A 57,671-nucleotide genomic window follows, 5' to 3' on the forward strand; every position below is an offset into this window, starting at 1 on the left:
TGGTACTGCAGGGGGGACCCTGTGGGAGAGTAGGACGCCGCCGAACAATCATTCAGAAGAACCCCCGTCCGGAATTCCGGACGGGGGTTCTTCGCGTTCCCGGACAAAAAATCATGGAAAAGATCTTGGCTGACGGTGTCGAGAACGCGTCGACGGCTCCGTCCCTGGGGTGAGCGCGGCCACAATGGGTCGCATCAGCACCGAAGGAGAAGCACGATGGCCAAGTACCTGCTGCTCAAGCACTACCGGGGCGCCCCGGAGGCGGTCAACTGCGTGCCGATGGACCAGTGGACGCCGGAGGAGATCTCCGCCCACATCCGGTACATGCAGGACTTCGCGGCCCGGCTGCAGAGGACCGGGGAGTTCGTCGACGGTCAGGCGCTCGCCCCCGAGGGGACCTGGGTCCGGTACGACGGCGAGGGGCGTCCGCCGGTCACCGACGGTCCGTTCGCCGAGACCAAGGACCTCATCGCCGGCTGGATGGTGATCGACGTCGACAGCTACGACCGTGCCGTCGAGCTGGCCGGGGAGCTCTCGGCGGCGCCCGGGGCCGGCGGGAAGCCGATCCACGAGTGGCTGGAGCTGCGTCCGTTCCTGGCCGAGCCGCCCACCATCACGGAGTGACGGTACCGATGAACGAGGCCCTGCTCCGGAGCCTCACGCCGACTGTGCTCGGGATCCTCGTCCGCCGCGGCGCAGAGTTCGCGGCGGCCGAGGACGCCGTGCAGGAGGCCCTGGTCGAGGCGGTCCGCGTCTGGCCGACCGATCAGCCGCGGGACCCCAAGGGCTGGCTGGTGACCGTGGCGTGGCGCAAGTTCCTCGACGCGGTCCGGTCGGACACGGCTCGCCGTCGGCGTGAGGAGCTGGTGGACCAGGAGCCGGAGCCCGGCCCGGCGGCGGAGACGGACGACACGCTCCGGCTCTACTTCCTGTGCGCCCACCCGTCGTTGACGCCGTCCTCCGCGGTGGCGCTGACACTGCGGGCGGTGGGCGGCCTGACCACCCGGCAGATCGCCCAGGCGTACCTGGTGCCCGAGGCGACCATGGCCCAGCGGATCAGTCGGGCCAAGCGCACCGTCTCCGGCGTGCGCTTCGACCGGCCGGGGGACGTCTCCACCGTGCTCCGCGTCCTCTACCTGGTCTTCAACGAGGGCTACTCCGGGGACGTCGACCTGGCCGCCGAGGCGATCCGGCTCACCCGGCAGCTCGCGGCGGCGATCGACCACCCGGAGGTCTCCGGGCTGCTGGCGCTCATGCTGTTGCACCACGCCCGGCGGGCCGGCCGGACGGCGCCCGACGGCAGCCTGGTGCCGCTGGCCGAGCAGGACCGCCGGACGTGGGACACCGGGCTGATCGCCGAGGGCGTCGGGATCCTCCAGGCGGCCCTCGCCCGCGACCGCCTGGGCGAGTTCCAGGCCCAGGCGGCCGTCGCGGCCCTGCACGCCGACGCGCCCACCGCCGAGGAGACGGACTGGGTGCAGATCGTCGAGTGGTATGACGAGCTCGTACGGCTGACGGACAGCCCGGTTGCCCGGCTCAACCGGGCGGTGGCGGTGGGCGAGGCGGACGGCCCGCGCGCCGGGTTGGCGGCGCTCGCCGGGCTGGACGACTCGCTTCCCCGGCACACCGCCGTCGCGGCGTACCTCCACGAGCGGGACGGCGACAGGCGGACGGCGGCGCGGCTGTACGTGGAGGCGGCGCACAAGGCGTCCAGCCTCGCCGAACGGGACCACCTGACGCGTCAGGCGGCGCGGCTCAACGGCGAGTCGAGGTCCGATCGGCCTCGGTGAGTCCGGCCGTCGGGGGCGGAGGGGTCAGAGCCGGCCGGCGGCCTTCAGCGCGAGGTAGGTGTCGGCCAGGACGGGGGCGATCTGCGCGGGCGGGGCGTCGAGCACGGTGACCCCGCCGCGGGTGAGGAGGTCGGCGGTGGCGCGGCGGTCGGCGCGGGTCTGTTCGGCCGCCGCAGCGCCGTAGACCGCCTCGACCGTGCCCCGGCCGACGGCCAGCACGTCCAGCTGGGGGTCGGCGACGGAGGCGAGGACGACCTCGTGGCGCTTGGTGAGCAGCGGCAGCAGTGGGCGCAGCCCGTCCTCGACGGGTGCCGCGTCGAGCCCGGTGAGCAGGACGATCAGCGAGCGCTGCGGCGTCATGCCGAGAGCCGTGGAGACCAGGGAGCGCATGTCGGTCTCCTGCAGCGCGGGTTCCAGGCCGGCCATCGCGTCGGTGAAGGCGGGCAGCACCTCGTGGGCGGAGCAGCCCGCGACGGCGGCGCGCTTGTGGAGGTCGTGGGCGAGCAGGTCGACGCGGTCGCCGGCCCGGGTGGCGAGGGCGGTCAGCAAGAGGGCCGCGTCGAGGGCGGCGTCCAGCCGGGGGGCGTCTCCGACCCGGCCGGCCGAGGTGCGGCCGGTGTCGAGGACGACGAGGATGTGGCGGTCGCGTTCGGGGCGCCAGGTGCGGACGGCGACCGTGTTCCGCCGGGCACTGGCGCGCCAGTCGATGGAGCGGACGTCGTCGCCGGGCAGGTACTCGCGGAGGGAGTCGAACTCGGTGCCCTGGCCACGGGTCAACACCGAGGTGCGGCCGTCGAGTTCGCGTAGCCGGGCGAGCCGGGAGGGCAGGTGCTTGCGGCTGGCGAACGGGGGGAGCGCGCGGACCGTCCAGGGGACGAGGTGGGAGCCCTGGCGGGCGGCCAGGCCGAGCGGCCCGAGGGAGCGGACCGTCACCCGGTGGGCCCGGTGGTCGCCGCGGCGGGTGGGGGTGAGCACGGTGACCACTCGGCGTCGCTCGCCGCCCGGGACGGTGAGGGTGTGCCGGGAGGCGGCCTCGGCGGTGCCGGGGCGCCAGGCGGACGGGGCCCAGGCGTCGCGCAGCAGCGCCCGCAGGGGGCGCCCGGACGGATTGGTGAGGGTCAGTTCGACCGAGGCGGCCTCGCCGAGCCGGACGGTGGTGTCGCCGCCCCGCTCGACCCGCAGGCCGCGGACGGGGGCGGCGAGCACCAGGTCGACCACGACGGCGAGCAGGACCGCGCCGGTGACCAGCCCGATCCCGGCCACCGACGGCAGCAGCAGGCCCACGACGAGCGCGCCGAGTGCGGCGAGCAGGGCGGTTCGCCCGGTGAGGGCCATGGGGTGCGCTCCTTCGGGCGCCCGGAACGGGCGCGTGCGGTGGGGTCGGCGGTGAGGGTCACGGCCGGTGCGGCGGGACCGACTGCGGCGGGACCCGACTCGACGGGCCCCGACCGCGCCGGGATCAGCGGGGGATCAGCGGGGAATCAGCGGGGCGCGGGCGTCTGGGCGAGGACGGCCTGGATGACGGAGTCGGCGGTGACGCCCTCCATCTCGGCCTCGGCGCGCAGCGCGACCCGGTGCCGCAGGGTGGGCAGGGCGAGCGCCTTGACGTCGTCCGGGGTGACGTAGTCGCGGCCGGCCAGCCAGGCCCAGGCGCGGGAGGCGGCCAGCAGGGCGGTGGCGCCGCGCGGGGAGACGCCGATGGACAGCGACGGGGACTGCCGGGTGGCCCGGCAGAGGTCGACGATGTAGGCGAGGACCTCCGGGGCGACGGTCAGCGCGGCGATCTGCTCGCGGGCGGCGGCGAGGTGCTCGGGGCCCGCGACCGGGCGGACGCCGGCCGCGGCGAGGTCGCGCGGGTCGAAGCCGGCGGCGTGCCGGGCGAGGACCTGGAACTCCTGGTCGCGGTCGGGCAGCGGCAGGATCAGCTTGAGCAGGAAGCGGTCCAGCTGGGCTTCGGGCAGAGGGTAGGTGCCCTCGTACTCGACCGGGTTCTGGGTGGCGGCGACCAGGAACGGCACGGGCAGCGCGCGCGGCTCGCCGTCCACGGTGACCTGGCGTTCCTCCATGGCCTCCAGCAGGGCGGCCTGGGTCTTCGGCGGGGTGCGGTTGATCTCGTCGGCGAGCAGCAGGTTGGTGAAGACCGGGCCGGGCTGGAAGGAGAACTCGGCGGTGCGGGCGTCGTAGACGAGGGAGCCGGTGACGTCGCCGGGCATCAGGTCGGGGGTGAACTGGATGCGCTTGGTCTCCAGGCTGAGCGCGGTGGAGAGGGTGCGGATCAGCAGGGTCTTGGCGACCCCGGGGACGCCCTCCAGCAGGACGTGGCCGCCGCACAGGAGCGCCACCACCAGTCCGGTGACGGCGGCGTCCTGGCCGACCACGGCCTTGCCGATCTCGGCGCGCAGGGCGGTCAGGGCCGCGCGCGGATCGGTGGCGGCGGCGGTAGCGGGCGCCGGGCCGGGGACGGCGCGGAGCTGGGCGGTTGCCTGGTCGGTCACGGGTTCCGGACCTGCCTTTCGAGGGTGTCGAGGTCGTCGGCGAGCCGCAGCAGCGCGGCGTCGTCGGTCGGGGGCGGGCCGTACAGCAGGGCCCGGACGTCCCCGGCGGGCCGGTCCGGGAGCCGGTCGGCCACGGCCGCGCAGAGTGTGTCGGGGTCGGGCGCGCCGGCCCGGAGCGGGACGCCCACGGCCGGGGCGAGGCGACGGGCGGCGGCGCGGCGCAGCGCCGCGGCGGCGTGCCCGCGGGCGTCGGCGCGCCGGTAGAGACGGGCGCGGCCCTCGGTGGTCTCGGCGGCGCGGACCACCACGGGCAGGTCCTCGCTGACCACCGGGCCGAGCCGGCGGCCGCGCCACAGGGCGGCGAGCACCGCGGCGACGGCCAGCTGGTAGGAGGCCCAGCGCCAGCCCTTCGGGACGAGGTCCTCGAAGGTCTTCTGGCGGGTGCCGTCCGCGAGCGGGGCCGAGTAGTCGGGCAGCTGCCAGGTCAGTCGGGGCTGCGTGCCGAGCAGCCCGAGCGCGAGGGAGGCGTTGCCGTCCTTGGCGAGCTGCTCGTTCTGCAGGAAGGAGCCGCTGCCGAGCACGATGACGTCGCCGTCGGCGGTGGTGCTGCTGACCAGCGGGTAGCCGTGGCCGCGCGGGTAGCAGCCCTGGCCCCGGCTGCCGCTGGTGTAGAGCATGCCGCCGAGGTGGGCGCTGCCGGCCCGGACGGCCTCGGCGAGCGAGCAGCCCGGCTCGGTGGTGCGCGGGGAGGCGTACGGCAGGCCGCCGTCCTCGTCGGACATCCGGATGCCGGGGGCCAGCGCGCTGAGGGCGGCCGGGCCCGGGGCGATCAGGACCAGCCGCCGGTGCCGGCCGGCTGCGAGGACGCGCAGCTGGTCGGGGCCGAGCAGGTCGGGCTCGGGCAGCACCAGGGTGTCGGCGCCGCCCGGGCCGCCGCCCGGGTCGGTGGTGAACTCGGGCGTGAGGCCCTGGCGTTCGAGCAGCGCGACGACCGCGTGCGCGCCGTCGCGGTCGTACGAGCGGGGGTCGAGCGGCGGGTAGTCGTGGTTCCGGCCCAGGGCGGCGACCATGACGGCGCCGAGCAGCAGGGCGGCCAGGAACGCCAGGTACCAGCGGCCCCGGCGCCACAGGCCGCGCGGGGTGGGGGCGAGGCTGGTCGGGGCGGCGCCGGAGGGCGCTTCGGCGACGGGCGTGGGCGCGGGTGCGGGGACGGTGCCGGTCATGCCGCCCCTCCCGAGGTCGGAGCCGGGGTCGGAGCCGGGGGCGGACTCGGGGAGGCCGTCGTCGGTCCGAGGACCGGCCGGGTGCGCTCCAGGGTCCGGTCGAGCTCGTGGAGCAGCCGGTACGCGGCCTGGTCGGCGGTGCGCTCGCCGTACGCGATGTCGTCGAAGGCGCGGGCGGCCGCGGTCAGCGCGGCGGCGTGTGCGGGCAGCGCCCGCCCGGCCTCCTCGGCGGCCTCGTCGGCGGTGCGGCCCGGTCGGGCGTCGAGCAGCGTGCGCTCCTCCAGACCGCGGACCAGGGCGCGCATCTGCTCGCGGACGGCCTCGGTCCAGCGTCCGGCCGCGGCGTGCGCGGCTGCGTCCGCCCGGTACTGTGCGGCGCTGCGCGGGCCCTCGGTGCCGTACACGTCGCCGGTCGTGCGGGCCGCGCGGCGGGGCGCACCGAGGCGCCACCAGAGGGCGGCGCCGATCAGCACGGCGACGACCAGGAAGAGCACCAGCCCGGTGGTGCCGTCGGTGCCGGTGCCGGACATGCTGTCGAGGGCGCTGGAGACGTGCCCCCAGAACCAGTCCATCGCCTGCTGCAGGAGCGACGGGTCGTGCTTGTGGTACTCGGCGTCGAGCAGTTCGTCCCGGGCCGCGTCGCGCGCGGGATCGCGCGGAACGGTGACCGGGGCGCCGCCCACGGCAAGGAGCCTGTCCCCCCAATCGGCCATCCGGTTCAGTGCCTCGCCGCGGTCTGGTCGGCCGGCTCGCCCCAGCCGGTGCCGCCGTACTCGGGCAGGCCGGCGGCGCGGGCGAGCTCGATGTCCAGGGCCTCGCGGCGGATCCGCTGGTCGACGTAGACCAGGACGCCGACGGCCGCCATGAACGGGGTGGTGAGGGTGCCCGCGATGATCCCGGCGACGGCCATGACGACCACCATGCCGACGCCCTCGGTCGCGGAGGTCAGGGCGCCGCCGTCGAGGCTCTCGAAGCCCAGCAGCACACCGATGAAGCGGAACGGGACGGCGATGACCACGGCGACGACCATCGACAGCACCTTGGCGGCGAGGGTGATGCCGAAGATCCGCCACCAGGCGCCGCGGACCAGTCGGCGCGAGCGCGACAGCGCCGTGACGACGCCCTGCTTCTCCAGCATCAGCGCGGGCGCGGCGAGGCTGAAGCGGATCCACAGCCAGGCGGCGACCGGCAGGCCCAGCAGGCCGACCAGGAACAGCAGGCCGCTGATCGCGGGCTCGTGGGCGCCGCTGGCGCCGTAACCGAGCAGGGGCGCGAAGCCGAGCAGCGCCACCCCGGGGCCCATCAGGGCGGTGAGCACGGTGAGCCCGAGCAGTTGCAGCAGCCGCGGACGGGCGTCGCGCCAGGCCTCCCCGGCGGTCGCGGAGCGGCCGAGGACGGCCCGGCTCACGACGATGGTGAGCAGGGCGGCGGCGAGCACGTCGAGCAGCAGTTGCAGCGGCAGGGCGGCCAGCAGCCGCAGGGTCTGGGTGGCGGCGCCGGTCCTGCCCTTGACCAGCAGGTCCACCAGGACGGCCCCGCCCTGGGCGACCACGGCGATGCCGAGGGAGAGGGCGAGGACCGTCCGCCACTGCCGGCGGACGGTGCCGACGGCGCCGTCGAGCAGTTCGCCGACACCGAGCGGACGCAGCGGGATGACGCCGGGCTTGGGGCTCTGCGGGGCGCCCCAGCCGTACGGGTTCCGGCCGCCGGGGGGCTGCTGCCCGCCGTACCGGGCGTGCGGGCCGTTCCAACCAGGGGAGGCCTGCGGTGGTGCCGACGGCCCGGGCACGGCGGCGGGCGCGTCGACCGGGGGCCGGGCACCGTCGCGGGATGGCTCGGACGAGCCGGGCGAGGCCCAGCCCGGAGTGTCGGTCATCACTGCTCCTCGGAGGGGCGTCGTGGGCGCGGCTCCGAACGGATCTTCCGTCCGCGCGCAGCGCCCATCGTGCCATGGGGCCGGAGCAGGCCCCATGGTGATCCGGTTGCTGATCGGCAACGGGGGCCACCGGCGGGTCGGGTGCCGGGTCGCGGACGGTTCGGAGCTGCTCCGGCCGAGGTCATTCGCCCGGTATGGCCGGAATTCACCGGCGGGGGAGTTGGCCGTTCTGGAGCATTGGCACTGCTGTGCGGCAGGTCACAATCCGGTAATGAGAAGATGGACGCATGAAGGGACGCGTCCTCGTCGTTGATGACGACTCCGCACTGGCCGAGATGCTCGGCATCGTGCTGCGTGGTGAGGGTTTTGAGCCGTTTTTCGTCGCGGATGGGGACAAGGCGCTAGCCGCGTTCCGGGAGACCAAGCCGGACCTGGTCCTGCTGGACCTGATGCTGCCCGGCCGGGACGGCATCGACGTGTGCCGGCAGATCCGGGCCGAGTCCGGCATCCCGATCGTCATGCTGACCGCGAAGACCGACACGGTCGACGTCGTGGTGGGCCTGGAGTCGGGCGCCGACGACTACGTCACCAAGCCGTTCAAGCCCAAGGAGCTGGTGGCCCGGGTGCGCGCCCGGCTGCGCCGCGCCGAGGAGCCGACGCCCGAGCAGCTGACCATCGGCGACCTGGTGATCGACGTGGCCGGCCACTCGGTGAAGCGGGACGGCCGGGGCATCCCGCTGACCCCGCTGGAGTTCGACCTGCTGGTCGCGCTCGCCCGCAAGCCCTGGCAGGTGTTCACCCGCGAGGTGCTGCTGGAGCAGGTCTGGGGCTACCGCCACGCGGCGGACACCCGCCTGGTCAACGTCCACGTGCAGCGCCTCCGCTCCAAGATCGAGAAGGACCCGGAGCGCCCCGAGATCGTGGTGACCGTCCGCGGCGTCGGCTACAAGGCCGGACCCAGCTGACGTGACGGACCGGGCTGACGAGACCCCGTCGGGTACCGCGACCGACGGGGCCGGGGCCGTGCGCGGGGACGTGCTGAGTTCGACCACCCGCCGCCGACGCGGCCCTTCCGGCGTGGTCGGACTGGCGAAGCGTCAACTGCGCCGTCCCGCCCACCGGGTGGCCACGCTGTACCGGCGGTCGATCCAGCTGCGGGTGGTCGCGGTGTCGCTGCTGGCCTCCATCGCGGTGGTCCTGGTGCTGGGCGTGGTCGTGGTGGCGCAGGTGCGCACCGGCCTGCTCGACACCAAGATGGACGCCGCCCGGGCACAGGCCAGGATCGGCTTCCAGGTCGAGCAGAAGAAGATCGACGAGGCCAAGGACCAGAAACTGCGGGGCACCGCCGACCCGACCGTCGACGACACCGGTACCTGGCTGCTGCGGCAGGTCAACGACCTGGCCGGGAGCGGGCAGACGGTCTACTCGGTGATCGCGATGGCCCCCGGCTCGGGCCCCGTCGTCCCGGAGAGCGCCGGCTTCGCGCCGCGCTACTCGGGCGACATCCAGCCCAGCAGCATCCCGGACTCCCTGCGGGCCAAGCTCGTCGCCGAGCCGAACCAGATGTTCGACCAGCCGACCCGGATCCACCGCTCGCCCGAGGGCGGCGGGAAGTCCGAGCCCGGCCTGGCCCTCGGCATGCAGTTCATCGGCCCGGCCGACAAGAGCTACCAGATGTTCTACGTGTTCTCCTTCGGCCAGGAGACCGACACCCTGAACCTGGTCACCGGCACCCTGGCGACCGCCGGCGTGTTCGTGGTGATCCTCATGGGCGGCATCGCCTGGGTCGTGGTGCGCCAGGTGGTCACCCCGGTCCGGATGGCCGCGGGGATCTCCGAGCGGCTCGCCGACGGGCACCTGGAAGAGCGGATGAAGGTGACCGGGACGGACGACATCGCCCGCCTCGGCGAGTCCTTCAACCGGATGGCCAACGCGCTGCAGGCGCAGATCCGCCAGCTGGAGGAGCTGTCCCGGGTGCAGCGGCGCTTCGTCTCGGACGTCTCGCACGAGCTGCGCACCCCGCTCACCACCGTCCGGATGGCCGCCGACCTCATCTACGACAGCCGCGAGGACCTGGACCCGATGGCGGCCCGCTCGGCGGAGCTCCTGCAGGGCCAGCTGGACCGCTTCGAGTCGCTGCTCGCCGACCTGCTGGAGATCAGCCGCTTCGACGCCGGCGCCGCGATCCTGGACGCCGAGCCGGTCGACCTGCGGGAGATCGTCGGCCGGGTCGTGGAGGCCGCCGAGCCGCTGGCGCAGGCCAAGGGCAGCAGCGTCGTGATCCGCGGCGACGGCGAGCCGGTGCTGGCCGAGGTGGACTCCCGCCGGATCGAGCGCATCCTGCGCAACCTGGTGGTCAACGCGCTGGAGCACGGCGAGGGCCGCGACGTGGTGGTCCGGCTGGGCTCGGCGGACGGCGCGGTCGCGGTCGGCGTGCGCGACTACGGCATCGGCCTCAAGCCGGGCGAGGCGTCCCGGGTGTTCCACCGCTTCTGGCGGGCCGACCCGTCCCGGGTCCGCACCACCGGCGGCACCGGCCTCGGCCTGTCCATCGCGGTCGAGGACGCCCATCTGCACGGCGGCTGGCTGCAGGCCTGGGGCGAGCCCGGCGGCGGCTCGCACTTCCGGCTCACCCTGCCGCGCACCCGGGGCGGCGAGATCTCCCGGGCGCCGTTCCGGCTGGAGCCGGAGGACTCCCGCAACAACCGCGGACTCGGCACGTACGGAACGCCGTACCGGCGGGCGATCAGCCCGGTCGGCTCGACGGCGCTGACCGCCACCGAGGACCAGGCGGAGGCGCCGGACGGCACGGGCGGCGGCCTCGGCAGCGGCCTCGGCGGCGTGCTGAACATCGGCCCCGGCCTCGGCCGGAGCCGACTGCCCGAGGGCCCGCGCTCGGACCCCTCGGACGTGCGGACGGCGGGGGCCGGTTACGGGGTGACCGGCGCGCAGGTCATGGTGGACCCGACGCCCGGACGGCCGTCGGTGACGCAACGGACGGCGGAGCCGGAGATGACGGGCGGGACGGACCTGGAGGGGTCGCAGCGTGCGAGGGACGAGCAAGAGGACTGAGCCGCGGCTCGCGGTGGTCGGCGCGCTGTTCGCCCTGCTGGCGAGCGGCTGCGCGGCCATGCCGGACTCCGGCGGCATCACCAAGGTGGAGCTGTCCCAGGGGTCGGCGGACAAGAACCTGCAGGCCAGGGTCTTCCCGGTGGCGCCCGGCAAGGGCGCCAAGCCGCGCCAGCTGCTGACCGGGTTCCTGGACGCGGTGACCGCCGACGAGGGCTACGAGACCGCGCGCAAGTACCTCACCGAGAGCGCGGCCGCGGCCTGGAACCCGGACGCGGGGATCCAGGTGCTCTCGTCCACCACCATCCCCCCGGGCGGTCAGGACGTCGGCGACGCGGACGCCCAGGTCCCGGTGACCGTGACGGTGAGCGGGCAGCTGGTCGGCAGCGTCGACGAGAAGCACTCGTACCAGCTGGTGGCCGGGCAGAACAACAACGTCTCCTCCGACTTCACCTTCGTCCGGGAGAAGGACGGCGAGTGGCGGATCGACAAGCTGCCGGCCGGCGTGATCATGAACGAGACCAACTTCCGGAACAGCTTCCGGCAGGTCGAGCGGTTCTTCTACACCGCGCCGGACCCGTCCGCGGTGGCCGCCGGGAACGCCGGGCAGGAGGTGCTGGTCGCCGACCCCATCTACCTGCGGCGCCGAATAGACCCGCTGACCTCGGCCGCCCGCGCGCTGGTCGACGGACCCTCGACCTGGCTCTCGCCGGTGGTCCGGACGGCCTTCCCGAACGGCGCCAAGGTCGACCGGGTGACCATCGACGACAGCAAGATCGCCCACGTCCAGGTCACCTCGGCGGACGTCAGTGAGCCGATGGCCTGCCGCCGGATGGCCACCCAGCTCTTCTACACCCTCGCCGACCAGGGCAAGGGCCAGGTCGAGCGGCTGGAACTGAAGGGACAGCGCGGCTCCTGCACCGCCAGCCGCACCGACCTGCCGGCCACCGGCCCCGGCGCCCTGGCCGGACCGACCCCCGCGACGCAGTACTACCAGCGCGCCGACGGCGCCCTGGTGGCGACCGACGAGGGGCGCTCCGGCGACCCGGTGCGCGGCGTCCTCGGCAAGCCGCAGTCCGCCGGCAAGCCGCCGCTCGGCGCCATCGCCGTCAGCCGGGGCGGCGCCCAGGCCGCCGCGATCAGCGAGGACGGCCACCAGGTCTACTCGGTGCAGCTGACCGACAACGCGGTCAGCCTGGGCGAGCCGGTGCTCAGCTCGCCCGCGAAGTCCGGCGACAAGGAGGACGGCTTCGCCTCGCCCAGCTGGGACGGCCGCGGCGACCTCTGGGTGGTGGACCGCAACCAGCAGGGGCAGCGGGTGGTGATGGTGCGCGGCAACAAGTCGTACACCGTGCCGGTCGAGGGGCTGGCCGGGCAGACCGTGCAGGCCCTCAAGATCTCCTCGGACGGCGTCCGGGTCGCCCTGGTGGTCAAGACCCCGGGCGTGGCCATCCGCTCGCTGATGTTCGGCCTGGTGGTGCACGGAGGGACCCCGCAGGCGCCGACCGTGAAGATCACCGGGCTGCGCCGGGCCGCCCCGACGCTCACCGACGTCGCCTCGGTGTCCTGGGCGGAGACCGACCAGCTGCTGGTGCTCGGCAAGGAGGCGGACCGCACCCAGCAGCTCTACTTCATCAGCACCGACGGCTCGCGGAGCACGGACACCCAGCTGCAGAGCGCCGACAGCATGCTGACCGTCGCGGCCTCGGAGTCCCGGGGGGACAGCCTGACCCAGGCGCCGCCGGTGCTCGCGATGGCGGAGGTCAAGCAGGCGGACGGCAAGCCGAGCGAGGACAAGGCCTACCGCCTGGTCAACAACCAGTGGCGGGAGGCCCCGCTGATCGACAAGCCCCGGTCGTTCTTCTACGCGGGCTGAGGTGCCGGGCGGCCCGGCGCCCACCGGGGCTGACGCCGGGTCGGGTTCGGCGGCGGATCAGTCCGCCGGACGCGTCGCGGTGGCCGCGACGGCGGCGCCGGCCCGGGCCGGCAGACCGGCGTCGGCCAGCGCCCGGGCGGCCTCGGCGAGGCTCGCCCCGGTGGTCACCAGATCGTCCACCAGGACGGGGTGACGGCCCGCCAAACCGGCCCGGGCGCGCGGTAGTACGGTGAGCGCGCCGTGCAGGTTGCGGTGCCGCTCCGCCGCGTTCAGCCCGGTCTGGTCGGCGACCGGACGGGCGTGCCGCAGCAGCGACGCGGCCCGGACGTCGAGCCCGGCCCGGCGCAGCGAGCGGGCGGCGGCCCCGGCCAGCCGCAGCGTCGGATCGTGGCCGCGGGCGCGGACGGCGGCCCGGGCGGAGGGCATCGGCACCAGCAGCAGCGGCGCGGACCCGGCCCGTGACCCGAGGGCGGAGCGCACCGCCCGGCCGAGCGCCTCGCCGAGCGGACCGGCCAGCCGCAGCGCGCCGCGCTCCTTGTGCGCGAGCAGCAACTGCCGGACCGGATCGGTGTACGGGGCCGCGGCGTGCGCCCAGGGCAGCAGAGTGGGGCCCGGCCGGGCGGTGGCCAGGACGTGCCGGCAGACCGGGCAGAGCTGGGTGCGCTCGGTGCCGCAGCCCGCGCAGTTCGCGGGGAGCAGGACGTCCAGCAGCCCGGCCAGTGCGTGGCCGAACGGTCCGTGGGCGGACGGTGGACGGGTGGGGGTCGGGCACGGCGGCACGGCTGCTCCTGGCGGCGGCAGGCACGGTGAGTGAGCAAAGGATGCGCCGTATGGGGGTCGTTGTCCAGGTATTTACCCCTACTTCACCCGCGAGAGGGTAGACAGGGTGCAACAGCTTGACCACCCGCCCGCAGTATGGGGTCATACCCACCTTCCCGCGTGGGGAGGCGAAAACCCCCTGTGAGGTGTTCGATGAGGCTCCAGGGGGTTTCAACCGTCCCTGGTGGGGAGGAAGTGAGGTGAGGGCCAGTCGTTTCCCGCCGCTGGCGGCGGGGGCGGGGGGCCGGCAGTGGATGGGCTGGTCCAGCTGGGTCTCAGCCCGATCCGGTAGCACCCGGATCGGCGTCAGCACGAGGGATCGGAGTTCTGCGTGGACATCGTCGTCAAGGGCCGCAAGACCGAGGTGCCCAAGAGGTTCCGCGAGCACGTGGCCGAGAAGCTGGAGAAGGTCCAGAAGTTCGACGGCAAGGTGATCAGCCTCGACGTCGAGGTGTCCAAGGAGCACAACCCGCGGCAGGCCGACCGGTCGGAGCGGGTGGAGATCACTCTCCGTACCCGTGGGCCGGTGATCCGGGCCGAAGCCGCCGCCGGCGACCCGTACGCGGCGCTCGACCTGGCGTCGGCGAAGCTCGACGCGCAGCTGCGCAAGTCCGCAGACCGGCGCCGGGTGCACAAGGGCGGCGCGAACGGCCGCACCCCCATCAGCGTCGCCGAGGCGACCGCGGCCCTGGCCGCGCTGCCCGACACGACGGCGCAGGAGGGCGAGACGAACGGCGCCGTCCGCAAGACCATGATGGGATCCCTGGAAGTGGAGGGCGAAGGCCCGCTGGTGGTCCGGGAGAAGACGCACCCGGCCGCCCCGATGGCGCTGGACCAGGCGCTCTACGAGATGGAGCTGGTCGGCCACGACTTCTACCTCTTCGTGGAGAAGGACAGCGGCCTGCCGAGCGTCGTCTACCGCCGGCACGGCTACCACTACGGCGTCATCCACCTGCAGACGGACCTGCAGGCCGGGACGGGCAGTGGTGCGGGCGGTGCGATCGGCGCGGGTGACGACGAGGACTGACCGCCCGGGTAGTGAGGGAGGCGTGACCCCGGCGGCAGCGGCCGCCGGGGTCACCGGCGTTTCGGGGCAAGGTGGTTCGAATGCGTCGCGCGTCCGGCGCGGGGTCACCCGATGCGGGGGAATCGGCGTCGGAGGGTGACCGGCGCGGTGGCCGGGCGTGGAATGATTGGCGCACGACGACCCGCGAAGGGGGAGGAGCGGATGGGGGATCACTTCGGGCTGGGGCCCGCGGCGGGGCCCGGGCTGCCGTTGGGGCAGGAGGACGAGCCCGCCTACGCGCCGCGCCGGGGTGAGCCGATCCGTGTGCTGGTGGTGGACGACCACGCGTTGTTCCGGCGCGGGCTGGAGATCGTCCTCGCCGAGGAGCCGGACATCAAGGTCGTCGGCGAGGCGGGGGACGGCGCCGAGGCCGTGCTGAAGGCCGCCGACCTGCTGCCCGACATCATCCTGATGGACGTCCGGATGCCGCGCCGCAGCGGGATCGAGGCCTGCACGGCGATCAAGGACGTGGCGCCCAGCACCAAGATCATCATGCTGACGATAAGCGACGAGGAGGCCGACCTCTACGAGGCGATCAAGGCGGGGGCCACCGGCTACCTGCTCAAGGAGATCTCCACCGACGAGGTCGCCACCGCGATCCGGGCGGTCGCGGACGGGCAGTCGCAGATCAGCCCCTCGATGGCCTCCAAGCTGCTCACCGAGTTCAAGTCGATGATCCAGCGCCGCTCCGACGACCGGGACCTGGTGCCCGCGCCCCGGCTCACCGACCGGGAGTTGGAGGTGCTCAAGCTGGTGGCGACCGGGATGAACAACCGGGAGATCGCCAAGGAGCTGTTCATCAGCGAGAACACCGTGAAGAACCACGTGCGCAACATCCTGGAGAAGCTCCAACTGCACTCCAGGATGGAGGCGGTGGTGTACGCGATGCGGGAGAAGATCCTCGAAATAGGGTGAACCGGGCCGGACGCGTGAACCGGGCCGGACTCGTGAACCGGGCCGGACTCGTGAACCGGGCCGGACTCGTGAACCGGGCCGGACTCACCCGTCCGCGAGGAGCCTCTCCAGGGCCGGGCGCAGCCGTTCGTCGTGCAGCGCCTCGATCCGGACGGTGTCGCAGCCGACCCAGGCGGCCGCCTCGCGCAGGGCCGTCGCCAGGGCCTCCAGGTGGCGGGCGGCGCCGGCCCGGCCGCCGTCCAGCGAGACCTGCCGGGCGACCAGGGTGCGGCCCTCGCGGGCCGGGTCGACCCTGCCGACCAGCCGGCCGCCCGCCAGCAGCGGCATCGCGAAGTAGCCGTGGACCCGCTTGTGCTTGGGGGTGTAGGCCTCCAGGCGGTGCGTCATGCCGAAGATCCGCTCGGTGCGCGGGCGGTCCCAGATCAGTGAGTCGAACGGCGAGAGCAGCGTGGTGCGGTGGCGCCCGCGCGGGGCGGTGGTGAGGGCGGCCGGGTCGGCCCAGGCGGGGCCGGGCGTGCCGTCCGGACCCCAGCCGGCCACCTCGACCGGGACGAGCCCGCAGTCCGCGAGCACCCGGTCCACCTGCTCGGCGCGCAGCCGGTGGTAGTCCAGCAGATCGGCCCGGGTGGCCACGCCGAGCGCGGCGCCGGCCTGGGCGACCAGGGTGCGCACGCAGTCCTCGTCCGAGCGCTCCTGCCCGAACAGCGCCTCCGGGATGGCCTGTTCGGCCAGCGCGTAGACGCGCTTCCAGCTGCGGCGCTCGGTGCAGACCACGTCGCCGAAGGCCAGCGCCCGCTCGACCGCGATCTTGGTGTCCGACCAGTCCCACCACTCGGCGGTCCTCTTGGCGCCGCCCAGCTCGGTGGAGGTCAACGGCCCCTCGGCGCGCAGCTTGTCGAGCACGGCCCGGTACGTCTCGGGAGAGACCTGGTGGCCCCAGAGGTGGCCGCGGTCGCGGTAGTGGCGGCGCCGGAACGCGAACAGCGGCCACTCCTCGACCGGCAGGACGCAGGCCGCGTGCGACCAGTACTCGAAGCTCGTGCCCCCACCCCAGTACGCCGCCTCGACGGCCGGGCGGCCGACCGCGCCGAGCCGGGCGTACGGCACCAGCTCGTGCGAGCGGGCCAGCACCGAGATGGTGTCCAGCTGGACGGCGCCCAGGTGCCGCAGCACCCCTCGCACCCCGGCCCGGCGGTCGGGGGCGCCGAGCAGCCCCTGGGCGCGCAGGGCGATCCGGCGGGCCTCGTCGGCGCTCAGGACGGTGACGGGGGCGCTGTGCGGGGCTGCGGCTGTCATGCCGGCGAGCCTAGCCCCGGGCACTGACAGCGGGCCCGGGCCGGCGGTCCGGGGGCCGGGGCCCGGCCGGCGGGGCTCAGGTCAGGTCGGTGGGCAGCAGCGAGGCGACCCAGGAGTCGTGGAAGGTGCCGCGCTGCTCGGCGTACGAGCGCAGCGTGCCCTCGAAGCGGTAGCCGACCTTCGCGGCGACGGCGCGGGAGCCGTCGTTGCCGACGTAGGCGAGCCACTGGAGGCGGCGCAGTCCGAGCTCGGTCAGGGCCCACCGGGCGACCGCGCGGGCGGCCTCCACGGTGTAGCCGCGGCCGCGCTGCTCCTTCACCGTCCACCAGCCGACGGAGGCGGCGCCCGGGTCGGTGGCGAAGCGGGTGACCGCCTGGGCGCCGACCAGCCGCCCGCTCTCCCGCTCCACCGCGCACCAGACGAATTCCGCCCCGGTGCGGGCGCCCTCGGGGGCCAGGGTGCGCACGAAGTACTCGGCGTCCTCGCGGCGGTACGGGACCGGTACCACCGTCCAGCGCTGGATCTCGGCGTCCTGGCAGGCGGCGAAGACCGCGTCGACGTCCGATTCCTGCGGGGCGCGCAGGACGAGCCGCTCGGTGGTGAGGGTGGGCAGTCCGGTGCGTGCTTCTTCCATGGGGCGGATTATTCCGCCCCATGGGGAACGCGGGCATCCGATTATGCGGCCAACTCCTCGACCCGCCGACCGTTTTGCCCCGGTGGACGGTGCTATCGCGCCATGTGCCCGCGCGGGTGACACGGGAATACCGTGCTGACGCACCTCCCGGGGCATTGGACTCCTCGCATACGATGGCCCGTGCGGTGGGGTGGACCCGCCGTGCAGTCGTCCAGTGCCAATACAGGCAAGGAGCCCGCTCAAGTGTCCGTCTTCGACAAGATCCTGCGCGCAGGCGAGGGCAAGATCCTTCGCAAGCTGCAGCGGATTGCTGCCCAGGTCAACTCCATCGAAGAGGACTTCGTCAACCTCACCGACGCCGAGCTGCGCGCACTGACCGACGAGTACAAGCAGCGGCTCGCGGACGGCGAGAGCCTGGACGACATCCTCCCCGAGGCGTTCGCCACCGTCCGTGAGGCCGCGAAGCGCGTGCTCGGCCAGCGGCACTACGACGTGCAGCTCATGGGCGGCGCGGCACTGCACCTCGGGTACGTCGCCGAGATGCGCACCGGTGAGGGCAAGACCCTCGTCGGCACCCTGCCGGCGTACCTGAACGCGCTGACCGGCAAGGGCGTCCACCTGATCACCGTCAACGACTACCTCGCCGAGCGCGACTCGGAGTGGATGGGCCGGGTGCACCGCTTCCTCGGCCTCGAAGTCGGCGTGATCCTGGCGAACATGACGCCCGCCGAGCGCAAGCAGCAGTACGCGATGGACATCACGTACGGCACGAACAACGAGTTCGGCTTCGACTACCTGCGCGACAACATGGCCTGGTCGAAGGACGAACTCGTCCAGCGCGGCCACAACTTCGCGATCGTCGACGAGGTCGACTCGATCCTCATCGACGAGGCCCGCACCCCGCTGATCATCTCCGGCCCGGCCGACCAGGCGACCAAGTGGTACGCCGACTTCGCCAAGCTGGTGCTGCGCCTGAAGATCGACCGCGACTACGAGGTCGACGAGAAGAAGCGCACCGTCGGCATCCTGGAGGAGGGCGTCGCCCGGGTCGAGGACTACCTCGGCATCGACAACCTCTACGAGTCGGTGAACACCCCGCTGGTCGGCTTCCTGAACAACGCCATCAAGGCGAAGGAGCTGTACAAGGCGGACAAGGACTACGTCGTCATGAACGGCGAAGTCATGATCGTCGACGAGCACACCGGCCGCATCCTGGCCGGCCGCCGCTACAACGAGGGCATGCACCAGGCGATCGAGGCCAAGGAAGGGGTGGAGGTCCAGAACGAGAACCAGACCCTGGCCACCATCACCCTGCAGAACTTCTTCCGCCTGTACGACAAGCTCGCGGGCATGACCGGTACCGGCACCACCGAGGCCGCCGAGTTCCACCAGATCTACAAGCTCGGCGTGGTGCCGATCCCGACCAACAAGACGCCGCTGCGCATCGACCAGCCCGACCTGATCTACAAGTCGGAGCCGGCCAAGTTCGCCGCCGTGGTCGAGGACATCGCCGAGAAGCACGAGAAGGGCCAGCCGGTGCTGGTCGGCACCGTGTCGGTCGAGAAGTCCGAGTACCTCTCGCAGGAGCTGCGCAAGCGCGGCATCCCGCACGAGGTGCTGAACGCCAAGCACCACGAGCGCGAGGCGCAGATCGTCGCGCAGGCGGGCCGCAAGGGCGCCGTGACCGTCGCCACCAACATGGCGGGCCGCGGCACCGACATCATGCTGGGCGGCAACGCCGACCACCTGGCCGCCGCCGAGCTGGCGCAGCGCGGGCTCACCCCGACGGACACCCCGGAGGAGTACGAGGCCGCCTTCCCGGCCGCGCTGGAGAAGGCCAAGGCGTCGGTCAAGGCCGAGCAGGAGGAGGTCAAGGAGGCCGGCGGCCTCTACGTCCTCGGCACCGAGCGGCACGAGTCCCGCCGGATCGACAACCAGCTGCGCGGCCGCTCCGGCCGTCAGGGCGACCCGGGCGAGTCCCGCTTCTACCTGTCGCTGGGCGACGACCTGATGCGCCTGTTCAAGGCCGGCATGGTCGAGCGCGTGCTCTCGATGGCCAACGTGCCCGAGGACGTGCCGATCGAGTCCAAGATGGTCACCCGCGCGATCGCCTCCGCGCAGACCCAGGTCGAGCAGCAGAACTTCGAGATCCGCAAGAACGTCCTCAAGTACGACGAGGTGCTGAACCGCCAGCGCGAGGTCATCTACGGCGAGCGCCGGCGCGTGCTGGAGGGCGAGGACCTGCAGGAGCAGGTCGGCCACTTCATGGACGACACCGTCGAGGCGTACGTCAAGGCGGCCACCGGCGAGGGCTTCGAGGACGACTGGGACCTGGACAAGCTCTGGACCGCCCTCAAGCAGCTCTACCCGATCACCCTGGACCTGGCGGAGCTGGAGGAGGAGGTCGGCGGCCCGGCCGGCCTGACCCCCGAGTTCCTGATCAAGGTCATCCAGGAGGACATCCAGGCGCAGTACGGCGCCCGCGAGGACCAGCTCGGCTCGGAGATCATGCGTGAGCTGGAGCGCCGGGTCGTGCTGTCGGTGCTGGACCGCCGCTGGCGCGAGCACCTCTACGAGATGGACTACCTCCAGGAGGGCATCGGCCTGCGGGCCATGGCGCAGCGCGACCCGCTGGTCGAGTACCAGCGCGAGGGCTTCGACATGTTCACCGCGATGATGGAGGGCATCAAGGAGGAGTCCGTCGGCTACCTGTTCAACCTGGAGGTCCAGGTCGAGCAGCAGGTCGAGGAGGTCCCGGTCGAGGACGCCCAGGTGGTGCTCGACAAGCTGGAGAAGGACTCCGCTCGCCCGGAGATCAAGGCCAAGGGCCTGGAGGTCCCGAAGCCGCAGCGACTGCACTACACGGCCCCCTCGGTGGAGGTCGGCGGCGGCGTGGTCGAGGGCGACTTCGAGGACCTCGCGCCCGAGGACGAGGGCGACGGGATGACCCGCGCCGAGCGCCGCAAGGCCGCCAAGTCCGCCAAGGGCCGCCGCCGCAAGGGCTGAGCCGGCCGTACGGTCCGGACGGGCCGCGGGACACCAGGCAGGACGCCGCGCAGGGCGCCGCTCCCCGACGGGGGCGGCGCCCTGCGCCGTTCCCCGTGCCCGGGTGCGGTGGCCGGCGGTCACCGGGCCTCCACGGCGGTGCACTGCCACTGCCCGGCCGGGCCGCGCTGCTCCAGCCGGAAGGCGACCATGTGGTGCCGTCGGCCGAGGTCGACCCGGACGCAGGCCTCGACCGCGTCGGGCGAGGGGGAGCGGTCGTGCACCGGGCCGAGCCGGGGCCGGTCGGCGGCCCCGCCACGGCGCAGGGCGCCGATCCGGACGAGCGAGGCGAGCTGCCCGTAGCCGTCCAGGCTGGTGTGCCGCATCAGCTGCCCGGAGGGCCGCGCACCGGTGAGCACCTCGACCAGCTGGTGGGCGAACCGGGTGGCCAGGGCGCGGGGGTCGTGCCCGGGGCCGCCGCTGCAGCCGGTGCGCGGGTGCCGGGGCCGGCGCCCGGCCGGGTCGCAGCCGCCGGGGGTGTGCGGGCGGCGATGCGGGCGGGCGGAGAGGTGAGCGGACACGGTGGCTCCTCGACGGGGTGGTGCGGGTACGGACGGGTCCAGGCTGGCGGCGTCCGCGCCGGGCGGCAACGGGGTTCCGGGGCGGCCCGGGCACCGTCCCGGATTCACCTATCCGGGTGAGGCGGCCAGGGGAGCGGCGGGTTCCCGCGGGGGTCGGGCGGCGTCCGGTTGACGTGGGGGAGCGCGCCGTACGGCCCGAAAGGGGACGCCCCGGCTGCTCGAACCGGGTGCCGGCGCCCGGCCGCCGCGTTGCGCCGCACGGGAGGGGCGCGCACCATCGAGCCTGACCGGGAACCGCGGGGAGCGGGCAGCCGCCCCCACGACGACGGGCGGCCGGTATGACGACACGGGTAGCAGCAGCGGTCCCCGCCCCGGCGGCTGCGGGCACCGCTCCGCCCACCGCGGGCGGACCCCGGCGCGGGCTGGTGCTGGGCGGCGGCGGGATGCTGGGCGCGGCCTGGACGGTCGGCGCGCTGTGCGCCGTCGAGGAGGCCACCGGGCGGCAGCCGGGCGAGGTCGACGTCCTGCTCGGCACCTCGGCGGGGGCGATCCTCGCCGCGATGCTCTCCGGCGGGGTGCGTTCCGAGCAGCTGCGCGACCACCAGCGCGGCTTGCCGATCACCGCGGGCCCGCTGGCCGGGGTCGCCTTCGACTACGACACCGCCGTCGGCGGCGCGCTGCCGCCCCGCCCCCGGGCCGGCATCGGCTCGCCCGGCCTGCTGCGCGACGCCGTCCGGCACCCGCGGGAGTACCCGCTGCTGACCATGGTCTCGGCGATGGCGCCGCACGGGCGCGGCTCGCTGGCGCCGGTCGGCGAGTTGGTGCGAAGCCTGCTCGGCCCGGGCGGGTGGCCGGAGCCGGCGCGCGATCCGGGCGGCGGCGCGGGTGCCGCGGGCGCCGCGCTGCGGGTGGCGGCGGTGGACTACCGCAGCGGCCACCGGGTGGTCTTCGGCGACCCGGACGCCCCGGCGGTCGCCGTCGCGGAGGCTGTGATGGCCTCCTGCGCGATCCCCGGCTGGTTCGCGCCGGTGCGGCTGGACGGCTCGGCGTACGTGGACGGCGGTTGCTGGTCGGCCACCAACGCCGACCTGCTGCTCGGCCGGGGCCTGGACGAGGTGTACGTCCTGGCCCCGATGGCCCTGCGGCTGGATCCCTGGCCCGAGCGGGGCACCGGGGAGGCCGGGCGGGCCGAGCCCGCGGAACGGCCCGGGCCGGTGGAGCGCGGGCGCGACACCCTCGCCGCGCTGCGCGAGTGGCGCGCCCGGGACCGCCCGCGTGGCGTGCTGGCCCAGGTGGTCAGCCGCTACCGCCGCGCCGTCACCCGGCAGCTGCTGCGCGAGGCCGCGCTGCTGCGGGCCGAGGGCGTCCGGGTGCGGCTGCTCGCGCCGACCCTGGCGGACCTCACCGTGATGGGCCCGAACATGATGGACCCGGCCCGCCGCGGCGCCGTGCTGGAGAGCGCCCTGCGCACCAGTCGGGAGGCGCTGGGCGCCGTGCGGTGAATCGGACCGGTCCCGGCCGGAGGTGATCACGGGAGGCCGGCGGCGCTTATTCTTGGGGCGCTGGAGAATCCGTTCCGCTGGACGAAGCCCGCTGGACCGAACCGGAGAGTGCCACCGATGCGCGTGTACGTGCCCACCACCCTGACCGGCCTGGCGGCGGCGCACGAGGGCGGTGCCCTGGACCAGTCCGCGGCGTACGCCGTGACGCCCGCGTTGCGCGAGTGGTACGTCAGCGACGACCTCGAGGAGCTGGAGTACGCGGCGCTGAACCGGGCCGCGCAGTCCTCGCTGCGGCTGCTGGCCGCCGACCCGGACGCCCCGCGCCGCCGGGTCGTGGTGGCGCTGGACGTGGCGGACTCCGCGGTGAAGCCCTTCCCCGGCGACGAGTACCAGGACCAGGCCTCGCTCGGCCGGGTGGTGCTGGCCGGTCCGGTACGGCTGGCCAAGGCCGCCGCGGTGCACGCGGACGTGGCCGACGACGAGGTGGTCACGGACGTCGCGGCGGCGGTGGCCGCGGTGGCCGCGGCCGACGCGGGCGACCAGGACGCGCAGTTCACCGTGGACGGGGCCGAAGACCACGACCTGCTCTGGTTCGCGACCCAGGAGATCCCCGGGCTGCTCGCCTGAGCCCGGGAGCCCCGTCCTACCGGCGGGTCGGCGCCGCGCGTTACCGTTGTGCCCCGTGCGCACTCACATCGTTTGGGACTGGAACGGCACGCTCTTCCACGACATGGAGGCCGTGCTCGGGGCGAGCAACGCCGCGTTCGCGACCATCGGCGTCGGGCCGATGAGCCTGCAGGAGTACCGCGAGCAGTACGAGATCCCGATCCCCCGGTTCTACCAGCGGCTGCTCGGCCGGGAGCCCTCCCGGGAGGAGTGGCTGAGGCTGGACGACGCGTTCCACGACCGGTACCGCGAGCTGAGCGCGGCCTGCGGGCTGACCGAGGGGGCGCGCGAGCTGATGGACGACTGGCGGGCGGCCGGGCACAGCCAGTCCCTGCTGTCGATGTACGTGCACGACCAGCTGGTGCCGCTGGTCGACACCTTCGGACTGACCGGCCACTTCCTGCGGGTGGACGGGCGCAGCGGCCCGGCCGGCGGGCAGAAGGCGGAGCACCTGGTCCGGCACCTGGCCGCGCTCGGGGAGCGGGTGGACCCGGCCCGTACCGTGCTCATCGGCGACGCGGCGGACGACGCCCTGGCGGCGCTGAGCGTGGGGGCGAACGCGGTGCTGTACACCGGCGGCTCGCACACCCGGGAGAAGCTGGAGCCGGTCGGCGTCCCGGTGGTGGACACCCTGGCCGAGGCGGTCGAGCTGGCGGGCCGGCTGGCCGGCTGACCGACGGGCCGTTCCGCGCGTCGAGATCCCGGTAGTGGCGGGCGCCACGTCCGCCGTCCGCGTGTCTGAGCGGGCGGATCCGGTCCCCGCTGGTCAGGCTGGTGGGACCCGAGCAGCCAGCAGGACGGAGCCGCCATGCCCATCGACGCAGTCACCGAGGTACCGACCCCGGTCAACGAGCCGGTGCAGGCGTACGCGCCGGGCAGCCCGGAGCGGGAGCGGTTGGTGCGGCGGCTGGACGAGCTGGCGGCCGAGCAGGTCCCGCTGCCGATGACCATCGGGGGCGAGCAGCGCTTCGGCGGCGGGGAGCGGATCGACGTCGTCCAGCCGCACCACCACGCGGCCAAGCTCGGCGTGCTCGGCAACGCCACCCGGGAGGACGCCCGGGCGGCGGTGGACGCGGCACTCGCGGCCGGACGGCAGTGGCGCTCGCTCTCCTTCGACGATCGCGCGGCGGTCTTCCTGCGCGCCGCCGAACTGCTGGCCGGGCCCTGGCGGGAGACGCTCAACGCGGCCACCATGCTCGGCCAGTCCAAGACCGTGCAGCAGGCCGAGATCGACTCCGCCTGCGAGCTGATCGACTTCTGGCGGTTCAACGTCCACTTCGCCCGGCGGATCCTGGCCGACCAGCCGCTCTCCTCGCCCGGCGTGTGGAACCGCACCGACCACCGCCCGCTGGAAGGTTTCGTCTACGCGGTCACCCCGTTCAACTTCACCGCGATCGCCGGCAACCTGCCCACCGCTCCCGCGCTGATGGGCAACACCGTGGTCTGGAAGCCCGCGCCGACCCAGACGCTGGCCGCCCACCACCTGATGCGGCTGCTGGAGGCGGCCGGCCTGCCGCCCGGGGTGATCAACCTGGTGACCGGCGACGGCCTGCAGGTCTCCCCGGTCGCGCTGGCCGACCCGGCGCTGGCCGGGCTGCACTTCACCGGCTCCACCGCCACCTTCCAGTCCCTGTGGCAGACCATCGGCGCCAACATCGGCGGCTACCGCAGCTATCCGAGGATCGTCGGCGAGACGGGCGGCAAGGACTTCCTGCTGGCCCACCGCTCCGCCGACCCGGAGATCCTGAAGACCGCGCTGATCCGCGGCGCCTTCGAGTACCAGGGCCAGAAGTGCTCCGCGCTCTCCCGCGCCTACCTGCCGCGCAGCCTCTGGCAGCGGATCAAGGACGACTTCCTGGCCGCGGTGGACGCGCTCGCGGTGGGTGACGTGACCGACCTGTCCAACTTCATGGGCGCCCTGATCGACCGGCGCGCCTTCGAGAAGAACCGGGACGCGATCGAGCGGGCCAAGGCCGACCCGACGATCGAACTGGCGGCCGGCGGCCAGTACGACGACGCGATCGGCTGGTTCGTCCGGCCGACCGTCCTGGTCTCCTCCGACCACCGGGGGGAGATCTTCCGCACCGAGTACTTCGGCCCGATCCTCGCCGTCCACGTCTACGAGGACTCCCGCTGGGACGACGTGCTGCGCCGGGTAGACGGCGGCGCCCCGTACGGCCTCACCGGCGCGGTGATCGCGCAGGACCGTTATGCCATCGCCCAGGCCGTCGAGGAGCTGCGCTTCACCGCCGGGAACTTCTACATCAACGACAAACCGACCGGCGCGGTCGTCGGCCAGCAGCCCTTCGGCGGGGGCCGGGCCTCCGGCACCAACGACAAGGCCGGGGCCGCGCAGAACCTCCTGCGGTGGACCTCGGCCCGCTCGATCAAGGAGACCTTCGTGCCGCCGATCCGGCACGGCCACCCGCACATGGGCTGAGAGTGAACATCAGCCTCCGGTTTGGACATGGTGTCCAGGACGGACCCGACATCCTGCAGGTTTGCGCCTCCCTGTCCCTGTGCACCTTCGATTGATCCGGTTAGGCTGGCTGGCGTCGTCGGGTGGCTTGCAGGACGAACGTGACGTCCTACCCACTGGGAGGACGTTTCATGCGCGCCATGAGCCCCTTTCAGTCGGATGGTGCGGCAGGATTGCGGCTGACCCGTCGGTGTACATCCACACACCACCGAGTCACGCAACGGCGCGCGACAGGAGCCAAGAAGTCATGCAGACCAAGCTGGACGCAGCCAAGGCCGAACTGCTCAAGAAGGCAGCCGCAGCCGCTGAGAACAGCCAGGTGGGGGGAGCGGCGCCGGGGGAGGGTCTGAGCAACGGCGCTCTGACCGCGTACCTGCACCACTACTACCTCCACACCGCGCCCGAGGACCTGGTCGACCTCGACCCGGTCGACGTCTACGGCGCGGCCGCCTCCCACTACCGCCTCGGCCTCAAGCGCCCGCAGGGCACCGCCGAGGTGCGGGTCCACACCCCCTCGGTCGAGGAGAACGGCTGGTCCTGCGGCCACACGGTGGTCGAGGTGGTCACCGACGACATGCCGTTCCTGGTCGACTCCGTCACCAACGAGCTGTCCCGCCAGGACCGCGCGATCCACATCGTGATCCACCCCCAGCTGCTCGTGCGCCGTGACATCACCGGCAAGCTGCTGGAGATCCTGGACGTCGACGCCTGCTCCCGCAGCCAGGCCTCCGCCGCCGACTGGCCGGCCGACGCGACCGTCGAGTCCTGGATGCACATCGAGATCGACCGCGAGACCGACCGCGAGGACCTGCGCACCATCGAGAGCGACCTGCGCCGCGTGCTCGGCGACGTCCGCGAGGTCGTCGAGGACTGGGGCAAGATGCGCGAGAGCGCGCTGCGCCTGGCCGACGAACTGGCCGAGCAGCCCCCGGCCGGCCTGCCCGAGCAGGAGGTCGGCGAGGCCTGGGAGCTGATGCGCTGGCTCGCCGACGACCACTTCACCTTCCTCGGCTACCGCGAGTACGACCTGGTCGAGCACGAGGGCGAGGAGGTCCTCAAGGCCGTCGCCGGGACGGGCCTGGGCATCCTGCGCGCCGACCCGCACAGCCACGACGACCGCCACCACTCGGTCAGCGAGGCCTTCGGTCGCCTCTCCGCGCCGGTGCGCGCCAAGGCCCACGAGAAGAAGCTGCTCGTCCTCACCAAGGCCAACAGCCGCGCCACCGTGCACCGCCCGGCCTACCTGGACTACGTCGGCGTGAAGAAGTTCAACGCCGCCGGCGAGCCGATCGGCGAGCGCCGCTTCCTCGGCCTGTTCTCCTCCGCCGCCTACACCGAGTCGGTCACCCGCATCCCGGTCGTGCGCCGCAAGGTCCAGGCCGTGCTGGAGGAGTCCGGCTTCTCCAGCGAGAGCCACGACGGCCGCGACCTGCTGCAGATCATGGAGACCTTCCCGCGGGACGAGATCTTCCAGACCCCGGCCTCCGAGCTGCTCTCCATCGCCACCAGCGTGCTCTACTTGCAGGAGCGCCGTAAGCTGCGCCTCTTCCTGCGCCAGGACGAGTACGGGCGCTACTTCTCGGCGTTCATCTACCTGCCGCGCGACCGCTACACCACGCGGATCCGGCTGCTGCTCACCGACATCCTCAAGGAGGAGCTGAACGGCGCCACCATCGACTACACGGTGTACGCCACCGAGTCGGTGCTGACCCGCCTGCACTTCGTGGTCCGGGTCGCCCCGGGCACCGAGCTGCCGCAGCTCACCGACTCCGACATCGAGCGGATCGAGAACCGCCTGGCCGAGGCCGCCCGGTTCTGGATGGACGGCTTCCACGACCAGCTGCACCTCGAACTGGGCGAGGAGAAGGCCGCCGAGCTCGGCCACAAGTACGCCAACGCCTTCCCCGACGGCTACCGCGCCGACTTCCCGCCGCGCACCGCCGTCGCCGACATCAAGCAGATCGAGTCGCTGCACGGCGAGGGCGACTTCCGCCTGAACCTGTACCAGCCGGTCGGCGCCGGCGACGACGAGCGCCGCTTCAAGATCTACCGGGTCGGCGGCCCGATCTCGCTCACCGAGGTCCTGCCGGTCCTCCAGCGCCTGGGCGTCGAGGTCCTCGACGAGCACCCGTACGCGCTGCGCCGCTCCGACGGCACCACCGCGTGGGTGTACGACTTCGGGCTGAAGCTGCGCGAGGCCACCGACCTCACCGACGAGGCCCGCGAGCGCTTCCAGGAGACCTTCGCCGCCACCTGGACCGGCAAGGCCGAGAACGACGGCTTCAACGAGCTGGTGCTGACCGCCGGGCTGACCTGGCGCCAGGCGATGATGCTCCGCGCGTACGCCAAGTACCTGCGCCAGGCGGGCTCCACGTTCTCCCAGGACTACATGGAGGACGCGCTCCGCAACAACACCCACACCACCCGCCTGCTGGTCAACCTGTTCGAGGCCCGGCTGAGCCCGAGCCACCGGTCGGGCGCCCTGGAGCTGACCGAGGGCATCCTGGAGGAGCTGACCGGCGCGCTCGACGAGGTCGTCTCGCTGGACGAGGACCGCATCCTGCGCTCCTTCCTGAACCTCATCAAGGCCACCCTGCGGACCAACTTCTTCCAGCACGCCGCCGACGGCGACTGGCACTCCTACGTGTCGATGAAGTTCGACCCGAAGGCCGTCCCGGACCTGCCGGCCCCGCGCCCGGCATTCGAGATCTGGGTCTACTCGCCGCAGGTCGAGGGCGTGCACCTGCGCTTCGGCAAGGTCGCCCGCGGCGGTCTGCGCTGGTCCGACCGGCGCGAGGACTTCCGTACCGAGATCCTGGGCCTGGTCAAGGCGCAGATGGTCAAGAACACCGTCATCGTGCCGGTCGGCGCCAAGGGCGGCTTCGTCGCCAAGCAGCTGCCGGACCCGGCGGTGGACCGCGACGCCTGGCTGGCCGAGGGCATCTCCTCGTACAAGACCTTCATCTCGGCGCTGCTGGACATCACCGACAACCTGGTCGGCGGCGAGGTCGTGCACCCGGCCGACGTGGTCCGCCATGACGAGGACGACACCTACCTGGTCGTCGCCGCCGACAAGGGCACCGCGACCTTCTCCGACATCGCCAACGGCGTCGCGGAGTCCTACGGCTTCTGGCTGGGCGACGCCTTCGCCTCCGGCGGCTCGGCCGGTTACGACCACAAGGGCATGGGCATCACCGCCCGCGGCGCCTGGGAGTCGGTCAAGCGCAACTTCCGCGAGCTCGGCGTCGACACCCAGACCGAGGACTTCACCGTCATCGGCATCGGCGACATGTCCGGCGACGTCTTCGGCAACGGCATGCTGCTCAGCGAGCACATCCGCCTGGTCGCCGCCTTCGACCACCGCCACATCTTCCTCGACCCGAACCCGGACGCGGCCGTCTCGTACGCCGAGCGGCGCCGCCTGTTCGACCTGCCGCGCAGCTCCTGGGACGACTACGACAAGTCGCTGATCTCGGCCGGCGGCGGGGTCTTCCCCCGGTCGGCGAAGGCGATCCAGCTCACCCCGCAGGTCCGGGCCGCGCTCGGCGTCGAGGCGACCAAGCTGACCCCGGCCGAGCTGATGAAGGCGATCCTGCAGGCGCCCGTCGACCTGTTCTGGAACGGCGGCATCGGCACCTACGTCAAGGCCTCCACCGAGACCAACGCCGAGGTCGGCGACAAGTCCAACGACGCCATCCGCGTCAACGGCGAGCAGGTCCGGGCCCGGGTCATCGGCGAGGGCGGCAACCTCGGCTGCACCCAGCTCGGCCGCATCGAGTACGCGGCCACCGGCGGCCCCGAGGGCACCGGCGGCTGGATCAACACCGACGCGATCGACAACTCGGCCGGTGTGGACACCTCGGACCACGAGGTCAACATCAAGATCCTGCTCAACCAGGTCGTCGCCGAGGGCGACATGACGGTCAAGCAGCGCAACGCGCTGCTGGCCGAGATGACCGACGAGGTCGGCCGCCTGGTGCTGCGCAACAACTACGCGCAGAACGTGGTCCTGGCCAACGCCGTCGCCCAGGCGCACAGCATGGTCAACGTCCACGCCCGGATGATCAACCGCTTCGAGGCGGCCGGACAGCTCGACCGGGGCCTGGAGTTCCTGCCCACCGAGCGCCAGATCCGCGAGCGCCAGCAGAGCGGCCGTGGGCTCTCCCAGCCCGAGATGTCGGTGCTGCTCGCCTACACCAAGATCATCCTGGCCGACGAGCTGCTCGCCACCGACCTGCCCGACGACCCGTACTTCCGCACCGTGCTGCACGAGTACTTCCCCAGCGCGCTGCGGGCCCGGTTCGCCGACGCGATCGACAGCCACGCGCTGCGCCGCGAGATCATCACCACGCTGATCGTCAACGACACGATCAACCGCGGTGGCTGCACCTTCGCCTTCCGCCTGAAGGAGGAGACCGGCGCGACCTACGAGGAGATCGCCCGGACCCACACCGCCGCGCGGGCCGTCTTCGGCCTGGAGACGATCTGGGGCGAGATCGAGGGCCTGGACAACCAGGTCCCGGCCCGGGTGCAGACCAAGATGCGCCTGCACTCGCGCCGCCTGGTCGAGCGCGCCACCCGGTGGATGCTCAACAACCGCCGCCAGCCGCTCGACATCGCCGGCACCATCGAGTTCTTCCACGACCGGGTCAACCAGGTCTGGGGCTCGCTGCCCAAGCCGCTCCGCGGCGAGGACCTCGCCTGGTACGAGTCGGTCTACAACGAGCTCGCCTCCGCCGGCGTGCCGGAGGAGCTGGCCACCCGGATCGCCGGCCTCTCCTCGGTCTTCCCGACCCTGGACATCACCGAGGTCGCGGACCGCTCCGGCAAGGACGTGGCCGAGGTCGCCGAGCTCTACTACGACCTGGGCGACCGGCTGCAGATCTCGCACCTGCTCGACCGCATCATCGAGCTGCCCCGCACCGACCGCTGGTCGTCGATGGCCCGGGCCGCGATCCGCGAGGACCTCTTCGCGGCGCACGCGGCGCTGACCGCCGACATCCTGGCCTGCGGCCCGGACGGCGCCGCCCCGGAGGAGCGCTACGCCGCCTGGGCGGAGCTCAACGGCACGCTGCTGAACCGCGCCAAGAGCACCCTCGACGACATAAGGGGTTCGGACAACTACGAGCTGTCCAGCCTCTCGGTCGCGATGCGGGTCATCCGCACTCTGCTGCGCACCGGCTCGATGCGCTGACGGACAGCCGCACCGAAGGGGTCCGCGTCCACGGACGCGGGCCCCTTCCGCATGCGTGGACGCGGTGCCGCGCGGTGCCGCGCGGGGCCGGACGGGGAGGGGCCCGGGGGCGCGCGTACCCCGTCTCAGCAGCAGGGAGCGGGGGTGAGGGGCCCGTGCCCGCGCAGCGCCGCGCGGGCGCGGGCGATGCCGCCGGGGAGGGCGGCAACGCCGGTGCCGACCGGGGTGGTTCTGGTGCCGAGGCCGGCGCAGGGTCGGCAGATGCCGGGGCGGGGCACCGGGTCGTGGCACGTGGCGCACTCCGCGTAGGTCGGTGGCTGGGGTCCTGAATGCGCGGGTGGCATCTTGCGGCGGAGGCGGTCGCGGAGGATCGCGGCCGGCGAGTGCAGGGGCGAAGGCAGCCCGGGGATCAGGGCCTGGGCCAACTCGGCCGCCGTGCTGCCGCGTTCCAGCCACTGGGCGACGAGCGGCGCCAGTTGCAGGGCCTCGCCCTCGCCGAGGCGCAGCCGGGGCTCGGGCCGGATCGCGCGGAACAGCGCTGCCACCGCCCTGCGGGTCTGCTCATCGGCTTGCGTCAACTGGACGGGGAGGGTGGGTACTTCGTCCGGGTTCTTTACGGAAGGAGTGGCAGCGGGGCCGGTACTCCGCTCACCGGCGGCCGGGTGGGGGACAACCGGTGCCGCTGAAAGCTGGGGCGTGTCGAAGACGTGGGCCTCGGAGCGCACGGTGCCGTTGGGCAGTCGAACCGTGTCGACGCGGTAATACCCGGCGTCCTTGAGCTCCTTGAGCGCCCTGCGGACGGCGCCGCGACCCTGCGGGCTGGTGTCGGCCATGTGCCGCCCGTCCTCGCGCCAGCCGTCGGGGCGGGAGAGCAGGTCCGCGAGGAGGCCCCGGGCGGTGTAGCTGAGGCGGCGGTCCTGGAGGAGGCCGTTCGGAAGTACGGTGAAACAGCGCGCGTGGGCGCTACGATGAATCTGCATTGGGAGTGGTAGCTCCTGTGCCGGACCCCGGGGTGTTCCACCACCGCCGGGGTCTTCCATGTTCTGTTGATGATGCGGAAAGTAGCACAACGGCTACACGGAGTGCGAACCGCTCCCTTGTCCTGCGCGGGAAGTCGACTGGATCGACTTCCCGCGCGGGACAAGGAGGGCGGGGCTACCGGGCGGCGGCGCGCTGGAGGGCGCTGGCGAGGAGGGCGAGGTCGGTGGGCCCGTTGCCGAGTTCGCGGACCGGGCGGCGGGCGGGCGGGGCGCCGAGCTGGAGCGGGTCTATCGCGACCACGGTGGGCCGCAGGGTGGCGGTGCGCGGGATGCGGCCGCTGATCCGGGCGGTCTGGAAGGCGGTGACGCCGCCGTCCGGCAGCCGGAGGTAGCCGCGGCCTGGGGTGTCCTCGGGGAGGGCGGCCGCGTCGCCGAGGTGGATCAGCACGTCGGAGTCGGCCGGGTCGTCGGTGCGCAGCGCGATCCGCAGCAGGGCGGCCTCGTCCACCTCGGTCCCGGCGCTCTCCTCCGGGCGTCCGGTGGCGACGGCGAGGTGGACGCCGAGCGGGCCGCCGCGGCGGGCGACGTCGGCGAGTGCGCGGGCGAGCGGGCGGCCGGCCGGGGAGGTGGGCGAGAGCAGGGCGTCGTAGTCGTCCACGACGACGACCAGGCGGGCGGGTACGGGCTGGGCCGGCCCGGCGGGCGCCGGGGCCGCGACGGGCCGGGAGCCCTCCGCGCCGCGCGGCGCGATGATCCGGGCCGGGGCGGCGGCACCGGCGCCGACGGTGACGGGCACCGGCACCTGCGGGTGGTCCGAGGCCTCCTGCCGGTCGGTCTCCCCGCCCAGCTCCTGGCGGCCGTCCAGGATGCGCGCGGCGTGCCAGGAGGCGAAGTCCAGCCCGTCGAACAGCCGCTCCCGCAGGGCGAGTTCGTCCTCCAGTGCCTCGGCCGCGAGCAGCGCGGCGCGCGGGTCGCGGGCGGCGTTCACCAGGCCGGTGACGTGCGGGAGCTCGGTGCAGCCGTCCAGGCCGTCCTCGGTGGCCCGGCCCTCGACGATCGTGACGGCCAGCCGCTCGGGGCGCTCGGAGACGGCGAGCGAGGCGACCAGGGTGCGCAGCAGTTCCGTCTTGCCGGAGCCGCGGGCGCCGCCGATCAGCAGGTGCGGGCCGCCCGGGTCGGGGGAGGGGAGGGCGAGCTCGGGGTCGGCCAGGTCGAGCGTGCAGAGCTCGTCCCGGGTGGTGCCGAGCAGCGCGGTGGCGGCGCCGATGCCGCTCGCGTGCGCGGCCCAGCGGGCGGACAGCTTGGCCGGGGTGACGGTGTCGAGCTGCAGCAGGTCGAGCAGGCGCAGCGCGTCGGGCAGTGGGCCGCGGGCGGCCGGGGCGGCCTCGCGCAGCGGGGCGAGGACGCGCGCCAGCCGCTCGGCCCAGGCGTCGGAGACGGCGTCCAGCGAGACCTCGTGCAGGGTCTCGCGGCCCCGGGCGACCGGGCGGTCCAGCGAGAGCTGGGTGCCGACCTCGCCGGTGATCAGTGCGGTGGCGCCGAGGCCCCGGGGGAGCAGCTCGGGCTGTTCGGCGAGGCAGATCGGGAAGATGCCGACCGCCGGACCCTGGCGCAGCAGCAGGTCGAGCGCCTGCCGGGCGGTGTCGGTGGCCGGGCGTCCGTCGACCACGACGACGGTGGCCGGGTGGCCGCCGAGACCGCTGGGGCCGCTGAGCCGGGCGGTGAGCTCGGTAAGCCGGGCGGTGGCCTGGTCGGCGTCCAGGCCGAGCAGCAGGCGGCAGTCCTGGCCGTCGAGCGGGCGCAGGTGGGGGAGCCACAGGGCCCAGGCCCAGGTGTCGGCGCGCTCCTCGGGGGCGCGGGCCGGGTCGGCGTCGACCACGACCAGGCTCAGGCCGCTCGGCGGGTGCAGCGCGGCGAGCTGGGCGACGACGGCGCGGGTGAGCGCGTCCAGGCGTTCGCGGGGGCCGCAGAGGCCGAGGCTGCCGGCGGTCTGCAGGTCGAGGGTGACCGGGACGGCGGGCAGCATCGTGCCGGGCGTGGTGCCGGGGCCGCCCGGGCGGTCGGCGGTGCCGAGCCGCAGGGTGAGCGCGTCGGGGTGGCCGGGGCCGCGCTCCCACAGCCGGGGGCCGGGGCCGACGGCGTTGAGCAGCAGGGTGGCGAGGTCGGGCCAGCGCTCGCGCTGGGCGGCGGCCTGGCGCAGCCGTACGGCGGTGTGGTGGCGTTCGGCGCTCTCCTGGCCGGGGGGTTCGGCGGTGCGGCCGGGCAGCAGGGAGAAGAGGCCGCGGCCGCGGCCCGGCGCGGGCTCGGGGGCGGCGGGCGGCTCGGCCACGGGCGGCGCGGGCCGGGCCGGGCCGGGGGCGGCGAGCTGGAGGTGGCCGTGGCCGTCGGGCAGGGCGGCGCGGGCGGACCCGGCGGTCTCGACCGGGTCGGCGGCGGTCACCTGCAGGGTCGACTCGCCGATCCGCAGCAGGGCGCCGGGCTCCAGGGGGACGGCGGCCTCGGCCGGGGCGGGCGGGACGAGCCGGCCGTCCAGGGTGGTGCCGTTGGTGGAGCCGAGGTCGCGCACGGAGATCCGGCCGTCCTCGGTGAGGTGCAGGGAGAGGTGCAGCCGGGAGACGTCCGGGTCGTCGAGCGGGACGTCGGCCTCACCGGAACGGCCGATCCGGATCTCCCGGCCGTGCAGCCGGTGCACGCCGCCGGCGTCCGGACCGCCGATCACGCGCAGTTCCGCGGCGGCCCTGGTGTCGTCGGCGTCGTCGTCGGCGGTCGGGTCGGGCTCGTTGAGGCTGAGGACGGCACCGTCGAGCAGCGGGGGGTGGCCGAGCAGGGTGTGCTCGTCCACCCGGTGCGCCCCGGCGTACAGGTGCACGTGGGTGGCGGCCCGCGGCCCGCGCACGCCCACGGCGCCGGCGAGGGCGCCCGCGATGGCGCCGAGCGCGGTGCCGACGGGCGCGGTGACCAGCACGTCCACGTAGGGGATGGCGGAGCCGGCGGCGGTCGGGCCGCTGCGCGGTCGGAGGACGGTCAGCCGGATCTGCATCTCGCCCGCGGGTCCCTTCTGCTGGTGTGAAGCCTGGTACCCCGGCGCCGTCGCGGACGCACCGGGCGGCCGCGGCGACCCCATTGGGCCACACGAGTGGCGAGTGTCCATCCTGCCATCCGTCACGGACGGTCCGCGCACGGTACCGGATTTGACGATCTTGCGATCATCGCCATCGTCGAGGCGACGGTGGGTCAGGTCAACCACTGTCCCGGCGGCTCCCTGAGCAGGGCCGCCGACTCCTCCGGGTCCTCCCCTAGGGGAAGTCCCCCAACCCTCCTCGGATGGCCCGCCGCTCCCCCCGAAAACCCGAACGGACACCGTTAGAGTGGCCGCAGACACGGGCCCGGCAGGCTCACCGCACCGGCGGAGGAGCGCCCCGCGCGGGCGGCACGGCGAGGAGTGCGACAGGTGCGGCCAGTCGGCAGCAAGTATCTGCTGGATGAGACCCTCGGACGGGGTGCGACCGGCACCGTCTGGCGCGGTGTGGTGCGCGAGGACGTGCGGGTGCCGGGCAGCGAGCCGGGCCAGCGGGTGGCGATCAAGGTGCTGCGCGAGGAGCTGGCCGCCGATCCGGACGTCGTGATGCGCTTCCTGCGCGAGCGCTCCCTGCTGCTGCGGCTGACCCACCCCAACATCGTCCGGGTCCGCGACCTGGTCGTCGAGGGCGAGTTGCTGGCCCTGGTGATGGACCTGGTGGAGGGCCCCGACCTGGCCCGCTACCTGCGCGCCAACGGCCCGTTCAGCCCGATCGCGGGCGCCCTGCTGATGGCCCAGGTCGCGGACGCGCTGGCGGCCAGCCACGCGGACGGGATCGTCCACCGCGACCTCAAGCCGGCCAACGTGCTGCTCGCCTCCACCGTGGTCGACGGCGTCGAGCAGATGCACCCGCTGCTGACCGACTTCGGGATCGCCCGCCTCGCCGACTCCCCGGGCGTCACCCGCACCCACGAGTTCGTCGGCACCCCCGCCTACGTCGCGCCGGAGTCCGCCGAGGGCCGTCCGCAGACCTCCGCGGTGGACGTGTACGGCGCCGGGATCATGCTGTACGAGCTGGTCACCGGCCGTCAGCCGTTCCAGGGCGACAGCGCGCTCGCCGTCCTCCAGGCCCACCTGGCGCAGGAGCCGCAGCGGCCCAGCACCATGCCCGAGCCGCTCTGGACGGTGATCGAGCGCTGCCTGCGCAAGGACCCGGCCCAGCGGCCCGGTGCCACCTCGCTGGCCCGCGCCCTGCGGGTGGTCGCGGCGGGGGTCGGCGTGCACGCCTCCCCGGCGGCGGTGGACGAGGCGCTGGCGGTCGCCGCCCTGCTGCAGCCGGACCCGCAACCCACCGTCGTCCCCGGCACCGCCCCCGCCGTCCCCGGGGTGCCGGCCGGCACCGAGGACCGCACGCAGGTGCTGCCCCCGAGCGCTCCCGGCGGCCAGCAGTACGACCCCGCCGCGGCGACCCGGGTGATGAGCACCCAGCCGCCGCCCGCGCCCCCGTACGGCGCCCAGGACCGCACCCAGGTGATGCCGCCCGCCGCCGTGCCGCCGCCCCCGCCCGTCGCGCCGCCGGCGCCGCAGGAGGAGGCGCCGCACCCGTGGCAGACCCAGCTGCGGGCGGCGCGGGACCGCAACCAGCAGACCCAGGTCGGCTACTTCGGCCCCGAGGACTACGAGGAGTACGGCGAGCCGCAGGTCGCGCCCGCGCCGTACCAGGCCGGACCGGGCGGGCAGCCCGGCCAGGGCGCGCCGGGCGGACGGCCCGGCTACCGGCCGCAGCCGCCGGGCGGCTACCGGCAGGCCCCGCCGCCCGGCTACGCCCAGCGCCCGCCGGTGGCCCCGCCGCCCTACCAGGCCGGACAGGGCGGTCAGGCCGGACAGGGCGGCCAGAGCGGCCAGGGGGGCCGGCCCGGCGGCCGCCCCCAGCCCCCGGGCGGCTACCGGCAGGCCCCGGCCGGGTACGGCCGGCCGCAGGGCGACTACCCGCCGCCGCCCGCGCCCACCCCGGTGCCGCGCCGGGCCGACCCGCCCGCGCCGCAGTACCGGGAGGCCCCGTCGCGCCGCGAGGAGCCGCCGCGCGAGCGGGCCCGCCGCGAGCCCGCGCCGGCCCGCGAGCCGCGCCCGCGCAGCCGCAACCGGATGTACATCCCGGGGCTCGGCTGCCTGAAGGGCTGCCTGATGGTGCTGCTGGTGCTGGCGGTGGCCGCGCTGGCGCTGTGGAACTTCACCCCGCTGCCGCACTACTGGGACAACGTCGTGGGCTGGTTCGACTCGGCGCGGGACTGGGTGGACAGCGTCGTCGGGAGGTAGCGCCGTCCGCGCCGTGGCCCGGGCGGTCCGGGCGGGGTCCGAGGGCCGGGGCGGTCCGCCCCAGGCCCTCCGCCCCCTGCCGGAGGCGAGATTGACGCTTTGTCGACAATTCACGAGATTTCCCGCCCGAGACTCCCGCTCCGGGCCCCTCAGGCGGCCCCCGCAGGGCCTCCGGGCGCGTAGGTTGGTCGCTGTTGTCCCGCCCCACCGAGCGAACCGGACCCCCGGAGCGCTCCCGCGCCGCCCACGGAGCAGCATTGGCACGCAAGATCGGCAGCCGGTACACCGTCCACCAGGTGATCGGCCGGGGTTCGGCCGGGACGGTCTGGCTCGGTGAGGGGCCCGACGGCCCGGTGGCGGTCAAGCTGCTGCGCGAGGACCTGGCCTCGGACCAGGTGCTGGTCGGCCGCTTCGTCCAGGAGCGCACCGCGCTGACCAGCCTCGACCACCCCCGGGTGGTCGGCGTACGCGACATGGTCGTGGACGGCAGCGACCTCGCCCTGGTGATGGAGCTGGTCCAGGGCACCGACCTGCGCTCCCGGCTGGAGCGGGACGGCGCGCTGCCCCCGCAGACCGCCGCCTCGATCATCGCCGACGTCGCCGACGGCCTGGCCGCCGCGCACGCCGCCGGGATCGTCCACCGCGACGTCAAGCCGGAGAACGTCCTGCTCGACCTCGCCGCCGCCCCCGGCCCCGGCGGCGCCCCGCGCGCCAAGCTCACCGACTTCGGCGTGGCCCGCCTGGTCGACGCCCCGCGCCGCACCCGGGCCACCCGGATCATCGGCACCCCCGACTACCTGGCCCCCGAGATCATCGAGGGCCTGGAGCCGCGCGCCGCCGTCGACATCTACGCCCTCGCCACCGTCCTGTACGAGCTGCTGGCCGGCTTCACCCCCTTCGGCGGCGGCCACACCGGCGCCGTGCTGCGCCGGCACGTCACCGAGCAGGTGCCGCCGATCCCCGGCCTGCCGGACGGCCTGTGGCGGATCATCTCCGAGTGCCTGGCCAAGGCCCCCGCCTCCCGGCTGCGCGCCGCCGAGCTGGCCGCCCGGCTGCGCGAGCAGCTGCCCTCACTGGCCGGCCTGCCGGTGCTCGTCGTGCCCGCCCAGGGCCGCGCCCCGGCCGAGGAGCAGCTGACCCCCGGCGAGGCCGTCTACGCCGAGGTCGACGCCGGCCCCGGCCTGCACAAGCGCCGCCGCGGCCCGGCCGTCCCGCTGGTGCCCGGCGCCGCGCCGGACTCCACCCGGGACACCCACACCAGCCTGCGCCGCCCGTCCGCCGAGGAGCTGGCCGCGTACGCCGCCGAGTCCCGCGCCCAGCGCGCCGCCCCGGGCCACCGCAGGGACCGCCAGGCGCTGCTGCGCCGCCGCCGGGTGTTGGCCGTCCTGTTGGCCACCGTGCTGCTGCTGGCGGGCGCCGCCGCGGCCTGGACGGCCTTCGCGGCCACCGGCCCGGACGCCGGCCACCCGGCCCGCCCGGCCGTGCACGGCACCGCCCCGCGGGCGCCGTAGCGCGGCCGCGGACCGGGCCGTGACCCCGGGGGATCCGGGGGTGTCGTCATGACCACCCCCGGAACCATTACCCTGGGGGCGTGGCAGCCGTCGATCCTTCCGAAGAGCTCAAGAACCTCGATACGACCATGGGGTCGATCGAGGCCGTCCTCGACCTGGACAAGATCCGGGCCGACATCGCGGTCCTGGAGGAGGAGGCAGCCGCCCCCACCCTGTGGGACGACGTCGCGAACGCGCAGAAGGTGACCAGCCGGCTCTCCTTCCTCCAGGGTGAACTGCGCCGGGTCGAGGGCCTGCGCGGCCGCATCGACGACCTGGGCGTGCTGTTCGAGCTGGCCGAGGCCGAGGACGACGCGGACACCCGCGCCGAGGCCGAGGCCGAGCTGGTCTCCCTCCAGAAGGCCGTCGAGGAGCTGGAGGTCCGCACCCTCCTGTCCGGCGAGTACGACGCCCGCGAGGCGCTGATCAACATCCGTGCCGAGGCCGGTGGCGTGGACGCCGCCGACTTCGCCGAGCAGCTGATGCGCATGTACCTGCGCTGGGCCGAGCGGCACGGGTACCCCACCGAGGTGTACGACACCTCGTACGCCGAAGAGGCCGGCATCAAGTCCGCGACCTTCACCGTGAAGGCGCCGTACGCCTACGGCACCCTCTCGGTCGAGCAGGGCACCCACCGTCTGGTCCGCATCTCGCCGTTCGACAACCAGGGCCGCCGGCAGACCTCCTTCGCCGGTGTCGAGGTCCTCCCGGTCGTCGAGCAGGCCGACCACGTCGACATCGACGAGGGCGACCTGCGCGTGGACGTCTACCGCGCCTCCGGCCCCGGCGGCCAGGGCGTCAACACCACCGACTCGGCGGTGCGCATCACGCACCTCCCGACCGGCATCGTGGTCTCCTGCCAGAACGAGCGCTCGCAGATCCAGAACAAGGCGTCCGCGATGAACGTCCTCCAGGCCAAGCTGCTGGAGCGGCGCCGCCAGGAGGAGAAGGCGGCGATGGACGCGCTCAAGGACAGCGGCAGCTCCTGGGGCAACCAGATGCGCTCCTACGTGCTGCACCCGTACCAGATGGTGAAGGACGTGCGCACCGCGTACGAGGCCGGCAACCCGCAGGCCGTGCTGGACGGCGACATCGACGGCTTCATCGAGGCCGGCATCCGCTGGCGCAAGCAGCGCGAGACCAGCGCCGAGTAACCGGCACAGGACGTGCGAGAGGGCCCCGACCGCAGTGGTCGGGGCCCTCTCGCACGTCCTCGCGCGTTCTCGTGGACGCCGTCGGGCGTCCACGGACGTCTTCGGCGCGTTCCAGGGCGGGCGGACTCAGACCAGCGCCTGCCGGGCGATCAACGCCACCGCGAGCAGCCCGGCCAGCAGGGCCAGCAGCATCGCGGGCGAGAGCGCCGCGAATGGCCCCTGCTGCTCCTGCAGCCGGGCCCGGTTGGCGCGGCAGACCGGGCAACGCCCCTCGCTGACGCGGCCGTTGCAGTTGGCGCACACCAGATGGTCGCACGTCATGCGATCTCCTCCTCGCTGCTTGGCCAACGCACCGGACGGGGCTTTGGTTCCCTTTCCTGCCCTGTACGGGGGAGCGGCCGGAAGCGGTCGCCACCTCCCACTCTGCCAGGTTCCGGCGGTTCCGGCTCCCGGGCTGTGAGATGGCTCGCAATATTCGGGGCATAACCGGACATTCCTCACCGGATTCCGGGGGCGGTCCCGGGACGGCCCTGCGGGCCGGTTGCCGATTCGCGTATGGTCCCAGACCGGGAGCGGCCCTCTGCGCTCCTTTCGCCCGCCCCCGGACCGGGCCTCCGGGGCGGACCGACCGAGGACTGGCGCCGCCTAGGATGGCCTCCGTGATGCAGCCGTGATCAGATTCGACAACGTCTCCAAGACCTATCCCAAGCAGAACCGTCCCGCCCTGGACAACGTCTCGCTGGAGATCGAGAAGGGTGAGTTCGTCTTCCTGGTCGGCTCGTCCGGCTCGGGGAAGTCCACCTTCCTGCGCCTGTGCCTGCGCGAGGAGCGTCCCAGCACGGGTGCCGTGCACGTCCTGGGCAAGGACCTGGGCAAGCTGTCCAACTGGAAGGTGCCGCACATGCGCCGCCAGCTGGGCACCGTCTTCCAGGACTTCCGCCTCCTGCCCAACAAGACGGTCGCGCAGAACGTGGCCTTCGCCCTCGAGGTGATCGGCAAGCCCAAGAGCGCCATCAACAAGGTGGTGCCCGAGGTGCTGGAGCTGGTCGGCCTCGGCGGCAAGGAGGACCGCATGCCCGGTGAGCTGTCCGGTGGTGAGCAGCAGCGCGTGGCCATCGCCCGCGCCTTCGTGAACCGCCCGATGCTGCTGATCGCGGACGAGCCCACCGGCAACCTCGACCCGCAGAACTCGGTGGGCATCATGAAGCTGCTCGACCGCATCAACCGCACCGGCACCACGGTGCTGATGGCCACCCACGACCAGGCGATCGTCGACCAGATGCGCAAGCGCGTCATCGAGCTCGACAAGGGGCTGCTCGTCCGCGACCAGGCCCGCGGCGTCTACGGGTACCAGCACTGACCGACCAGCGCTGACCCGTGGGGCCGCCGGCCCGAACCGCCCGACCCCGCAGTACCGACCCTGGAGTTGTTTCCCGCATGCGTGCCCAGTTCGTCCTGTCGGAGATCGGTGTGGGTCTCCGACGCAACCTGACCATGACCATCGCGGTCGTGGTCAGCGTCGCGCTCTCCCTCGCCCTCGCCGGTTCCTCGCTCCTGGTCCGCGACCAGGTGAACTCCATGAAGGGGTACTGGTACGACAAGGTCGAGGTGAGCATCTACTTCTGCACCAAGGCGGACGCCCGCAACTCGCCCCAGTGCGACAAGGGCGCGGCCACCGACCAGCAGGTCCAGGACATCAAGGACCAGCTGGACAAGATGACCTCGGTGGTCCAGTCGTCCACCTACGAGAGCTCCCCGGAGGCGTACAAGCACTGGAAGGAGATGAACCCGGACAACCCGCTCATCTCCGTCCTGGGCCCGGACGCCATGCCGCAGTCCTGGCGGGTCAAGCTCAACGACCCGACCAAGTACGACGTGATCCAGAGCGCCTTCGCCGGCAAGCCCGGCGTGAAGTCGGTCGAGGACCAGCGGAAGATCCTGGAGAACCTCTTCGGCCTGCTCAACGGCCTCCAGACGGCGGCCTTCGTGATCATGGTGCTGATGCTCTTCGTGGCCCTGCTGCTGATCGTCAACACCGTCCGGGTGTCGGCGTACAGCAGGCGGCGCGAGACCGGCATCATGCGCCTGGTGGGTGCCTCGAACTTCTACGTCCAGATGCCGTTCATCGCCGAGGCCGCGTTCGCCGCGCTGCTCGGTGCCGCGATGGCCTCCGGACTGCTGATCGGCGGGCACTTCTTCGTCCAGAACTGGCTGGCCGACCGGGTGCAGTTCATCCACTTCATCGGCCTCGGCTCGGTGCTCGCGGTGATACCGCTGCTGGTCGTGGTCGGTATGGGCATGGCCGGCATCGCGGCGTTCTTCACGCTGCGCAAGTACCTCAAGGTCTGATCCCGGCGCCTCGGCGGCCCCGGACGGCACTGCGCCGTCCGGGGCCGTCGCCGTTCCGCGCTCGCCCGTTCGGGCCCGCCGCGCGCGACGCGGTGTCTACACTCCGGTCCATGCTGCAAACTCCGCGCGGGGCACGTCAGGTGGCCGTCCTCAGCCTGGTGTTCGGCGCCGTCCTGCTGGCCGGCGCGGCGACCGGGGCCTGGGGCGAGCCGGGCGACCTGCCGCCGCGTCCCTCCGCCGACGCCGCCCGGGCCACGGGCGGCGGGCTCCCGGCGGACCCGTCCGGCACCGCCCTGTCCGAGCAGCAGGCCGAGCACCTGCTGGGGACGAACGGGGACCGCTGGGGCGCGTACTACAGCGCGCAGGAGTACGCCGAGTTCAGCCAGGGCCTGGACGGGCGATACCTGGGCGTCGGCCTCTCCGTCGGCCGCGGCGAGGACGGCGTCACCGAGGTCTCCCAGGTCGCGCCCGGCGGCCCGGCCGCCGCGGCCGGGATCGCCCCCGGCGACCGGCTGTTGCGGGTCGACGCGGACCAGGCCGACGGCCTGCCGGTGACCGAGGTGGTGGCGCGGCTGCGCGGCCAGGGCGACGGGCGCAAGGCCGGCTCCGAGGTCACCCTGGAAGTCCGCCGCGGCGAGGGCGAGGTGCGCGAACTGCGGCTGCGGCGCGCGCTGCTGGACAGCCAGCAGGTCGCCGCGGAGCACCTGGACAAGGGCGTGCTGCGGATCGCCGTGCGCGCCTTCACCAGCGGCGTGGCCGACCGGGTGCGCGCCGCGCTGCGCGCCCCGCACACCGGTGTGGTGCTCGATCTGCGCGGCAACTCCGGCGGGTTGGTCGACGAGGCGGCCGGCACCGCCGGGATCTTCCTGGACGGCGGCCCGGTCGGCTCGTACCAGGAGCGCGGCGAGACCAGGGAGCTGACCGCCCCGCGCGGCGGTGACCAGCGCACCCCGCTGGTGGTGCTGGTGGACGGCGGCACGATGAGCGCCGCCGAACTGCTCGCCGGCGCCCTGCAGGACCGCAGCCGCGCCGTGGTGGTGGGCACCCGGACCTTCGGCAAGGGCACCGTCCAGCAGCCCAGCCGGCTCGCCGACGGCGCGGTGCTGGAGATGACCGTCGGCCGCTACTTCACCCCGGCCGGCCGCTCCCTCGACGGCACCGGCCTCGCCCCCGACGTCCCGGCGGCCACCGGCGAGGACGCCGACGCGCTCGCCCTGCGGGTGCTGGCCGGGCTCGGCACCCGCGCCTAAAGCAGCTGCCCGACCGCGCCCCGGGGTGCGAGAATGGCCGCGCTATGGCAAAGGAAACGGGACACAAGCTGATCGCGCAGAACAAGAAGGCGCGGCACGAGTACACGATCCTCGACACCTACGAGTGCGGCCTCGTACTCACCGGCACCGAGGTCAAGTCACTGCGCGAGGGGCGGGCCAACCTGGTCGACGGCTACGCCTACATCCAGAACCACGAGGCGTGGATCGACAACGTCTTCATCCCCGAGTACACCCAGGGGACGTGGACCAACCACGCGGCCCGGCGCAAGCGCAAGCTGCTGCTGCACAAGCTGGAGATCCGCAAGATCGAGACCAAGGTCCGCGACGCGGGCCACACCCTGGTCCCGCTCTCGCTGTACTTCAAGGACGGCCGGGTGAAGCTGGAGCTCGCCCTCGCCGTCGGCAAGAAGCTGTACGACAAGCGCCAGACGCTCCGCGAGAAGCAGGACACCCGCGAGGCGGCGCGCGCCGTGGCGGCCGCCCGGCGGCGCCAGCGTTAATCCGCTGGACCCTCGCCCGTCGCCTCGCGTACTATGGCGCAAGCAACACGGACGGTCACCGTCCGGCTGTTTCTCAAAAAAACATGGGGATGATCGGTTTCGACAGGGGATGTTGAAACAGGGGAAGCGAGCCGAGGAACGCGGCAATGATCTCGTAAACCACGTGTCGCAAAAAAATAATCGCCAACTCTAAGCGCGATTCCCAGCAGTTCGCTCTCGCTGCCTAATAAGCACCGATAGCGCTTGGGTGTCAGACCGGGGAGTTCCCGACCCGGACCCTGGCATAATCTAGGGAACTCAACCGTCCGCCCGGGCTGCGGGGGCGGATGGGAAATCAAACAGCAGCTGGGCCTGTTGGCGGCTTGTCCGCGTGACCGCCAGGGCCGAGAAAAGCACAGCGGACTGCGCTCGGAGAAGCCCTGAATTGACTCCACTGGACCCGGGTTCGATTCCCGGCATCTCCACCACCCCATGTTGACATCGAAGGCCGCCCACCGCTCCGCGGAGGGCGGCCTTCGATTTTTGTACGTTCCGGAGCAGCGCGCCCCGGGGCTCGCGGCGTAGGATCATCCGTCCGCTCGTTTTCCGGAGCCGGATTCCGCCGCAACCACCGAGGCCATGCAGAGCAACACGGACACCACCCCCACCGCCGATCACGAGACCGTCCGCGCGCGCGAGATCGCCGGTGAGCAGCAGCACCTCGACACCGTCTACCACCGGTTGGAGGAGAAGCTCGCCGAGGCCGAGTACATCCTGGAGGACGCCGCCAAGCGGGTCCACGTCGGCACCCCCGGCGCACTCGCCGAGCGCGACGCCCAGGTCTACCGGGCCGGCGCGCACCTCCAGCGCCTCAACAACGAGTTCGAGGACTTCCTGTTCGGCCGGATCGACCTCCAGCGGGCGGACGCCCCGGAGGAGCACGGCATCCCCTCGAACACGCCGCTCGACCCCGCCGACCCGGCCGTCGCCGAGACCCTCCACATCGGACGGCTGGGCGTGCTGGACGCCGAGTACGGCCCCCTGGTGATCGACTGGCGGGCCCCCGCCGCCGCGCCGTTCTACCGCGCCACCCCGGTCGAGCCGGGCCGGGTCATCCGCCGCCGGGTGATCCGCTCCAAGGGCCGCAAGGTGATCGGCGTCGAGGACGACCTGCTGCGCCCCGACCTCACCCCGACCCTGGACGGCGAGGAGCTGGCCGTGGTCGGCGACGGCGCGCTGATGGCCTCGCTGGGCCGCGCCCGCAGCCACTCGATGCGCGACATCGTCTCCTCGATCCAGAAGGAGCAGGACGAGGTGATCCGCGCCCCCGCCGCGGGCGCCACCCTGGTCACCGGCGGCCCGGGCACCGGCAAGACCGCCGTCGCGCTGCACCGCGCCGCGTACCTGCTCTACCAGGACCGCCGCCGCTACGCCGGGGGCATCCTGGTGGTCTCGCCGACCCCGCTGCTGGTGTCCTACACCGAGGGCGTGCTGCCCGCGCTCGGCGAGGAGGGCCAGGTCGCCATCCGGGCCGTCGGCTCGCTGGTGGACGGCATCGAGGCCATGACCTACGACACCCCCGAGGCGGCCCGGGTCAAGGGCTCGGCCCGGATGGTGCAGCTGCTGCGCCGGGCCGCGCGCGCCGCCCTGGAGCTGGGCGCGCCGCAGGAACTCAAGGTGGTCGCCCGCGGCGAGGTGCTGAAGCTGGACGCGGCCCGCCTGAAGGCCGTGCGCGGCAACGTGGTGGGCTCCGGCGGCACCCCGCTGAACCTGCTGCGCCCGCGTGCCCGCAGGTTGCTGCTGGACGCCCTGTGGCAGGAGGTCGTCAAGGACCTGCCGAAGCCCACCGACCACTACGCCCGCGAGCAGCGTCAGGAGGAGAAGGAGAGCTTCGACGAGTACGTCTCGGACGAGGCGCCGTTCCTCGACTTCCTGGACGCCTGGTGGCCGGCCCTGACCCCGCGCAAGGTGCTCGGCACGCTCAAGCAGCACCGCCACACCAACCGGATCGCCCGCCGCGCCGTCACCCCGGACGAGGCCAGGCTGCTGGCCGCCTCCTGGCGCCACCTGTCGCCCGCCGGGGAGGGCGCGCTGTCCGCGCACGACGTCGCGCTGATCGACGAGCTGCAGCTGCTCCTGGGCGAGCCGGCCAGGCCGAAGGTCCGCGAGGTGGACGCGATGGACCTGCTGACCGGCCTGGAGGAGGTCACCACCTTCGCCGACCGCTCCAGCCGCCAGCGCGAGCGCCAGCCGGTGGAGCGCAAGGAGTACGCCCACGTGATCGTGGACGAGGCGCAGGACCTCACCCCGATGCAGTGGCGGATGATCGGCCGCCGCTCCCGGATGGCCACCTGGACGATCGTCGGGGACCCGGCGCAGTCCTCCTGGCCGTTCCCGCAGGAGGCCCAGGCCGCGCTGGACGAGGTGCTGTCGGGCAAGCCGCGCCGCCGCTTCACGCTGACCGTGAACTACCGCAACCCGGCCGAGATCGCCGAGGTAGCGGCGAAGGTGCTGGCCCTGGCGGCGCCGGGCACGCCCTCGCCGAGCGCGGTGCGCCACGTCGGCGTGGAGCCGCGCTTCGCGGCCGTCACCGACCCCTCGCCGGAGGCCTTCGGCCGGGCCGCCCGGGACGAGCTGGACCGGCTGCTGGGCGAGGTGGACGGCACGGTGGCGATCGTGGTGCCGATGGACCGCCGGGCCGAGGCGGCCGGGTGGGCCGAGGGCCTGGGCGAGCGCGTGGTGGTGCTGGGCAGCCTGGAGGCCAAGGGCCTGGAGTACGACGCGACCGTGGTGGCCGATCCGACCGGCATCGCCGGCGAGTCGGAGGCCGGCCTGCGGGTGCTGTACGTCGCGCTCACCCGGGCGACCCAGCGGCTGACCGTGCTGTCGGGCCCGGACGACCTGCCGGACGCGGCCGGCGTGCCCGCGCTGCTGCACGGCTGACGGACCCTACGGGACCGACGGAAGAAGGCCCCTCACCGGGTGGTGAGGGGCCTTCAGACGTTTGGTGCACCGACCCGCCATGCTCGCCTCGCGGCAAGTGGTCCCTCGAAGGGACGAAGGTTGGGCCCGGGGGCTTGGATCGGGCCGGTGCCTGTCCAATGTAACGCATCGGCCCGCTGAGGCAAGGAGTCGGCGGCCGGAGGTGGGCGCGGGGCCGACCGGATTGTCGGATCCACACACTCAATGAACGTTATTTCTGGCAAGCCCTTGGAAGGTGCGACGATCGAGGTCTAGCATGCGCAGGCGATGCCTTCAACAAAATGTTGAGCCTGCGGGACAGACGGAAGAAGGAAGCGTCGATGGCGACGGTGCCCAGTGTCTCCAACTCGATCACGGTACGGCTGGAGGTCCCGGCCCGGGGTAACGCCGTCAGTGCGATCACCACGGCCGTGGAGTCCTCCGGCGGGTCGGTGACCGGTCTCGACGTCACCGCCTCCGGCCTGGAGGCACTGCGGATCGACGTCACGGTGGCGGCCTCCTCGGTCGCACACGGCGAGGAGATCGTCGAGAAGCTCCGGGCGATCGACGGCGTGTCGATCGGCAAGGTCTCGGACCGCACCTTCCTGATGCACCTCGGCGGCAAGATCGAGATGTCGTCCAAGCTGCCGATCCGCAACCGTGACGACCTCAGCATGATCTACACCCCGGGTGTCGCCCGGGTCTGCATGGCGATCGCCGAGAACCCCGAGGACGCCCGCCGCCTGACCATCAAGCGCAACAGCGTCGCCGTGGTCACCGACGGCTCGGCCGTGCTGGGCCTGGGCAACATCGGCCCGGAGGCCGCGCTGCCGGTCATGGAGGGCAAGGCGGCCCTCTTCAAGCGCTTCGCGGGCATCGACGCCTGGCCGATCTGCCTGGACACCCAGGACACCGACGAGATCGTCGCCATCGTCAAGGCGATCGCCCCGGGCTTCGCCGGGATCAACCTGGAGGACATCTCCGCGCCGCGCTGCTTCGAGATCGAGGCCCGGCTGCGCGAGGCCCTGGACATCCCGGTCTTCCACGACGACCAGCACGGCACCGCGATCGTGGTGCTGGCCGCCCTCACCAACGCGCTGAAGGTGGTCGGCAAGGAGATCGGCGAGATCCGCGTGGTGATGTCGGGCGCCGGCGCCGCCGGCACCGCGATCCTCAAGCTGCTGATGGCGGCCGGCGTCGAGCACGCCACCGTGGCGGACGTCCACGGCGTGGTCCACCAGGGCCGCGGGGACCTCAACGAGAACCTGCGCTGGATCGCCGACCACACCAACCGTTCGGGCCGCACCGGCAGCCTCAAGGACGCCGTGGCGGGCGCCGACGTGTTCATCGGCGTCTCGGCCCCGAACCTGCTGGACGGCGACGACCTGGCCACCATGGCCGAGGACGCGATCGTCTTCGCGCTGGCCAACCCGGACCCGGAGGTCGACCCGAACGTCGCCCGGCAGACCGCCGCCGTGGTGGCCACCGGCCGCAGCGACTTCCCGAACCAGATCAACAACGTGCTGGTCTTCCCGGGCGTCTTCCGCGGCCTGCTGGACGCCCAGAGCCGTACGGTCAACACCGAGATGATGATCGCCGCCGCCCGGGCGCTGGCCACCACCGTCGCCGACGACGAGCTGAACGCGAACTACATCATCCCGAGCGTCTTCCACAAGGACGTCGCCAAGACCGTCGCCGCCGCCGTGCGCGACGCGGCCCTCGCGGGCGCCCAGGAGGCCCCCGCGCCGTCCCGTCCGACCCCCGGCATCGTCGGCACCCTGGACACCTCCTCCTTCCCCACCGTCAAGCTCTGACGGTCGCCCGGCGGACGTGTCGCCGGATCGCTCGAATGTGCGAATAGCGGTCATACCCGCCCAGTCCGCCCCGAACCCTTGCGACACAAGGGCGAGGGGCGTGTTTGGGCTTGTCAGTCCTAGGGCGTACGGTAGCCCTGCACGGGGCAGGCGTGTCCGACAAGTACGGAACGTCCCCCTGGTCTTCCGGCGAGTCGTCCCGACCGCCGCTCGCGCCCGGTCCGCCGGAGCCGACGGAGCGTCACACCTCCGACGGGCGGGCGAGGTTCGGGTGGCTCGGCCGGGGCCCGATTGGCTTTCTCGGGGCCGGTCGGGGCAGGATTCGTATCCAGGCAGGCGGGCGGGCCTTCGAAGGCTCCGGCGCGCGGCATCGGGTACGGACCCGGCCTGCGACCACGCATTGCCGGCATGAGCACAGTGTGCGGACCTGCGGCCTATCCGGGTGCCCCCCGGTGGGAGCACCGATGGGCCCCCGCACACTCGCAAGCGAACAGACCACAGGAGTACACATGAACCGCAGTGAGCTGGTGGCCGCGCTGTCCGAGCGCGCCGAGGTGACCCGCAAGGACGCCGACGCCGTTCTGGCCGCCTTCGCCGAGATCGTCGGCGAGGTCGTCGCCAAGGGCGACGAGAAGGTCACCATCCCCGGTTTCCTGACCTTCGAGCGCACCCACCGCGCTGCCCGCACCGCCCGCAACCCGCAGACCGGCGAGCCGATCCAGATCGCGGCCGGCTACAGCGCCAAGGTGAGCGCCGGCTCCAAGCTGAAGGAAGCCGCCAAGGGCGCCTGAGGCACCCCTTGAACGCCCGAGAGGCCGGGCTCCCCGTCGGGGGGAGCCCGGCCTCTCGCCGTGTCAGGTGCCGGTCGCTCAGGCGTCGACCAGCTGCTCGCTGGGCAGCTCGACGTGGGCGCCTAGGTCGCGCAGCTTCTCCATGAAGTTCTCGTAGCCGCGGTTGATCAGGTCGATGCCGTGCACCGTCGAGGTGCCCTCGGCCGCCAGCGCCGCGATCAGGTACGAGAAGCCGCCGCGCAGGTCCGGGATGACCAGCTCGGCGCCGATCAGCTTGGACGGGCCGGAGACCACCGCGGAGTGCAGGAAGTTGCGGGCGCCGAAGCGGCACGGGGTGGCGCCCAGGCACTCGCGGTAGAGCTGGATGTGCGCGCCCATCTGGTTCAGCGCGCCGGTGAACCCGAGCCGCGACTCGTACACCGTCTCGTGGACGATGGACAGGCCGGTGGCCTGGGTCAGCGCGACCACCAGCGGCTGCTGCCAGTCGGTCTGGAAGCCCGGGTGCACGTCGGTCTCCAGGGCGATCGCCTTGAGCTCGCCGCCCGGGTGCCAGAAGCGGATGCCCTCGTCGTCCACCTCGAAGGCGCCGCCGACCTTCCGGAACGTGTTGAGGAAGGTCATCATCTCCAGCTGGCGGGCACCGCGGACGTAGATGTCGCCCTTGGTGGCGAGCGCCGCGCAGGCCCAGGAGGCGGCCTCCAGGCGGTCCGGCAGCGCGCGGTGGTTGTAGCCGTTCAGCTCGTCCACACCGGTGATCAGGATGGTCCGGTCGGTGCCCAGCGTGATGATCGCGCCCATCTTCTGCAGGACGCAGATCAGGTCGACGATCTCCGGCTCGATGGCCGCGTTGCGCAGCTCGGTGACGCCCTCGGCGAGGACGGCGGTGAGCAGCACCTGCTCGGTCGCGCCGACCGACGGGTAGGGCAGCTCGATCTTGGTGCCGCGCAGGCGCTGCGGGGCGACCAGGTAGGTGCCCTGCGGGTGCTTCTCGATGGTGGCGCCGAACTGGCGCAGCACCTCGAAGTGGAAGTCGACGGGCCGGCCGCCGATGTCGCAGCCGCCCAGGCCGGGGATGAAGGCGTGGCCGAGGCGGTGCAGCAGCGGGCCGCAGAACAGGATCGGGATCCGCGAGGAGCCGGCGTGCGCGTCGATGTCCGCCACGTTGGCGCTCTCGACGTGCGAGGGGTCGAGGATCAGCTCGCCGTCCTCGTCACCGGTGCGCACGGTCACGCCGTGCAGCTGCAGCAGGCCGCGGACCACCTTGACGTCGCGGATGTCCGGGACGTTGCGCAGTCTGCTGGGGCCCTGGCCGAGCAGGGCGGCGACCATGGCCTTGGGGACCAGGTTCTTCGCACCGCGGACGCGAATCTCGCCTTCGAGCGGGTTTCCGCCATGGACCAGCAGGACGTCGTCGGTCATCGTTCTCGCAATCCGGGGTGCCAGAGGAGTTTGGGAGGGGCTCCGGGAGAGAGCCGGTGGTGGACCGGTCGTACGGGCGCGTTCGGGCCCCCGGCGAAACCGAGTCGGCACCGTATAAGGGCGTCCACCAGACGTAGATGGTAATGGGCGCGCCGTCGGTTCCCGTGAGCCTCTCCCGTGATGGTGCTCTCTCCGGGGGTCCGGGGCCCGCCGGTGCGGCCGTACGGGTGTTCGTCCGGCGTGGCGGGGTTTCGCGCGTTGCGGTGTCCGACCGGTCTCCTCTGCGGGATCATGTGAGGCATGACGGCGGCCCATTCGCACGCAGGCCGGTCCCACACCGGCCGTCTGCTCGTCGCGACGCCCCTGCTCACCGACCCGAACTTCGCGCGGGCGGTGGTGCTCCTCCTCGACCACGACGCCGAGGGGGCGCTCGGCGTGGTCCTCAACCGGCCGACGCCGGTCGAGGTGGGCAGCGTGCTGGACGGCTGGGGCAGACTCGTCGGGCAGCCGGCCGTGGTGTTCCAGGGCGGGCCGGTGTCGCTGGACTCGGCGCTCGGCCTCGCCGTGGCACCGGGGGAGCCGGGCACCGGCGAGCCGCTGGGCTGGCGGCGGGTGCACGGCGCGATCGGCCTGGTGGACCTGGAGGCGCCGCCCGAGGTGCTGGCCGGCGAGCTGGGCAGCCTGCGGATCTTCGCCGGGTACGCCGGCTGGTCCCCGGGGCAGCTGGAGGCCGAGCTGGAGAGCGGCGCCTGGTACCTGGTGGACTGCGAGCCCGGGGACGTCTCCAGCCCCGAGCCCGAGCGGCTGTGGCGCGCCGTGCTGCGCCGCCAGCGCGGTCCGCTCGCCCTGCTGGCGACCTATCCGGACGACCCGACGATGAACTGAGCGCGGGGCCCGCGGCGCGACACTGGCCCGGTTTCCCGGGGCCCCCATAGACTTGGCACCCATGAGCACTCTTGAGCCCGAGCGCGGCCTCGGCACCGGCACCCTGGTCGAGCCCGTCCCGCAGGTGTCCAACGGGGACGGCGACCACGAGCGCTTCGCGCACTACGTCCAGAAGGACAAGATCATGGAGAGCGCGCTCTCCGGCTCTCCCGTGGTGGCGCTCTGCGGCAAGGTGTGGGTGCCCGGGCGCGACCCGAAGAAGTACCCGGTCTGCCCGATGTGCAAGGAGATCTACGACGGCATCGGCAAGCCGCAGGGCGGCGACGGCGACAACAAGTAGTCCGCCGCCGCGCGGTGCCGTTTTGCATGGCACCGCGTTCCACAGGTGGTCTATGCCAATCGTTCCGGGCGTGGGCAGGATGTCGGCATGGACCTCATCCCCGCACCTTCGAGTGCCGCCCGCCGCCCGGGCGAGGACTTCCCGCTCGACGCGGCCACCACGCTGACCGCACCGACCGCGCTGGCCGACGCCGAGCGCTGGCTGCGCGGCACGCTGTCCGCCGCCACCGGCCTGCCGTTCGGCCCGGGCCGGGCGGGCACCGGCATCGAACTGGTCCAGGACGGGGCGCTCGCCGCCGAGGCGTACCGGATCGCGGTGCGCCCCGGCCACGCACTGCTCGCCGCGGGCGGGCCGGCCGGCGCGCTGTGGGGAGCGCAGACCCTGCGGCAGCTGCTCGGGCCGGACGCCTACCGCCGCTCGCCGCTGCGCCACGAGGGCTGGGTGCTGCCCGGCGCCGACATCGAGGACGCCCCCCGGTTCGGCTGGCGCGGCGCGCTGCTCGACGTCGCGCGGCACTTCCTGCCCAAGTCGGACGTGCTGCGCTTCGTCGACCTGCTGGCCGCGCACAAGCTCAACGTGCTGCACCTGCACCTGACCGACGACCAGGGCTGGCGGGTGGAGATCAAGCGCTACCCGAGGCTGACCGGGCGCGGTGCCTGGCGCGACCGCTCGATGGTCGGCTACCGCTCCGGGCAGCGCCGCGACGACCGCCCGCACGGCGGTTACTACACCCAGGACGACCTGCGGGAGATCGTCGCCTACGCGGCCGCGCGCGGGGTCACCGTCGTCCCGGAGATCGACCTGCCGGGCCACACCCAGGCCGCCGTCGCGGCGTACCCGGAGCTGGGCAACACCGACGTGGTGGACACCGCCGCGCTCGGCGTCTGGACGGACTGGGGGGTGAGCCACCACGTGCTCAACGCCTCCGAGGAGACCCTGCGCTTCTTCGAGGGGGTGCTGGAGGAGGTCCTGGAGATCTTCCCGTCCGAGTTCATCCACCTCGGCGGCGACGAGTGCCCCAAGGAGCAGTGGAAGGACAGCGCCGCCGCCCAGGCCCGGATCCGCGAGCTGGGCCTGGCCAACGAGGACGAGCTGCAGAGCCACGTCATCCGGCACTTCGACCGCTGGCTGGCCGCCCGGGGCCGCCGGCTGATCGGCTGGGACGAGATCCTGGAGGGCGGGCTGGCCCCGGGTGCCGCGGTGTCGTCCTGGCGCGGGTTCGGCGGGGGGATCGCCGCGGCGCGGGCCGGACACGACGTGGTGATGTGCCCCGAGCAGCACGTGTACTTCGACCACCGGCAGGCGGACGGGCCGGACGAGCCGATCCCGGTCGGCTTCGTGCGCACGCTGGAGGACGTCTACCGCTTCGAGCCGGTGCCGGCGCAGCTGGACGCGGCCGCGGCGCGGCACGTGATCGGCACCCAGGCCAACCTGTGGAGCGAGTTCATGGACAGCGCCCGGGACATCGACTACCGGGCCTTCCCCCGGCTGGTCGCCTTCGCCGAGGTCGCCTGGTCCGCGCTGCCCGCCGAACCGGCCGAGCGCGACTTCGCCGGTTTCGAGCGGCGGCTGGCCGCGCACCTGGGGATCCTCGACGCGCTCGGCGTCGAGTACCGCCCGACCGACGGCCCGCACCCCTGGCAGCGGTGGCCCGGGGTGGCCGGCCGCCCGATCGACGGCCCGCCGCCGGCGCGGTGACGGCCCGCCGCCCGGCGCGGTGACGGCCACGTCCGCGGAAGGGGCCGGGGAACTTCTGAGCGGTCGTCGGACGTCAAGAACAGATGAACATCTGCCCTGGCCCGGTACGGGTCGGGGCAGATACCGCCCGGTATCCGTCCCAATCGGGCAGTCCCGTTCACCGGCCCCGAAGTGATCATCGAGCATTGTGTGCCAGAGTTGCCCAACCCGGCCCGATCGCCCGTACCCTACGGGCCAGGCCGGACTGCTGACGCGGACACCACGGCCGAAGGCCGCGGGCGGCAGGCGATCGATGAGCAAGTGGAGCACGGTGGGACCCAGGTGAACCGGACGATCATGCTGCCGGCCTCGCTCGACGAGGCCGTCGACGCGCTGGCCGCCGCCCCGGCCGCGGTACCGGTGGCCGGAGCCACCGACCTCATGGAAGCCGTGAACGCCGGACGACTGCGCCCCGCCGCCCTGGTCGGCCTCGGCCGGATCACCGAACTGCGCGGCTGGCGCTACGAGGACGGCGGCACGGCCGTGCTCGGCGCCGGACTCACCCACGCCCGGATGGACCGCCCCGACTTCGCCGCGCTCATCCCCGCGCTCGCCGACGCCGCCCGCACCGCCGGCCCGCCGCAGGTCCGCAACGTCGGCACCCTCGGCGGCAACATCGTCTCCGCCGCCCCGGCCGGCGACACCCTTCCGGTGCTCGCCGCCCTGGAGGCCACCGTCACCCTGGCCCGGGCCGGCTCCAGCCGCGAGGTCCCGGTCAGCCACCTGCTCACCGGCCTCGACCCGCTGCGCCCCGGCGAACTGCTCACCTGGGTGCGCGTCCCGCTGCTGCACGCCCCGCAGGTCTTCCTCAAGGCCACCGGGCGCAGCGGCCCGGCCCGCGCCACCGCCTCGGTCGCCCTCGTCCTCGACCCGGCGCGCCGCTCGGTGCGCTGCGCCGTCGGCGCCGTCGCGCCGGTTCCGCTGCGCCCCCTGGAGGCCGAGGCCTGGGTGGCCGGCTGCATCGACTGGGACGGCAGCCGGGAGATCGACCCGGCCGCGAACGCCGCCTTCGGCGAGTACGTGGCCACCGCCTGCGTCCCCGACAACTACGGGGCCGAGGGCGCCTGGGAGGCCGTGACCGAGGGGCCGACCGCGGCGGCCGTCCGGCTGCGGCGTACCGTAGCGGTGCTGGCCCGACGGGCACTGGGAAGGGCGCTGAAGTGACCACAGACCCCATCGAGACCCTCGACGCCGACCCGCTCGGCCTCTCCCCGCAGGTCAGCCGTGAGCTGCGCCCGTGCGCCTCCTACACGCTGCGGGTCAACGGTTTCGAACGGCCCGTCACCGACGCCTGGATCGGCGAGAGCCTGCTCTACGTGCTGCGCGAGCGGCTCGGCCTGGCCGGTGCCAAGGACGGCTGCGAGCAGGGCGAGTGCGGGGCCTGCTCGGTGCAGGTGGACGGCCAGCTGGTGGCCGGCTGCCTGGTGCCCGCCGCACTCGCCGCGGACAGCGAGATCAACACCGTCGAGGGCCTGTCGGCGGGCGGCGGTGCGAGCGACGTCCAGCAGGCGCTGGCCGCCTCCGGCGCCGTGCAGTGCGGCTACTGCACCCCCGGCATGGCGATGGCCGTCCACGACCTGCTGCAGCGCAACCACCGGCCCACCGAGGTCGAGGCCCGGCAGGCGCTGTGCGGCAACCTCTGCCGCTGCACCGGCTACAAGGGCGTGCTGGCGGCGGTTCAGACCGTCGCGGACGCCCGGGCGCTGGAGGCCGAGGAGGCGGACGAGGGCGCGGCGCTCGCCGAGGCCGCCGCTTCCGCCCGACAGGGCGCCGGGCAGGCCGCCGGACCGTCCGCCGGGCAGGCTGCCGGGCAGTCCGTCGAGGCGGTCGCCGAGGCGGCGCCGGTGGCCGTCGAGCCCGAGCCGGTCGTCGAGCCGCCGGTCTACACCGACGCCGAGGCCTGGATCGAGCACGTCCCGCAGCAGCCCGTCGAGCCCCAGCCCTACGAAGCCCAGCCCTTCGAAGCCCAGCCCGCTCCGCAGCAGCCGGGAACGCCGTACGGGGACGGGTCGGGCGGCTACGACACCGGCGTGTACGACACCACCGCCCTGGCCCAGGTCCAGGGGGCCATCCCCGCCCAGACCGCCGACGACCAGGTCTACTACCCGCCGCAGGGCTACCCGGAGCAGCCGTACCAGGGCACCCCCGCCCACGGCGTCTACCCGCCCTACCCGGACGCCCAGCAGCAGACCGGCTACGACACCGGGTACGACGCCCCGGTCTACGAGCCCACCCCCGCGCACGGCACGCCGCTGCCCGGCGCGGCCTTCGACGGCACCGGCTACGACGGCACGCCGCCGCACGGCACCCCGTACGCCGCCCCGGTCGAGGGCGTCCCGTACAGTGCCACCCCCGCCCACGGCATCCGGCTCCCCGAGGACGACCACGCATCATGACGTCGCCTACCGACATCGGCGCAGCACTCCAGCAGGACGGCGGCGAGGGCGGCGCGGCCGAGCCGTTCGGCCTGGGCAGCTCACCGCTGCGCAGCGACGCCCTGCCCAAGGCGCTCGGCATCTACCCGTACGCGGCCGACCTGTGGGCCGAGGGGCTGCTGTGGGGCGCGGTGCTGCGCTCGCCGCACCCGCACGCCCGGATCCGCGGCATCGACACCTCGGCCGCGCTCGCGCTGCCCGGCGTGCACGCCGTGGTCACCGCCGCCGACCTGCCGCCCGGTCCGGAGGGCACCCCCGACGGCGCCCCGGCCGGGCCGGTCGTCGCCGACCGGCCGGTGCTGGCCGCCGGCGTGGTGCGCCACCACGGCGAGCCGATCGCCGCGGTGGCCGCCGACCACCCCGACACCGCCCGGCTGGCGGTCGGTCTGATCGCGGTCGACTACGAGCCCCTGGAGGCCGTGACCGACCCCGAGCAGTCCTTCACCGCGCCGCCGCTGCACCCGGACGGCAACCTGTTCCGCCACCTGCCGCTGCGCACCGGGGACCCGGACGCGGTCGGCGAGATCGTCGTCGAGGGCCTGTACCAGGTCGGCCGGCAGGACCCGGCACCGCTCGGCGCCGAGGCCGGGCTGGCCGTGCCGCGCCCGGACGGCGGCGTCGAACTGCACCTGTCCTCCACCGATCCGCACGGCGACCGCGACCGCACCGCCGCCTGCCTCGGCCTGGAGCCGGACCGGGTCCGGCTGGTGGTCACCGGCGTGCCCGGCGCCACGACCGACCGCGAGGACCTCTCCTTCCAGGTCACCCTGGCGCTGCTGGCGCTGCGCACCGGCCGGCCGGTGAAGATGACCCTCACCCGCGAGGAGTCCTTCCAGACCCACACCTCGCGCCACCCCGCGCTGCTGCGCTACCGCCACCACGCCGACGCCGAGGGCACCCTGGTGAAGGTCGAGGCGCAGATCCTGCTGGACGGCGGCGCCTACGCGGACGTCTCCGCCGAGGCACTGGCGGCCGCGACGGCGTTCTCGGTCGGTCCGTACGTCTGCCCGAACGTCTTCGTGGACGCCTGGGCGGTGCGCACCAACAACCCGCCCGCCGGGCGGATGCGCGGCGAGGGCGCGCTGCAGGCCTGCTTCGCGTACGAGTCGCAGCTGGACCAGCTGGCCGCCCGGGTGGGAGTGGATCCGGTGGAGATCCGCCGGCGCAACGCGATGTCCACCGGCGACCCGCTGCCCACCGGACAGGCCGTCACCTGCCCGGCGCCGGTGAAGGCGCTGCTGGACGCCGTCGCGGACGAGCCGCTGCCGGCCCTGCCGGTGGACGACCCGGACGCCGAGTGGCTGCTGCCCGGCGGCCCCGGCGGCGCGGGCGACCCGGCGGCGGTGCGGCGCGGCATCGGCTACGCCGTCGGCATGGTGCACATGCTCGGTGCCGAGGGCGAGGACGAGGTGTCCACCGCGACCGTGCGGGTCAGCGGTGACCACGCCACGGTGATCTGCGCGGCGGTCGACGCCGGACAGGGCTTCGCCACGCTGGCCCGGCAGATCGTGCAGACCGTGCTGGGCGTCAGCGAGGTCTACATCGCGCCGGCCGACAGCGACCAGTCGATCGCCGGGCCCTCCGCCCGCGGCCGGCACACCTGGGTCTCCGGCGGCGCCGTCGAGCGGGCCGCGCTGATGGTCCGCCACCAGCTGCTGCAGCCGATCGCCGCGAACTTCGGGATGTCCTCGGAGCTGCTGCAGAT

41 protein-coding genes, 1 other RNA gene and 1 pseudogene (1 of these 43 running past the window's edge) are annotated in these 57,671 nt (G+C 73.6%); 30 read left to right on the top strand and 13 right to left on the bottom strand.

All coding sequences use genetic code 11. The annotated features are described in order from the left end of the window. Nucleotides 1-216: 216 nt before the first annotated feature. Nucleotides 217-624 (top strand): YciI family protein, encoded by a 408-nt coding sequence (locus tag ACZ6Y7_RS24735; protein WP_465760119.1) that lies wholly within the window; start codon nt 217-219, stop codon nt 622-624. 8 nt (nt 625-632) lie between these two features. After that, a complete protein-coding gene (locus tag ACZ6Y7_RS24740; RefSeq protein ID WP_465760291.1) occupies nt 633-1,790 on the top strand; it encodes an RNA polymerase sigma factor in 1,158 nt (385 codons plus the stop codon). Between the two features lie 24 nt (nt 1,791-1,814). Here ACZ6Y7_RS24740 and ACZ6Y7_RS24745 read toward each other — a convergent pair whose 3' ends face one another. The 5 genes from ACZ6Y7_RS24745 to ACZ6Y7_RS24765 all read right to left on the bottom strand — a co-directional run bounded on the left by ACZ6Y7_RS24745 (nt 1,815) and on the right by ACZ6Y7_RS24765 (nt 7,384). Beyond that, nucleotides 1,815-3,125 carry a DUF58 domain-containing protein gene (locus ACZ6Y7_RS24745; RefSeq protein ID WP_465760120.1) on the bottom strand — a complete coding sequence of 437 codons (1,311 nt, stop codon included), beginning with the start codon at nt 3,123-3,125 and terminating at the stop codon, nt 1,815-1,817. A 146-nt stretch (nt 3,126-3,271) separates the two neighbouring features. After that, the gene (locus ACZ6Y7_RS24750) at nt 3,272-4,201 is read right to left on the bottom strand and encodes an AAA family ATPase (RefSeq protein WP_465760292.1); all 930 of its coding nucleotides are present in this window, start codon (nt 4,199-4,201) and stop codon (nt 3,272-3,274) included. A gap of 80 nt (nt 4,202-4,281) precedes the next feature. Further along, the gene (locus ACZ6Y7_RS24755; protein WP_465760121.1) at nt 4,282-5,508 is read right to left on the bottom strand and encodes a DUF4350 domain-containing protein; all 1,227 of its coding nucleotides are present in this window, start codon (nt 5,506-5,508) and stop codon (nt 4,282-4,284) included. Beyond that, on the bottom strand, nt 5,505-6,221 hold the full coding sequence (locus ACZ6Y7_RS24760) for a DUF4129 domain-containing protein (RefSeq protein WP_465760122.1): 717 nt from the start codon (nt 6,219-6,221) through the stop codon (nt 5,505-5,507). Before ACZ6Y7_RS24760 ends, ACZ6Y7_RS24755 begins: the two co-directional genes overlap by 4 nt. 5 nt (nt 6,222-6,226) lie before the next feature. After that, nucleotides 6,227-7,384, bottom strand: coding sequence for a DUF7847 domain-containing protein (locus ACZ6Y7_RS24765; protein WP_465760123.1), 1,158 nt, complete (start codon nt 7,382-7,384; stop codon nt 6,227-6,229). Nucleotides 7,385-7,671: 287 nt separating this feature from the next. On the opposite strand from ACZ6Y7_RS24765, the gene mtrA reads away from it, so the two are divergent. The 3 genes from mtrA to ACZ6Y7_RS24780 are packed head-to-tail and all read left to right on the top strand — an operon-like array spanning nt 7,672 to nt 12,329. Further along, nucleotides 7,672-8,349, top strand: coding sequence for an MtrAB system response regulator MtrA (gene mtrA / locus ACZ6Y7_RS24770; protein ID WP_030061806.1), 678 nt, complete (start codon nt 7,672-7,674; stop codon nt 8,347-8,349). Nucleotide 8,350: 1 nt separating this feature from the next. Next, complete coding sequence (gene mtrB, locus ACZ6Y7_RS24775) at nt 8,351-10,456, top strand: MtrAB system histidine kinase MtrB (RefSeq protein ID WP_465760124.1); 2,106 nt, start codon at nt 8,351-8,353, stop codon at nt 10,454-10,456. Next, nucleotides 10,431-12,329, top strand: a complete 1,899-nt coding sequence (locus ACZ6Y7_RS24780) for an LpqB family beta-propeller domain-containing protein (RefSeq protein WP_465760125.1) — start codon at nt 10,431-10,433, stop codon at nt 12,327-12,329. The genes mtrB and ACZ6Y7_RS24780 overlap by 26 nt, the downstream gene beginning before the upstream one ends. 57 nt (nt 12,330-12,386) lie before the next feature. On the opposite strand, the gene ACZ6Y7_RS24785 is transcribed toward ACZ6Y7_RS24780, so the two are convergent. After that, nucleotides 12,387-13,109, bottom strand: coding sequence for a ComF family protein (locus ACZ6Y7_RS24785; protein WP_465760126.1), 723 nt, complete (start codon nt 13,107-13,109; stop codon nt 12,387-12,389). A 370-nt stretch (nt 13,110-13,479) separates the two neighbouring features. Here ACZ6Y7_RS24785 and hpf point away from each other — a divergent pair, with 370 nt between their 5' ends. Together hpf and ACZ6Y7_RS24795 are read left to right on the top strand one after the other, a co-directional pair. Continuing rightward, complete coding sequence (hpf, locus tag ACZ6Y7_RS24790) at nt 13,480-14,175, top strand: ribosome hibernation-promoting factor, HPF/YfiA family (protein WP_465760127.1); 696 nt, start codon at nt 13,480-13,482, stop codon at nt 14,173-14,175. A 201-nt stretch (nt 14,176-14,376) separates the two neighbouring features. Further along, nucleotides 14,377-15,129, top strand: coding sequence for a response regulator (locus ACZ6Y7_RS24795; RefSeq protein ID WP_402219476.1), 753 nt, complete (start codon nt 14,377-14,379; stop codon nt 15,127-15,129). An 84-nt stretch (nt 15,130-15,213) separates the two neighbouring features. Here the strand turns inward: ACZ6Y7_RS24795 and ACZ6Y7_RS24800 are convergent, their stop codons facing one another. Then, complete coding sequence (locus ACZ6Y7_RS24800) at nt 15,214-16,425, bottom strand: winged helix-turn-helix domain-containing protein (RefSeq protein WP_465760128.1); 1,212 nt, start codon at nt 16,423-16,425, stop codon at nt 15,214-15,216. Between the two features lie 76 nt (nt 16,426-16,501). After that, nucleotides 16,502-17,059, bottom strand: a complete 558-nt coding sequence (locus tag ACZ6Y7_RS24805) for a GNAT family N-acetyltransferase (protein ID WP_465760129.1) — start codon at nt 17,057-17,059, stop codon at nt 16,502-16,504. Nucleotides 17,060-17,302: 243 nt separating this feature from the next. Here ACZ6Y7_RS24805 and secA point away from each other — a divergent pair, with 243 nt between their 5' ends. Further along, a complete protein-coding gene (gene secA, locus ACZ6Y7_RS24810; protein ID WP_465760130.1) occupies nt 17,303-20,065 on the top strand; it encodes a preprotein translocase subunit SecA in 2,763 nt (920 codons plus the stop codon). Between the two features lie 119 nt (nt 20,066-20,184). Here secA and ACZ6Y7_RS24815 read toward each other — a convergent pair whose 3' ends face one another. Beyond that, nucleotides 20,185-20,625: an Rv3235 family protein gene (locus tag ACZ6Y7_RS24815; RefSeq protein WP_465760131.1), complete on the bottom strand. Its 441-nt coding sequence runs from the start codon at nt 20,623-20,625 to the stop codon at nt 20,185-20,187. Between the two features lie 338 nt (nt 20,626-20,963). Here ACZ6Y7_RS24815 and ACZ6Y7_RS24820 point away from each other — a divergent pair, with 338 nt between their 5' ends. The 5 genes from ACZ6Y7_RS24820 (at nt 20,964) to ACZ6Y7_RS24840 (ending at nt 30,466) form a co-directional block, all read left to right on the top strand. Continuing rightward, nucleotides 20,964-22,127, top strand: a complete 1,164-nt coding sequence (locus ACZ6Y7_RS24820; RefSeq protein ID WP_465760132.1) for a patatin-like phospholipase family protein — start codon at nt 20,964-20,966, stop codon at nt 22,125-22,127. Between the two features lie 117 nt (nt 22,128-22,244). Beyond that, nucleotides 22,245-22,754: a DUF6912 family protein gene (locus ACZ6Y7_RS24825; RefSeq protein WP_465760133.1), complete on the top strand. Its 510-nt coding sequence runs from the start codon at nt 22,245-22,247 to the stop codon at nt 22,752-22,754. Between the two features lie 55 nt (nt 22,755-22,809). Then, entirely contained in the window at nt 22,810-23,466 is a 657-nt protein-coding gene (locus ACZ6Y7_RS24830) for an HAD family hydrolase (protein ID WP_465760134.1), read from the top strand. A gap of 141 nt (nt 23,467-23,607) precedes the next feature. After that, nucleotides 23,608-25,233, top strand: coding sequence for an L-glutamate gamma-semialdehyde dehydrogenase (gene pruA / locus ACZ6Y7_RS24835; RefSeq protein WP_465760293.1), 1,626 nt, complete (start codon nt 23,608-23,610; stop codon nt 25,231-25,233). Between the two features lie 286 nt (nt 25,234-25,519). Continuing rightward, complete coding sequence (locus ACZ6Y7_RS24840; protein ID WP_465760135.1) at nt 25,520-30,466, top strand: NAD-glutamate dehydrogenase; 4,947 nt, start codon at nt 25,520-25,522, stop codon at nt 30,464-30,466. 125 nt (nt 30,467-30,591) lie between these two features. Here ACZ6Y7_RS24840 and ACZ6Y7_RS24845 read toward each other — a convergent pair whose 3' ends face one another. Further along, on the bottom strand, nt 30,592-31,446 hold the full coding sequence (locus tag ACZ6Y7_RS24845) for a hypothetical protein (RefSeq protein WP_465760136.1): 855 nt from the start codon (nt 31,444-31,446) through the stop codon (nt 30,592-30,594). A 175-nt stretch (nt 31,447-31,621) separates the two neighbouring features. Next, nucleotides 31,622-34,486 (bottom strand): FtsK/SpoIIIE domain-containing protein, encoded by a 2,865-nt coding sequence (locus ACZ6Y7_RS24850; RefSeq protein WP_465760137.1) that lies wholly within the window; start codon nt 34,484-34,486, stop codon nt 31,622-31,624. Nucleotides 34,487-34,897: 411 nt separating this feature from the next. On the opposite strand from ACZ6Y7_RS24850, the gene ACZ6Y7_RS24855 reads away from it, so the two are divergent. The 3 genes from ACZ6Y7_RS24855 (at nt 34,898) to prfB (ending at nt 39,485) form a co-directional block, all read left to right on the top strand. Next, nucleotides 34,898-36,781 (top strand): serine/threonine-protein kinase, encoded by a 1,884-nt coding sequence (locus ACZ6Y7_RS24855; RefSeq protein WP_465760138.1) that lies wholly within the window; start codon nt 34,898-34,900, stop codon nt 36,779-36,781. A gap of 257 nt (nt 36,782-37,038) precedes the next feature. Then, the gene (locus ACZ6Y7_RS24860; protein WP_465760139.1) at nt 37,039-38,292 is read left to right on the top strand and encodes a serine/threonine-protein kinase; all 1,254 of its coding nucleotides are present in this window, start codon (nt 37,039-37,041) and stop codon (nt 38,290-38,292) included. Between the two features lie 80 nt (nt 38,293-38,372). Next, nucleotides 38,373-39,485 (top strand): peptide chain release factor 2, encoded by a 1,113-nt coding sequence (gene prfB, locus ACZ6Y7_RS24865; protein ID WP_465760140.1) that lies wholly within the window; start codon nt 38,373-38,375, stop codon nt 39,483-39,485. Nucleotides 39,486-39,611: 126 nt separating this feature from the next. On the opposite strand, the gene ACZ6Y7_RS24870 is transcribed toward prfB, so the two are convergent. Continuing rightward, nucleotides 39,612-39,806 (bottom strand): hypothetical protein, encoded by a 195-nt coding sequence (locus ACZ6Y7_RS24870; protein ID WP_465760141.1) that lies wholly within the window; start codon nt 39,804-39,806, stop codon nt 39,612-39,614. Between the two features lie 349 nt (nt 39,807-40,155). Here ACZ6Y7_RS24870 and ftsE point away from each other — a divergent pair, with 349 nt between their 5' ends. The 8 genes from ftsE to ACZ6Y7_RS24910 all read left to right on the top strand — a co-directional run bounded on the left by ftsE (nt 40,156) and on the right by ACZ6Y7_RS24910 (nt 49,150). Then, a complete protein-coding gene (ftsE, locus tag ACZ6Y7_RS24875) occupies nt 40,156-40,845 on the top strand; it encodes a cell division ATP-binding protein FtsE (protein ID WP_030059730.1) in 690 nt (229 codons plus the stop codon). Nucleotides 40,846-40,922: 77 nt separating this feature from the next. Next, nucleotides 40,923-41,834 (top strand): permease-like cell division protein FtsX, encoded by a 912-nt coding sequence (ftsX, locus tag ACZ6Y7_RS24880; RefSeq protein ID WP_465760142.1) that lies wholly within the window; start codon nt 40,923-40,925, stop codon nt 41,832-41,834. A gap of 110 nt (nt 41,835-41,944) precedes the next feature. Continuing rightward, nucleotides 41,945-43,084 carry a S41 family peptidase gene (locus ACZ6Y7_RS24885; protein WP_465760143.1) on the top strand — a complete coding sequence of 380 codons (1,140 nt, stop codon included), beginning with the start codon at nt 41,945-41,947 and terminating at the stop codon, nt 43,082-43,084. A 44-nt stretch (nt 43,085-43,128) separates the two neighbouring features. Next, the gene (gene smpB, locus ACZ6Y7_RS24890) at nt 43,129-43,605 is read left to right on the top strand and encodes an SsrA-binding protein SmpB (protein WP_350564104.1); all 477 of its coding nucleotides are present in this window, start codon (nt 43,129-43,131) and stop codon (nt 43,603-43,605) included. Nucleotides 43,606-43,690: 85 nt separating this feature from the next. After that, nucleotides 43,691-44,072, top strand: a transfer-messenger RNA (tmRNA) gene (gene ssrA / locus ACZ6Y7_RS24895). Between the two features lie 151 nt (nt 44,073-44,223). Continuing rightward, the gene (locus ACZ6Y7_RS24900) at nt 44,224-46,527 is read left to right on the top strand and encodes a HelD family protein (protein WP_465760144.1); all 2,304 of its coding nucleotides are present in this window, start codon (nt 44,224-44,226) and stop codon (nt 46,525-46,527) included. A 359-nt stretch (nt 46,528-46,886) separates the two neighbouring features. After that, the gene (locus tag ACZ6Y7_RS24905; RefSeq protein WP_465760145.1) at nt 46,887-48,359 is read left to right on the top strand and encodes an NAD-dependent malic enzyme; all 1,473 of its coding nucleotides are present in this window, start codon (nt 46,887-46,889) and stop codon (nt 48,357-48,359) included. A gap of 509 nt (nt 48,360-48,868) precedes the next feature. Further along, nucleotides 48,869-49,150 carry an HU family DNA-binding protein gene (locus ACZ6Y7_RS24910; protein WP_030059737.1) on the top strand — a complete coding sequence of 94 codons (282 nt, stop codon included), beginning with the start codon at nt 48,869-48,871 and terminating at the stop codon, nt 49,148-49,150. Between the two features lie 78 nt (nt 49,151-49,228). On the opposite strand, the gene murA is transcribed toward ACZ6Y7_RS24910, so the two are convergent. Beyond that, nucleotides 49,229-50,569 (bottom strand): UDP-N-acetylglucosamine 1-carboxyvinyltransferase, encoded by a 1,341-nt coding sequence (gene murA, locus ACZ6Y7_RS24915; protein WP_465760146.1) that lies wholly within the window; start codon nt 50,567-50,569, stop codon nt 49,229-49,231. Between the two features lie 300 nt (nt 50,570-50,869). On the opposite strand from murA, the gene ACZ6Y7_RS24920 reads away from it, so the two are divergent. From ACZ6Y7_RS24920 to ACZ6Y7_RS24945, 6 genes and pseudogenes are all read left to right on the top strand, one after another. Next, nucleotides 50,870-51,454, top strand: a complete 585-nt coding sequence (locus ACZ6Y7_RS24920; RefSeq protein WP_465760147.1) for a YqgE/AlgH family protein — start codon at nt 50,870-50,872, stop codon at nt 51,452-51,454. 61 nt (nt 51,455-51,515) lie between these two features. Further along, nucleotides 51,516-51,794: a DUF3039 domain-containing protein gene (locus ACZ6Y7_RS24925; RefSeq protein WP_224282582.1), complete on the top strand. Its 279-nt coding sequence runs from the start codon at nt 51,516-51,518 to the stop codon at nt 51,792-51,794. 87 nt (nt 51,795-51,881) lie between these two features. After that, on the top strand, nt 51,882-53,492 hold the full coding sequence (locus ACZ6Y7_RS24930) for a beta-N-acetylhexosaminidase (protein WP_465760148.1): 1,611 nt from the start codon (nt 51,882-51,884) through the stop codon (nt 53,490-53,492). Between the two features lie 336 nt (nt 53,493-53,828). Beyond that, the gene (locus tag ACZ6Y7_RS24935; RefSeq protein ID WP_465760294.1) at nt 53,829-54,695 is read left to right on the top strand and encodes an FAD binding domain-containing protein; all 867 of its coding nucleotides are present in this window, start codon (nt 53,829-53,831) and stop codon (nt 54,693-54,695) included. Between the two features lie 71 nt (nt 54,696-54,766). Beyond that, nucleotides 54,767-55,253: pseudogene (locus ACZ6Y7_RS24940) on the top strand ((2Fe-2S)-binding protein); the annotation flags it as partial. 670 nt (nt 55,254-55,923) lie between these two features. Further along, on the top strand, nt 55,924-57,671 hold the 5' portion of the coding sequence (locus ACZ6Y7_RS24945) for a xanthine dehydrogenase family protein molybdopterin-binding subunit (protein WP_465760149.1). It continues 580 nt past the right edge of the window; 1,748 of the gene's 2,328 nt are visible here — the first part of the coding sequence; it begins with the start codon at nt 55,924-55,926; its stop codon lies beyond the right edge, outside the window.

The sequence above is a fragment of the Kitasatospora sp. NPDC053308 genome (assembly GCF_055585785.1).

Excerpts from the sequence above, each read along its gene's own strand:
- ACZ6Y7_RS24735 (WP_465760119.1), top strand. The coding sequence starts at position 217 with ATGGCCAAGTACCTGCTGCTCAAGCACTACCGGGGCGCCCCGGAGGCG.
- ACZ6Y7_RS24740 (WP_465760291.1), top strand. The coding sequence starts at position 633 with ATGAACGAGGCCCTGCTCCGGAGCCTCACGCCGACTGTGCTCGGGATC.
- ACZ6Y7_RS24745 (WP_465760120.1), bottom strand. The coding sequence starts at position 3,125 with ATGGCCCTCACCGGGCGAACCGCCCTGCTCGCCGCACTCGGCGCGCTC.
- ACZ6Y7_RS24755 (WP_465760121.1), bottom strand. The coding sequence starts at position 5,508 with ATGACCGGCACCGTCCCCGCACCCGCGCCCACGCCCGTCGCCGAAGCG.
- ACZ6Y7_RS24760 (WP_465760122.1), bottom strand. The coding sequence starts at position 6,221 with ATGGCCGATTGGGGGGACAGGCTCCTTGCCGTGGGCGGCGCCCCGGTC.
- ACZ6Y7_RS24765 (WP_465760123.1), bottom strand. The coding sequence starts at position 7,384 with ATGACCGACACTCCGGGCTGGGCCTCGCCCGGCTCGTCCGAGCCATCC.
- mtrA (WP_030061806.1), top strand. The coding sequence starts at position 7,672 with ATGAAGGGACGCGTCCTCGTCGTTGATGACGACTCCGCACTGGCCGAG.
- ACZ6Y7_RS24795 (WP_402219476.1), top strand. The coding sequence starts at position 14,377 with ATGGGGGATCACTTCGGGCTGGGGCCCGCGGCGGGGCCCGGGCTGCCG.
- ACZ6Y7_RS24800 (WP_465760128.1), bottom strand. The coding sequence starts at position 16,425 with ATGACAGCCGCAGCCCCGCACAGCGCCCCCGTCACCGTCCTGAGCGCC.
- ACZ6Y7_RS24805 (WP_465760129.1), bottom strand. The coding sequence starts at position 17,059 with ATGGAAGAAGCACGCACCGGACTGCCCACCCTCACCACCGAGCGGCTC.
- ACZ6Y7_RS24820 (WP_465760132.1), top strand. The coding sequence starts at position 20,964 with ATGACGACACGGGTAGCAGCAGCGGTCCCCGCCCCGGCGGCTGCGGGC.
- ACZ6Y7_RS24825 (WP_465760133.1), top strand. The coding sequence starts at position 22,245 with ATGCGCGTGTACGTGCCCACCACCCTGACCGGCCTGGCGGCGGCGCAC.
- ACZ6Y7_RS24840 (WP_465760135.1), top strand. The coding sequence starts at position 25,520 with ATGCAGACCAAGCTGGACGCAGCCAAGGCCGAACTGCTCAAGAAGGCA.
- ACZ6Y7_RS24845 (WP_465760136.1), bottom strand. The coding sequence starts at position 31,446 with ATGCAGATTCATCGTAGCGCCCACGCGCGCTGTTTCACCGTACTTCCG.
- ACZ6Y7_RS24850 (WP_465760137.1), bottom strand. The coding sequence starts at position 34,486 with ATGCAGATCCGGCTGACCGTCCTCCGACCGCGCAGCGGCCCGACCGCC.
- ACZ6Y7_RS24870 (WP_465760141.1), bottom strand. The coding sequence starts at position 39,806 with ATGACGTGCGACCATCTGGTGTGCGCCAACTGCAACGGCCGCGTCAGC.
- ftsX (WP_465760142.1), top strand. The coding sequence starts at position 40,923 with ATGCGTGCCCAGTTCGTCCTGTCGGAGATCGGTGTGGGTCTCCGACGC.
- ACZ6Y7_RS24885 (WP_465760143.1), top strand. The coding sequence starts at position 41,945 with ATGCTGCAAACTCCGCGCGGGGCACGTCAGGTGGCCGTCCTCAGCCTG.
- smpB (WP_350564104.1), top strand. The coding sequence starts at position 43,129 with ATGGCAAAGGAAACGGGACACAAGCTGATCGCGCAGAACAAGAAGGCG.
- ACZ6Y7_RS24900 (WP_465760144.1), top strand. The coding sequence starts at position 44,224 with ATGCAGAGCAACACGGACACCACCCCCACCGCCGATCACGAGACCGTC.
- ACZ6Y7_RS24905 (WP_465760145.1), top strand. The coding sequence starts at position 46,887 with ATGGCGACGGTGCCCAGTGTCTCCAACTCGATCACGGTACGGCTGGAG.
- ACZ6Y7_RS24910 (WP_030059737.1), top strand. The coding sequence starts at position 48,869 with ATGAACCGCAGTGAGCTGGTGGCCGCGCTGTCCGAGCGCGCCGAGGTG.
- murA (WP_465760146.1), bottom strand. The coding sequence starts at position 50,569 with ATGACCGACGACGTCCTGCTGGTCCATGGCGGAAACCCGCTCGAAGGC.
- ACZ6Y7_RS24920 (WP_465760147.1), top strand. The coding sequence starts at position 50,870 with ATGACGGCGGCCCATTCGCACGCAGGCCGGTCCCACACCGGCCGTCTG.
- ACZ6Y7_RS24925 (WP_224282582.1), top strand. The coding sequence starts at position 51,516 with ATGAGCACTCTTGAGCCCGAGCGCGGCCTCGGCACCGGCACCCTGGTC.
- ACZ6Y7_RS24930 (WP_465760148.1), top strand. The coding sequence starts at position 51,882 with ATGGACCTCATCCCCGCACCTTCGAGTGCCGCCCGCCGCCCGGGCGAG.
- ACZ6Y7_RS24935 (WP_465760294.1), top strand. The coding sequence starts at position 53,829 with ATGCTGCCGGCCTCGCTCGACGAGGCCGTCGACGCGCTGGCCGCCGCC.